This window comes from Amycolatopsis sp. lyj-84, assembly GCF_046549075.1.
Classification (GTDB): domain Bacteria; phylum Actinomycetota; class Actinomycetes; order Mycobacteriales; family Pseudonocardiaceae; genus Amycolatopsis.
Map to the genome: position 1 here is coordinate 57,071 of NZ_JAJPWO010000015.1, position 56,534 is coordinate 113,604.

At 69.5% G+C, this 56,534-nt stretch carries 52 protein-coding genes (2 of these 52 running past the window's edge); 28 read left to right on the forward strand and 24 right to left on the reverse strand.

All coding sequences use genetic code 11. The features are described 5' to 3' along the window. Positions 1-81: the 3' end of a GlxA family transcriptional regulator gene (locus ACLJRM_RS35240; protein ID WP_410665560.1), read on the forward strand. It extends 882 nt beyond the left edge of the window; 81 of the gene's 963 nt are visible here — the last part of the coding sequence; its start codon lies off the left edge, out of view; the stop codon is at positions 79-81. Here ACLJRM_RS35240 and ACLJRM_RS35245 read toward each other — a convergent pair. Next, the gene (locus tag ACLJRM_RS35245) at positions 78-473 is read right to left on the reverse strand and encodes a cupin domain-containing protein (RefSeq protein ID WP_101609494.1); all 396 of its coding nucleotides are present in this window, start codon (positions 471-473) and stop codon (positions 78-80) included. The genes ACLJRM_RS35240 and ACLJRM_RS35245 overlap by 4 nt on opposite strands. Positions 474-525: 52 nt before the next feature. Between ACLJRM_RS35245 and ACLJRM_RS35250 the strand changes: the two genes are divergently transcribed. After that, the gene (locus ACLJRM_RS35250; RefSeq protein WP_410665561.1) at positions 526-1,491 is read left to right on the forward strand and encodes a helix-turn-helix domain-containing protein; all 966 of its coding nucleotides are present in this window, start codon (positions 526-528) and stop codon (positions 1,489-1,491) included. Positions 1,492-1,603: 112 nt separating this feature from the next. On the opposite strand, the gene trpD is transcribed toward ACLJRM_RS35250, so the two are convergent. The 3 genes from trpD to ACLJRM_RS35265 form a co-directional block, all read right to left on the reverse strand. Next, positions 1,604-2,632, reverse strand: coding sequence for an anthranilate phosphoribosyltransferase (gene trpD / locus ACLJRM_RS35255; RefSeq protein WP_174720442.1), 1,029 nt, complete (start codon positions 2,630-2,632; stop codon positions 1,604-1,606). A 176-nt stretch (positions 2,633-2,808) separates the two neighbouring features. Further along, complete coding sequence (locus ACLJRM_RS35260; protein WP_037309389.1) at positions 2,809-3,219, reverse strand: hypothetical protein; 411 nt, start codon at positions 3,217-3,219, stop codon at positions 2,809-2,811. 42 nt (positions 3,220-3,261) lie between these two features. Further along, on the reverse strand, positions 3,262-3,696 hold the full coding sequence (locus ACLJRM_RS35265; protein WP_101609492.1) for a hypothetical protein: 435 nt from the start codon (positions 3,694-3,696) through the stop codon (positions 3,262-3,264). 95 nt (positions 3,697-3,791) lie between these two features. On the opposite strand from ACLJRM_RS35265, the gene ACLJRM_RS35270 reads away from it, so the two are divergent. The 4 genes from ACLJRM_RS35270 to ACLJRM_RS35285 are packed head-to-tail and all read left to right on the forward strand — an operon-like array spanning position 3,792 to position 8,089. Further along, positions 3,792-4,415: a heme-copper oxidase subunit III gene (locus ACLJRM_RS35270; RefSeq protein WP_073848452.1), complete on the forward strand. Its 624-nt coding sequence runs from the start codon at positions 3,792-3,794 to the stop codon at positions 4,413-4,415. A gap of 55 nt (positions 4,416-4,470) precedes the next feature. Further along, positions 4,471-5,289: a c-type cytochrome gene (locus ACLJRM_RS35275; protein ID WP_101609491.1), complete on the forward strand. Its 819-nt coding sequence runs from the start codon at positions 4,471-4,473 to the stop codon at positions 5,287-5,289. Further along, a complete protein-coding gene (locus ACLJRM_RS35280) occupies positions 5,286-6,419 on the forward strand; it encodes a ubiquinol-cytochrome c reductase iron-sulfur subunit (protein WP_101609490.1) in 1,134 nt (377 codons plus the stop codon). The genes ACLJRM_RS35275 and ACLJRM_RS35280 overlap by 4 nt, the downstream gene beginning before the upstream one ends. Then, complete coding sequence (locus tag ACLJRM_RS35285; RefSeq protein WP_410665562.1) at positions 6,416-8,089, forward strand: cytochrome b; 1,674 nt, start codon at positions 6,416-6,418, stop codon at positions 8,087-8,089. The genes ACLJRM_RS35280 and ACLJRM_RS35285 overlap by 4 nt, the downstream gene beginning before the upstream one ends. A 106-nt stretch (positions 8,090-8,195) precedes the next feature. Here the strand turns inward: ACLJRM_RS35285 and ACLJRM_RS35290 are convergent, their stop codons facing one another. From ACLJRM_RS35290 to ACLJRM_RS35325, 8 genes are all read right to left on the reverse strand, one after another. Next, entirely contained in the window at positions 8,196-8,588 is a 393-nt protein-coding gene (locus ACLJRM_RS35290) for a hypothetical protein (protein WP_410665563.1), read from the reverse strand. Beyond that, the gene (locus ACLJRM_RS35295; RefSeq protein WP_410665564.1) at positions 8,585-12,481 is read right to left on the reverse strand and encodes a nucleic acid/nucleotide deaminase domain-containing protein; all 3,897 of its coding nucleotides are present in this window, start codon (positions 12,479-12,481) and stop codon (positions 8,585-8,587) included. Before ACLJRM_RS35295 ends, ACLJRM_RS35290 begins: the two co-directional genes overlap by 4 nt. A 74-nt stretch (positions 12,482-12,555) precedes the next feature. Beyond that, positions 12,556-14,664 carry an AbfB domain-containing protein gene (locus tag ACLJRM_RS35300; RefSeq protein WP_101609486.1) on the reverse strand — a complete coding sequence of 703 codons (2,109 nt, stop codon included), beginning with the start codon at positions 14,662-14,664 and terminating at the stop codon, positions 12,556-12,558. Positions 14,665-14,744: 80 nt separating this feature from the next. Next, positions 14,745-16,829: an AbfB domain-containing protein gene (locus ACLJRM_RS35305; RefSeq protein ID WP_410665565.1), complete on the reverse strand. Its 2,085-nt coding sequence runs from the start codon at positions 16,827-16,829 to the stop codon at positions 14,745-14,747. 36 nt (positions 16,830-16,865) lie between these two features. Next, entirely contained in the window at positions 16,866-17,945 is a 1,080-nt protein-coding gene (locus ACLJRM_RS35310) for a hypothetical protein (RefSeq protein WP_410665566.1), read from the reverse strand. Positions 17,946-18,000: 55 nt separating this feature from the next. Beyond that, a complete protein-coding gene (locus ACLJRM_RS35315) occupies positions 18,001-20,040 on the reverse strand; it encodes an AbfB domain-containing protein (protein WP_410665567.1) in 2,040 nt (679 codons plus the stop codon). Positions 20,041-20,180: 140 nt separating this feature from the next. Further along, positions 20,181-20,465, reverse strand: coding sequence for an Lrp/AsnC family transcriptional regulator (locus tag ACLJRM_RS35320; RefSeq protein WP_005154220.1), 285 nt, complete (start codon positions 20,463-20,465; stop codon positions 20,181-20,183). A gap of 60 nt (positions 20,466-20,525) precedes the next feature. Continuing rightward, positions 20,526-22,244, reverse strand: coding sequence for a DEDD exonuclease domain-containing protein (locus ACLJRM_RS35325; protein WP_101609481.1), 1,719 nt, complete (start codon positions 22,242-22,244; stop codon positions 20,526-20,528). A 96-nt stretch (positions 22,245-22,340) separates the two neighbouring features. On the opposite strand from ACLJRM_RS35325, the gene ACLJRM_RS35330 reads away from it, so the two are divergent. From ACLJRM_RS35330 to ACLJRM_RS35345, 4 genes are all read left to right on the forward strand, one after another. Continuing rightward, entirely contained in the window at positions 22,341-23,723 is a 1,383-nt protein-coding gene (locus tag ACLJRM_RS35330) for an NYN domain-containing protein (protein ID WP_101609480.1), read from the forward strand. 379 nt (positions 23,724-24,102) lie between these two features. Further along, a complete protein-coding gene (locus tag ACLJRM_RS35335) occupies positions 24,103-24,345 on the forward strand; it encodes a hypothetical protein (protein ID WP_101613393.1) in 243 nt (80 codons plus the stop codon). Between the two features lie 446 nt (positions 24,346-24,791). Then, positions 24,792-25,844, forward strand: coding sequence for an NlpC/P60 family protein (locus ACLJRM_RS35340; RefSeq protein ID WP_174720441.1), 1,053 nt, complete (start codon positions 24,792-24,794; stop codon positions 25,842-25,844). A 76-nt stretch (positions 25,845-25,920) separates the two neighbouring features. Continuing rightward, positions 25,921-27,078, forward strand: coding sequence for a glycosyltransferase family 4 protein (locus tag ACLJRM_RS35345; protein ID WP_410665568.1), 1,158 nt, complete (start codon positions 25,921-25,923; stop codon positions 27,076-27,078). A 4-nt stretch (positions 27,079-27,082) separates the two neighbouring features. Here ACLJRM_RS35345 and ACLJRM_RS35350 read toward each other — a convergent pair whose 3' ends face one another. Next, entirely contained in the window at positions 27,083-27,706 is a 624-nt protein-coding gene (locus ACLJRM_RS35350) for a uridine kinase (protein WP_410665569.1), read from the reverse strand. Positions 27,707-27,830: 124 nt separating this feature from the next. On the opposite strand from ACLJRM_RS35350, the gene ACLJRM_RS35355 reads away from it, so the two are divergent. The 10 genes from ACLJRM_RS35355 (at position 27,831) to ACLJRM_RS35400 (ending at position 39,523) form a co-directional block, all read left to right on the forward strand. Beyond that, entirely contained in the window at positions 27,831-28,184 is a 354-nt protein-coding gene (locus ACLJRM_RS35355) for an SRPBCC domain-containing protein (RefSeq protein WP_410665570.1), read from the forward strand. 25 nt (positions 28,185-28,209) lie between these two features. After that, entirely contained in the window at positions 28,210-29,412 is a 1,203-nt protein-coding gene (locus ACLJRM_RS35360; protein ID WP_101609476.1) for a cytochrome P450 family protein, read from the forward strand. Between the two features lie 25 nt (positions 29,413-29,437). Further along, the gene (locus tag ACLJRM_RS35365) at positions 29,438-30,718 is read left to right on the forward strand and encodes an adenosylmethionine--8-amino-7-oxononanoate transaminase (RefSeq protein WP_410665571.1); all 1,281 of its coding nucleotides are present in this window, start codon (positions 29,438-29,440) and stop codon (positions 30,716-30,718) included. Positions 30,719-30,957: 239 nt separating this feature from the next. Further along, entirely contained in the window at positions 30,958-33,216 is a 2,259-nt protein-coding gene (locus ACLJRM_RS35370; protein WP_101609474.1) for a bifunctional SulP family inorganic anion transporter/carbonic anhydrase, read from the forward strand. A 217-nt stretch (positions 33,217-33,433) separates the two neighbouring features. After that, positions 33,434-35,620, forward strand: coding sequence for a SulP family inorganic anion transporter (locus ACLJRM_RS35375; protein WP_410665572.1), 2,187 nt, complete (start codon positions 33,434-33,436; stop codon positions 35,618-35,620). Positions 35,621-35,733: 113 nt separating this feature from the next. Beyond that, positions 35,734-36,450: a dethiobiotin synthase gene (bioD, locus tag ACLJRM_RS35380; protein WP_410665622.1), complete on the forward strand. Its 717-nt coding sequence runs from the start codon at positions 35,734-35,736 to the stop codon at positions 36,448-36,450. A gap of 84 nt (positions 36,451-36,534) precedes the next feature. Continuing rightward, complete coding sequence (gene bioB / locus ACLJRM_RS35385) at positions 36,535-37,551, forward strand: biotin synthase BioB (RefSeq protein WP_101609472.1); 1,017 nt, start codon at positions 36,535-36,537, stop codon at positions 37,549-37,551. After that, positions 37,538-37,741: a hypothetical protein gene (locus ACLJRM_RS35390; protein WP_101609471.1), complete on the forward strand. Its 204-nt coding sequence runs from the start codon at positions 37,538-37,540 to the stop codon at positions 37,739-37,741. Before bioB ends, ACLJRM_RS35390 begins: the two co-directional genes overlap by 14 nt. An 84-nt stretch (positions 37,742-37,825) precedes the next feature. Then, positions 37,826-38,431, forward strand: coding sequence for a DUF2567 domain-containing protein (locus ACLJRM_RS35395; RefSeq protein WP_410665573.1), 606 nt, complete (start codon positions 37,826-37,828; stop codon positions 38,429-38,431). A gap of 45 nt (positions 38,432-38,476) precedes the next feature. After that, positions 38,477-39,523: a M48 family metallopeptidase gene (locus ACLJRM_RS35400; RefSeq protein ID WP_101609469.1), complete on the forward strand. Its 1,047-nt coding sequence runs from the start codon at positions 38,477-38,479 to the stop codon at positions 39,521-39,523. A 79-nt stretch (positions 39,524-39,602) separates the two neighbouring features. Here the strand turns inward: ACLJRM_RS35400 and ACLJRM_RS35405 are convergent, their stop codons facing one another. Together ACLJRM_RS35405 and ACLJRM_RS35410 are read right to left on the reverse strand one after the other, a co-directional pair. Next, positions 39,603-40,319, reverse strand: coding sequence for an LON peptidase substrate-binding domain-containing protein (locus ACLJRM_RS35405; protein ID WP_101609468.1), 717 nt, complete (start codon positions 40,317-40,319; stop codon positions 39,603-39,605). A gap of 40 nt (positions 40,320-40,359) precedes the next feature. Beyond that, complete coding sequence (locus tag ACLJRM_RS35410; RefSeq protein WP_101609467.1) at positions 40,360-40,995, reverse strand: NUDIX hydrolase; 636 nt, start codon at positions 40,993-40,995, stop codon at positions 40,360-40,362. A gap of 123 nt (positions 40,996-41,118) precedes the next feature. Here ACLJRM_RS35410 and nadA point away from each other — a divergent pair, with 123 nt between their 5' ends. The 4 genes from nadA (at position 41,119) to ACLJRM_RS35430 (ending at position 46,052) form a co-directional block, all read left to right on the forward strand. Further along, positions 41,119-42,129, forward strand: coding sequence for a quinolinate synthase NadA (nadA, locus tag ACLJRM_RS35415; RefSeq protein ID WP_101609466.1), 1,011 nt, complete (start codon positions 41,119-41,121; stop codon positions 42,127-42,129). After that, positions 42,126-43,781: an L-aspartate oxidase gene (locus tag ACLJRM_RS35420; protein WP_410665574.1), complete on the forward strand. Its 1,656-nt coding sequence runs from the start codon at positions 42,126-42,128 to the stop codon at positions 43,779-43,781. Before nadA ends, ACLJRM_RS35420 begins: the two co-directional genes overlap by 4 nt. After that, complete coding sequence (gene nadC, locus ACLJRM_RS35425) at positions 43,778-44,668, forward strand: carboxylating nicotinate-nucleotide diphosphorylase (RefSeq protein WP_101609464.1); 891 nt, start codon at positions 43,778-43,780, stop codon at positions 44,666-44,668. The genes ACLJRM_RS35420 and nadC overlap by 4 nt, the downstream gene beginning before the upstream one ends. A 214-nt stretch (positions 44,669-44,882) precedes the next feature. After that, complete coding sequence (locus tag ACLJRM_RS35430; RefSeq protein WP_410665575.1) at positions 44,883-46,052, forward strand: S8 family serine peptidase; 1,170 nt, start codon at positions 44,883-44,885, stop codon at positions 46,050-46,052. Between the two features lie 64 nt (positions 46,053-46,116). On the opposite strand, the gene ACLJRM_RS35435 is transcribed toward ACLJRM_RS35430, so the two are convergent. The 6 genes from ACLJRM_RS35435 to ACLJRM_RS35460 all read right to left on the reverse strand — a co-directional run bounded on the left by ACLJRM_RS35435 (position 46,117) and on the right by ACLJRM_RS35460 (position 50,381). Then, positions 46,117-46,494, reverse strand: a complete 378-nt coding sequence (locus ACLJRM_RS35435; RefSeq protein WP_101609462.1) for a hypothetical protein — start codon at positions 46,492-46,494, stop codon at positions 46,117-46,119. A 10-nt stretch (positions 46,495-46,504) separates the two neighbouring features. Continuing rightward, positions 46,505-47,851 (reverse strand): alpha/beta hydrolase, encoded by a 1,347-nt coding sequence (locus ACLJRM_RS35440; RefSeq protein ID WP_410665623.1) that lies wholly within the window; start codon positions 47,849-47,851, stop codon positions 46,505-46,507. Positions 47,852-47,896: 45 nt separating this feature from the next. Next, positions 47,897-49,204, reverse strand: a complete 1,308-nt coding sequence (locus ACLJRM_RS35445) for a WXG100 family type VII secretion target (RefSeq protein WP_410665576.1) — start codon at positions 49,202-49,204, stop codon at positions 47,897-47,899. Then, positions 49,201-49,605, reverse strand: coding sequence for a hypothetical protein (locus ACLJRM_RS35450; protein ID WP_101609459.1), 405 nt, complete (start codon positions 49,603-49,605; stop codon positions 49,201-49,203). The genes ACLJRM_RS35445 and ACLJRM_RS35450 overlap by 4 nt, the downstream gene beginning before the upstream one ends. A gap of 110 nt (positions 49,606-49,715) precedes the next feature. Continuing rightward, positions 49,716-50,018: a hypothetical protein gene (locus tag ACLJRM_RS35455; RefSeq protein ID WP_076168025.1), complete on the reverse strand. Its 303-nt coding sequence runs from the start codon at positions 50,016-50,018 to the stop codon at positions 49,716-49,718. A gap of 21 nt (positions 50,019-50,039) precedes the next feature. Then, positions 50,040-50,381 (reverse strand): WXG100 family type VII secretion target, encoded by a 342-nt coding sequence (locus ACLJRM_RS35460; protein WP_073848466.1) that lies wholly within the window; start codon positions 50,379-50,381, stop codon positions 50,040-50,042. 230 nt (positions 50,382-50,611) lie between these two features. On the opposite strand from ACLJRM_RS35460, the gene ACLJRM_RS35465 reads away from it, so the two are divergent. From ACLJRM_RS35465 to ACLJRM_RS35475, 3 genes are all read left to right on the forward strand, one after another. After that, positions 50,612-51,565 carry a hypothetical protein gene (locus tag ACLJRM_RS35465; RefSeq protein WP_101609458.1) on the forward strand — a complete coding sequence of 318 codons (954 nt, stop codon included), beginning with the start codon at positions 50,612-50,614 and terminating at the stop codon, positions 51,563-51,565. 79 nt (positions 51,566-51,644) lie between these two features. Further along, the gene (locus ACLJRM_RS35470) at positions 51,645-52,430 is read left to right on the forward strand and encodes a hypothetical protein (RefSeq protein ID WP_410665577.1); all 786 of its coding nucleotides are present in this window, start codon (positions 51,645-51,647) and stop codon (positions 52,428-52,430) included. A 10-nt stretch (positions 52,431-52,440) separates the two neighbouring features. Further along, positions 52,441-52,794: a hypothetical protein gene (locus ACLJRM_RS35475; protein ID WP_101609457.1), complete on the forward strand. Its 354-nt coding sequence runs from the start codon at positions 52,441-52,443 to the stop codon at positions 52,792-52,794. A gap of 45 nt (positions 52,795-52,839) precedes the next feature. On the opposite strand, the gene ACLJRM_RS35480 is transcribed toward ACLJRM_RS35475, so the two are convergent. Further along, positions 52,840-53,538 carry a S1 family peptidase gene (locus tag ACLJRM_RS35480; RefSeq protein WP_410665624.1) on the reverse strand — a complete coding sequence of 233 codons (699 nt, stop codon included), beginning with the start codon at positions 53,536-53,538 and terminating at the stop codon, positions 52,840-52,842. A gap of 324 nt (positions 53,539-53,862) precedes the next feature. Between ACLJRM_RS35480 and cpt the strand changes: the two genes are divergently transcribed. Then, positions 53,863-54,387 (forward strand): chloramphenicol phosphotransferase CPT, encoded by a 525-nt coding sequence (gene cpt, locus ACLJRM_RS35485; RefSeq protein ID WP_410665578.1) that lies wholly within the window; start codon positions 53,863-53,865, stop codon positions 54,385-54,387. Between the two features lie 275 nt (positions 54,388-54,662). On the opposite strand, the gene ACLJRM_RS35490 is transcribed toward cpt, so the two are convergent. Both ACLJRM_RS35490 and eccCa read right to left on the reverse strand, forming a co-directional pair. Beyond that, on the reverse strand, positions 54,663-55,841 hold the full coding sequence (locus tag ACLJRM_RS35490) for a DUF222 domain-containing protein (protein ID WP_410665579.1): 1,179 nt from the start codon (positions 55,839-55,841) through the stop codon (positions 54,663-54,665). 403 nt (positions 55,842-56,244) lie between these two features. Then, positions 56,245-56,534: the end of a type VII secretion protein EccCa gene (gene eccCa, locus ACLJRM_RS35495; RefSeq protein WP_410665580.1), read on the reverse strand. It continues 3,652 nt past the right edge of the window; the window shows 290 of its 3,942 coding nt (coding positions 3,653-3,942); its start codon lies off the right edge, out of view; it ends in the stop codon at positions 56,245-56,247.

The following is a 56,534-nucleotide window of genomic DNA, read 5'->3' on the forward strand; positions in this document are numbered from 1 at the left end:
GCCGCGGCGCTGCGGCACCAGTTCGGCAAGCTCCGCGGCACCAGTCCGAGCGCCTACCGCCGGACTTTTTCCGTCGGCTAGAAGGAGATTTCCTGCCCGACGGTGACCGTGACGTGGTCCGGCACCTCGTCGTGCTTGTCGCCGACCGACAGCGTCCCGGTCGGTTCGAACAGCAACAGTGAGGCACCGTCCACAGAGGACGGCTTGTGATACGTCCCGCGCGGCACGACGAACACCGAACCACGGGGCAGGGTCACGACGCGTTCGCCGTCCTCCTCGCGCAACGCGATGTCCAGCGTCCCGTCGAGGACGAGGAAGAACTCGTCGGTGTTCTCGTGGACGTGCCAGACGTGCTCGCCCGCGACCTTGGCGAGGCGGACGTCGTAGTCGTTGACGTGGGCGACGATCCGCGGGCTCCAGATCTCGTCGAATCCGGCCAGCGCGGTGCCCAGATCGATCGGCTGCTTGCTCATGAACCGATCCTGGCCGCTGGACCACCCGGGCAGTGAGTGCTAGGAATCGCATATGTCGCATGATTTCTCGCACGAGGTCGCCGTCCTGGTCGACGAGGGGTCCAATCCCTTCGAACTGGGCGTCGCGACCGAACTCTTCGGCCTGCGGCGGCCGGAACTGGATCGGCCCTGGTACGGCTTCACGTTGTGCGCCGCCGAGCCGTCCGTGCGCATGCACCTGGGGATGTTCACCCTCAGCGGGGTCGCCGGGCTCGACGCCGTGGAGTCCGCCGACACGGTGATCGTGCCCAACCGGCCCGATCCGGAGAGCCCGGCGCGGGAAGCGGTGCTGACCGCCATCCGCGACGCGGCCGCGCGGGGTGCCCGGCTGGTGAGCTTCTGCACCGGCGCCTTCACCCTCGCGCAGGCGGGCGTCCTGGACGGACGGCGCGCGACGACGCACTGGCGATGGGCCGGGCAGTTCCGGGCGCGGTTCCCCGAAGTGCGGCTGGAGCCGGACGTCCTGTTCGTCGACGACGGCGACGTCCTGACCGCGGCGGGCAGCGCGGCCGCGCTCGATCTGGGCCTGCACCTGATCAGCCGCGACCACGGCGCCGAGGTCGCCAACGCGGTGAGCAGGCGGCTGGTGTTCGCCGGGCACCGGGACGGCGGTCAGCGGCAGTTCGTCGAACGGCCGGTGCCGCCGGTGGCGGACACCTCGCTGGCGCCGGTGCTCGAATGGGCGCGGGAACGGCTGGACCGGCCGCTCACCGTCGCCGACCTCGCCACGCGGGCGGCGGCCAGCCAGGCGACGCTGCACCGGCGGTTCCGGGCCGAACTGGGGACGACGCCGCTGGCGTGGCTCACGACGGAACGGATCGCGCTGGCGTGCCGGTTGATCGAGCGCGGGGAGCAGCGGCTGGACCGGGTGGCGCGGGCTTCGGGTTTCGGCACCGCGGCGAACCTGCGGACCCAGCTCCGGCGGGCCACGGGACTGACTCCCTCGGCTTACCGGGCGCGGTTCAGCACCGCTTCTTAGCGCGGCCGCTCGCTCCGCTCCCCGGGACGGTCGCTCCGCTCCCCAACGCTATGAAAGGCCCGTTACTTGCAAAATTTGCAAGTAACGGGCCTTTCATAGCGCGCTTGAGGGGTTACGCGAAGGCGATCCACCGGTTCAGCAGGTCGGCGGCCGCACCCGAGTCGATGGCCGATGCCGCCCGCGCCAGGCCCGCGGCGAGGTCGTCTTCCAGCGAACCCGAGAACCCGGTGAAGGCCGCCAGCGCGGCCGCCGCGTTGAGCAGGACCGCGTCCCGCACCGGCCCGGGCTTCCCGGCCATCACCTGGCGGAACACCTCGGCGTTGTGCGCCGCGTCGCCGCCGCGCAGGTCTTCCGCGGTCGCTCGCGCGATGCCCAGTGACGAAGGGTCGAAACTGCGCTCGGTGATCTCGCCACCGGTGACCACCCACACCGAACTGGTGGTCGTGGTGGTGATCTCGTCGAGCCCGTCGTCGCCGCGGACGAGCAGCACGGTCATCCCGCGCCGCGCGAACACCTCGGCCAGCACGCGGGTCTTGTCCTCGTAGGCGCAGCCGATCAGCGAACTGCGCGGCTGCGCGGGGTTGGTCAGCGGGCCCAGCAGGTTGAACGTCGTGGGCACGCCGAGTTCGCCGCGTGTCGGGCCGGCGTGGCGCAGGGCGGGGTGGAACTTCGGCGCGAAGCAGAAGCCGATCCCCAGTTCGTTCACGCTGCGCTGCACCGTCTCGGGCGGCAGGTCGATGGTGACGCCCAGTTCCTCCAGCACGTCGGCTGCGCCGGACTTCGACGAGGCGCTCCGGTTGCCGTGCTTGGCCACCGGGGCGCCGGCCGCGGCCGTCACCACCGTGGCCATGGTGGAGATGTTGACCGAGTTGGACCGGTCGCCACCGGTGCCGACGATGTCCACCGACGGCCTGTCGATGGTCACCCGTTTGGCGTGCGCCAGCATGGCGTCGGCCATGCCGGAGATCTCCGCCGGTGTCTCGCCCTTCGCGCGCAGTGCGACGGCGAATCCGGCGATTTGGGAGGGCGTCGCCGCCCCGCTCATGATCTGGTCCATCGCCCACGCGGTGTCCTCCGCGGACAGGTCCGCGCGCGCGATGAGCTGGTTGAGCAGGGACGGCCAGGTCTTAGTGGTCACCATCGGAAGTCCTCCGGGGGTCTCGACGGCCCAGCTTCCCGCTGGACGCACGGGCCGCGAGATCCGAGTACAACGCCGGTACGAGGACCTCGCGGCCGCACGCCCAGCGGAAACCTGGATCCGCCGAATACCCCCGAATGCCTTCCGATGGCAACCACTTGGCGGCCGCGCTCATCGGCTCAGCCGTGCACGACTGGCACCCGGCGGGCGCGCAGTACGTCGGCGACCGTCTCGGCGGCGGTCAGCGGGTCGAGCGGGTGGACCAGCACCGCGTCGGCCTGCGACCAGGTCGCCAGCCATCGGTCGTCCTTGCGCCGCACCGAAACCACGATCGGCGGGCAATCCTCGATCTCGTTCTTGAGCTGACGGGTCAGCCCGATGCCGCCGGTCGGCTGTGCCTCGCCGTCGAGGATGGCCAGGTCCACGTTGCCCGCGTCCATCTCGACGAGGACCTCGGAGATGCCGGACGCCTCGGTGTAGTCCACCCGGCCGAGGTCGGCGGCGGGCCTGCGGCCGACGGCGTTGATGATCGCCTCGCGCACCTCCGCCTTGTGGCTGAACACCAGGATCCGCATCGCCTGCTCGCCCATGAGCGCGCCTCCGCCTCGTCTAGTCATGTCGACCCCGCGATGTTATCCGTCATGACCGACATCACGTGACGCACCCGACGGCTGGAGCGCGTCCCAGCCCAGCGAGTCCCCGCCGAGCCGCTGCGCGAGGCCCGCCATCCGCGACCGTTCCTGCGCGCAATGCAGCGCGTCGAGGGTCTGGACGCGCACCGCGTGCGTCAGCGTGAAGCCGCCGTCCGGTCCCTGTTCTCGCAGCTCCCAGCCGTCCTGGGCGAGGATCGAGGTCGCCTCCGCCACCTTTTCGGGCGGAAGTTTCAAGTGGTGGCGCAGGATCGCGGGTGCTTCGGCGACCCAAGCGGGTGATCTCGCCAGCACCGAAGAGTCCGCCTCGGCCGGATCGAAGGCCTCCGCGACGATCTCCACGCCGGGCGTGTCGACCGTCAGACCTGGGAGGTTCGGCTTCTTGACCAGGTCACGAAGCCGATCTAGTAAACCCATGAGTAGCCCGGTTCCCTCTTTCGTTCAGATGTGACCCGACACGCACGCGACTTGCCGTGGACCCACCCGGCGGGCCCCGTGCGTGAGAGGACATAATGCGACGCGTGACAACGGCAGCTCCCACCATCAGCCAGCGGGTCCACTCGCTGAACCGGCCGAACATGGTCAGTGTCGGCACCATCGTGTGGCTGTCCAGCGAACTGATGTTCTTCGCCGGACTGTTCGCCATGTTCTTCACCGTGAAGGCGCAGAACGCGACCGGCCAGTGGCCGCCGCCGCTGCACGGTGAGCCCTTCGAGTTGAACATCGCGCTGGCGATCCCGTTCACGGTGATCCTCGTGGCGTCTTCGTTCACTTGCCAGTTCGGCGTGTTCGCCGCCGAAAAGGGTGACGTCTTCGGCCTCCGCCGCTGGTACATCATCACGTTGATCATGGGCGCGATCTTCGTCGGCGGCCAGGGTTACGAGTACCTCCACCTGATCGAAGAGGGGATGACGATCCCGTCCGGCCCGTTCGGCACGGTCTTCTTCCTCGCGACCGGGTTCCACGGCCTGCACGTCATCGGCGGGCTCATCGCGTTCGTGTACCTGCTCATCCGCACCAAGCTGAGCAAGTTCACCCCGGCCCAGGCCACCTCGGCGATCGTCGTGTCGTACTACTGGCACTTCGTCGACATCGTGTGGGTGGGCCTGTTCGCGGTGATCTACATCCTTCCGTGATCGAAGCCGCCACCACGACCTATCGGCCTGAACTGACAGCAAGGGTTGCCGCAAGATGACCTCCAGCAAGGACAAGACGGAGCGCCGCTTCCGCAAGCGCTCGAAGGCGCGCAAGCGGTTCGCCGGCGCGCTGGCGCTCGGGATCGCGCTGCTGAGCGTGGGCGGCCTGTACGCCGTTTTCGCTCCGGAGCCGCAGACCGCGCAGGCGCAGGGCGAGTCCGCCCTCCTGCGCGAGGGCGAGAAGCTCTACAACAACACGTGTATCGAATGTCACGGGCCGAAGCTCGAAGGCGTCCCCGACCGCGGCCCGAGCCTCATCGGCATCGGCGACGCGGCCGTGTACTTCCAGACCTCGACCGGCCGCATGCCGGCGGTGCGCCAGGAGGCGCAGGCGATCCGCAAGCCGCCGAAGCTGTCCGAGGCCGAGATCAACGCGCTGGGCGCCTACATCCAGGCCAACGGCGGTGGCGCGCAGCGTCCCACCGAGAAGGGTGACGCGCTGCGCGGCGAGGACGTCGCGCGCGGCAGCGAGCTCTTCCGCCTCAACTGCGCCTCCTGCCACGGCTTCACCGGCCGCGGCGGCGCGCTCTCGTCGGGCAAGTTCGCCCCGAACCTGGACCCGGCCACGGAAGAGCAGATCTACACCGCGATGCTCACCGGGCCGCAGAACATGCCCAAGTTCTCCGACCGGCAGCTGTCGCCGGAGGAGAAGAAGGACATCATCGCGTTCGTGAAGTCCGTGAGTAACGGGAACAACTCACCCGGCGGTAGCTCGCTCGGCGGTATTGGCCCGGCCTCGGAGGGCGCGATCGCGTGGATCGTCGGGATCGCCGCGCTGATCGGCGTGACGTTGTGGATTGGATCGAAGGCATGAGCGCCGAAGGGCCGAAGCCGCCGACAGAGGCGGAGTTGGCGGACATGGATCGCGACCAGCTGGTGAAGCTGGGTACCGCGCTCGACGGTGTCGAGATCGTCGAGTACCCGACTCCGTGGCCGGTCGAGGGGACGCGGGCGGAGAAGCGCGCCGAGCGCGCTGTCGCGCTGTGGTTCGTGCTGGCCGCGATCGCCGGTCTCGCGTTCGTGGTCCTCATCGCGTGGCCGCACTGGTTCGAGTACAAGGAGCCGGGCACGACCGGCTACACCAAGTACACGCTGTACACGCCGCTGCTCGGGGTCACGCTCGGCCTCGCCGTGCTCAGCATCGGCATCGGCGCGGTCCTCTACACCAAGAAGTTCATCCCGGCCGAGGTCGCGGTGCAGGAGCGCGGGGACGGCGGGTCGAAAGAGGTCGACAAGGCCACCATCCTCGCCCAGCTGGCCCACTCGGGCAGCCACAGCACCATCGCGCGCCGGTCGCTGATCAAGCGGTCCGCGGGCGCCGGTGCCGGTGTGCTCGGCCTGGCCGTCGCGGCCCTGCCGGTGGCGTCCTTCATCAAGGACCCCTGGAAGGACACCGAAGGCCGCGACTCGCTGTGGCACTCGGGCTGGAAGAAGAACTTCCCGGACGAGGTCGTCTACCTGCGCCGCAACACCGGCCGTCCGCACGAGGTCTCCCTGGTCAGGGTCGAGGACCTCGACGCGGGCGCCATGGAGACGGTGTTCCCGTTCCGCGAGTCGGAGCGGGAGGACGAGCACGCGCTGTCCGCCGCCTTCAAGCGGGTCGACAACCCCGTCATGCTGATCCGCCTTCGCCCCACCGACGCCGCCAAGGTCGTCAAGCGGGCGAACCAGGAGGATTACAACTTCGGTGACTACTACGCGTACACGAAGATCTGCAGCCACGTGGGCTGCCCGACCTCCCTGTACGAGCAGCGGACCAACCGCATCCTCTGCCCCTGTCACCAGTCGCAGTTCGACGCGCTCCACTACGCCAAGCCGATTTTCGGTCCGGCGACGCGGCCGTTGGCCCAGCTTCCGATTACAGTGGACAAAGAGGGCTTCCTGATCGCGCGCGGAGACTTCAACGAGGCCGTCGGACCGGCCTTTTGGGAGCGTAAGTCATGAGTTCACTCACCACCCCGACGAAGGGGACGAACCCGGTCGAGAAGGCCGCGGGTGCGGGTGCCAAGTGGGCCGACGACCGGTATCACCTGGCCAAGGGCATGCGGCACCAGATCAACAAGGTGTTCCCGACCCACTGGTCCTTCCTCCTGGGCGAGATCGCGCTCTACAGCTTCATCATCCTGCTGCTGTCGGGTGTGTACCTCACGCTGTTCTTCGACCCCTCCATGGAGGAGGTCGTCTACAACGGCAGCTACACCGGTCTTCAGGGCGTCGAGATGTCGCGGGCCTTCGCGACCACGCTCGACATCTCGTTCGACGTCCGCGGCGGTCTGTTCGTCCGCCAGCTGCACCACTGGGCCGCGCTGATCTTCGTCGCGTCGATGATGGTGCACATGTTCCGGATCTTCTTCACCGGAGCGTTCCGCCGTCCGCGTGAGGCGAACTGGGTCATCGGCGCGCTGCTGCTGGTCCTGGGCATGTTCGAGGGCTTCTTCGGCTACTCGCTCCCGGACGACCTGCTCTCCGGTACCGGTATCCGCGCGACCCTGTCGGGCATCGTGCTCTCGGTGCCGGTCATGGGCACCTGGATCCACTGGGCGCTGTTCGGCGGGGAGTTCCCCGGCAACGAGATCATCCCGCGCCTCTACACGATCCACATCCTGCTGCTGCCGGGCATCATGCTCGCCCTCGTCGGCGCGCACCTCGCGCTGGTCTGGTACCAGAAGCACACGCAGTTCCCCGGCGTGCGCCGCAAGGAGACCAACGTCGTCGGCGTCCGCATCATGCCGGTCTTCGCGCTCAAGGGCGGTGCGTTCTTCGCACTGGTCACCGGCATCATCGCGCTGATGTCGGGCCTCTTCCAGATCAACCCGATCTGGAACATCGGCCCGTACAACGCGGCGCAGGTCTCGGCGGGCTCACAGCCTGACTGGTACATGGCCTGGGCCGACGGCATGCTGCGGATCTGGCCCGCGTGGGAGCTCTACCTGGGGAACTACACGGTCCCCGCGGTGTTCTTCCCCGGCGCGGTCGGGATGCCACTGCTGATCGGGTTGCTGGTGATGTATCCCTGGATCGAGCGAAAGCTGTCCAAGGACACCGCGCACCACAACCTGCTGCAGCGTCCGCGCGACGTCCCGGTCCGGACCTCGCTCGGCATCATGGCCCTGACGTTCTTCGCGGTCATCATGCTGTCGGGCTTCAACGACATCATCGCGTTCGCCTTCGACATCTCGCTGAACGCGACGACGTGGGCGGGCCGGATCGGTGTGCTGCTCGCACCGCCGATCGCGTACTACCTCACCTACCGGATCTGCCTGGGTCTCCAGCGGGCCGACCGCGAGGTGCTGGAGCACGGTGTCGAAACCGGCATCATCAAGCGCCTGCCGCACGGTGAGTTCATCGAAATCCACCAGCCGCTCGGCCCGGTGGACGACCACGGCCACCCGCTGCCGCTCGAGTACCAGGGCGCGTCGGTGCCGAAGAAGATGAACAAGCTCGGCTCGGCCGGACACCCCGTCGCGGGTTCGACCTGGTCTCCGGACCCGGTCGAGGAGACGATCGCGCTGGAGCGCGCCCGGGCCAACGGGCACGGCAACGGCAACGGCAAGGTCGACGACATCGGCGGCGAGCCCTCGCAGGAGCGCAAGGAGATCACCTCCGGGCACTAGCGGACCGCCGCTGAAGGGGACTTTCCCCTCGTTACACGCGACCAAGGGCGCTTTCCCCGCATGCGATGCGGGGAAAGCGCCCTTCGTCTTGCCCTCGTGTGGCTGGTCAGCCGACGACCCGCAGCTCCAGCGGCCGCATGTCGTCCTCGCTCGGTACCACGGTGAGGCCCGCGGCGGTGAGGACCGCGGTGAGCGCCGCCCTCACCGCCGCGTGTGCGGAGTTCAGCTGCCGCACCCTCGGATGTTCGATCTCCCCGGCCGTCAGATGCCGGTAGACCTCCTCCTGCCAGGCGACGTTCATCAGCCAGTTCACGTAGACGCCGCCGGCTTCGCCGAAGAGGTCCACGTCGATCGCCGCGCCGCCCTCGTCGCTGAGGCCGGAGAGGTCCGGTTCGGCGATCACCCGGAAACCCGCCTCCAGCAGGACGGCCGCGGTCCGGCCGCCCAGTGCGAGCAGCCGTTCCTGGTCGGCGGGGGAGACCCGTCGCGGCGACGTCATCCGGCACCCACGAGCACGCGTTCCTCCTTGGTCTCGGCGATCAGCGCGCCGGGGAAGTGGATACCGCGTTTCCGGTAGGCGGTCCGCATGTAGCCCTGCAGGAGCGTCTTGTACGCCGAATTGAGCAGCTCGTCGTTGGTCCAGGCCACCGAGAAGGAAACCTTGAGATCGTCCCCCATTTCGGGCACCCAATCCCGATCACAGTCCGGACACGGCTCTCGTTCGGAGTACAGGGCCTTGATGTCCTTCGGGTTCTTCCCCTTGGCCCGCACCTTCTGGACGATGTCCTTCTCGGAGTGATGGTCCTTGCCCGCACTGTAACCGATCACGTAGTTCGGATACTTGCCGTCGGGGTTGGTCCAGCCTTCCAAGTAGGCGACCGCGATATTGCGGCTGATCCCGAAGCCGGACCCGATCCGCGCGTCCATCGCGATGGACGACATGCCGCCGCTGTCGTAGTCGACGATCCCGCAGGTGAAGTCCGGTAAGTCCGCGGTTTTCGCCGCGGTCGCCGGGACTTCGGAGAGCCGCTTGCACCATTTGCGGATGGTCTTGAAGATCGGCGTGACCTTCTCAACGACCTTGCTGAAGAGCGCGGATTTGCTCACGAACTTCTTGATGTTGTCGATGATCTTCACGACCGCCGAAGCCACCTTCGGCAACTTCAGGAACACCGCGACCACCGACGCCACGTTGAGCACGGTCCAGATGCAGGCTTCGATGTTGCCCTCGCCGAAGCACCTTTCCGCGTCGCGCCAGCCGATGACCTCCAGCAGCACTTCGGCGCCGATCTCGACGAGGAATTCGACGACCCCGCCGCCGCTCTGGGCCTTGTCCCTCGCCTGCCGGTATTCGTCCAGGAGCATGCGCCCGAAATCGGACGTCGAAAGCATCGCGACTTCTTCCGGCGTCAGGTCCGGGAGCTGCCCGGACGCCTCGGCCGCCTTGCGCCGTACTTCCTCCTCTTCCTGGCGTTGCCGTTCTTCGGCGCGGTCCGCGGCCTGCTGGGCCTCGGTCGCGCTTTGCCTCGCCCGCTCGGCCGCGGCGGCGGCGTTGCGGGCGTGCTCCTCCGCCCGGTCGGCGGCGTCCCTGGCCTCGGCCGCCGACCTTTCGGCGTTCGTCGCCGCTTCCCTGGCCAGCCGCGCGTCGTTCTCTGCCCGGCTCGCGGAGTCACGGGCGGCCTGCGCCTCCCGCTCGGCCGCGGCCGCGCTCCGGCCCGCGATGGCCGCGTCGGCGTTCGCCTCGTTGGCGGCGGCCCTGGCGGTCTGCGCGTCGGCCCTGGCGGCCGCGTCGGACGCGTTCGCCCGTTCGCCCGCCGCTCGGGCGAGTGCCCCTTCGGCCGCCGCGCGTGCCGCCGCTTCCTGTGCCTCCGCGGCGGAATTCGCCGCCGCCGCGGCCGACGACGCCGCCCGTGCCGCGGCTTCGAAGGCGGGTTTCACCGCGTCCGCCGCCCGCCTGGCCGCGTCCGCGGCGCGTTCGGCGGCCGACTGGGCCTCGGCGGCCCGTTCCCGCGCGGCCCTCGCCTGCTCGTCGCCGACCGCCCTGGCCTGGCTCGCGACCAGGATGACGAAGTCCGCGTCGATGTCCGTGCCCGCGTACGGCGCGACGACCCGGATCGCGGTGTTCGCCGGATCGGTGATGGCCGCCGACGAAGAGCTCGCCGCCGTGGACGCCCGGAGCGCGACGGACGCCTGCGTGGCCGCCGAAACCGACTCGTTGAAGGCCGCGTCGGCCTCGGCACGCGTCCGTTCCGCCGCCATCAGCGAGCGCATCGCCTCCTGGGACGCCTGCTCGGCCAGCTGGACGGCCGCCCGCGCGGCCTCGCCCGCCTTGGTCTCCTCCAGGGTCGCTTCGCTGGCTTTGACGTTGGCCACGGTCGCGTGCTGGTGCGTTTCCGCGGCCGACGACTCGGCCTGGCCCGCTGCCCTGTCCGAAGCCGCGGCGGCTGCCTTGGCCTCCTGTGCGGCCGCGCGTGCCCGGGCCGCGGCCCGGGTCGACTCGGTCGCCGCTTCCCTGGCGACCACGGCCGCCCCGGTCGCCCGGTTGGCCGCGTCCCGTGCCGCGGAAGCCGCCGTGGTGGCCTGTCCTGCCTCGGCCCGGGCCGAGTCGGCCGCCCGGCGCGCGTCGCCCTCGGCCGTCGTCCCGCGTGCCGCCGCCTCGGCCGCGGTGAGCGCGTCCGCCTTGGCCTGGGCCGACTGCTTGCGCTGCTCGGCCGCGAAAGCGTTGTCACGGGCCGTCCGCGCGTTGCCTTCCTCGGTGACCGCCCGCTGTTCGGCGTCGCTAGCGAGCCGCTCCTGGTGCTGCGCCCGCTGGTTGGCGTCCTCGGCGATCCCGGCCTGACGCTGGGCCTCGCCGCGCTGTCGTCGCGCTTCCGCCGCCGCCTGGTCGGCACGCTGCCGCGCGTTGGCCGCGTTGACGCGTTCCGCCTCGGCGACCTGCCGGGCGCTCTTCGCCCGGTCCCGCTGGCGTTGCGCCTCTTCCCGGTGCCCGCGGGTCCGGTCCGCGGCCGCCCTGGCCGCCTCGGCCGCGGTTTCCGCCTGTTCGCGAGCGGACTTGGCGCGGACGGCGGCGTCCTTGGCCGCCGCGGCCTGTGCGGCCGCGGCATCGGCGACCGCCTTGGCGGCCTGCGCGTGCTGTTCGGCGTGCAGGCCCCACTGACGTGCCTGTTCCGCGTGCCGCTCCGCCCGTTCCTGCGCGTTGCGGGCCTGATCGGTCGCCTCGGTGGCGTCGATCGCGTGCTGCGCGGTCTCCGAAGCGTGCACGGCGCCCTGGGCGGCCGCGGCCATTCCCCGGGCCATGTCGCCCCACTGCGTGCCGTAGGGCAGCCCGGCGGCGATGAGTTCGGCGGCCTGGACACCCGCTCGTTCGGCGGCACCGACGGCGTCGGTCGACGCGGTGCGGGCGTTGGCCACCTGACGCGCGGCTTCGGCCTTGACGATGGTGAACGAGTCCGCCGGGTGATTCCCCGCCGCGTCGTTGGCGTCGAGGATCTGCTTGGCCTTACGGGCTTCGTTGCCCGCCTGCACCATCGCGTTGGCCACCCGCTGCAGCGCCCGCAGCGCGTCGCCGTGCGCCACCACGAGCTGTCCGCGCGCGGTCATCGCCCTGGCGGACCGCCGGGCGAGATCGCTCAGCTGGTCGGCCGCGCGTTCGGCGGCCTCCTGGTCGCGGATCTGCTTGTCGCGGTCTTCGGCGTCGCGCCGTGCGGCGGCCAGGTAGCCGGTGTTGAGGAATTCGGCGATCGCGGCGTCACCGGCGTCGAGCGCGGCCTGCGCCGCGGTCTTCACGTGGTGCCCGGCGACGCCGAGCAGGGCGGTGACCCGCGCGCGCAGCTGGTCGGCCCTGGCGTGGGTCCCGGCGGCGATCTGCGTGTCCCGTTCCTGCGCGATCTCCTTGCCGTAGGCCAGGAACTGCTCGCGATCGGTGTCGGTACCCGCCAGCACCCGCTGGACCTCGGCCTTGAAGATCGGGCCGCCGGTGCCCGTCATCGCCTGGATCGTGGCCCGGTTTTGCCTGGCCGTCTCGGCCACGCGTGCCGCGGCGCGGGCTTTGGCCGCGTCGAGACCTTGTTCGAGGAATTCCTCCAGCGCGGCGGCGGTTCCGGCGGCCAGCGCGGCCGCGGCGGCTTCGCGGACTTCCGGCTCTTCGGCCAGTTCCGCGTAGTCGGTGACGATCTGGCGGACGAACGGTTCGCCGACGAGGGAGGGGACACCCGCCTGTCCGTCCCAGTTGCGGTACGGGTCTTCCGGCATCGGCCGTGCGGGCGACGTCGGTGGCGGGGTGACGGGTGGTGGATCGTCGGCCGACGCGGAACCGGGCTGGATCAGCCCGGCGAAAACGGTCAGGACCAAAAAGAGGACGAGCGCTCTCAGCGCGTGTTCGGGTTTTGACATCTGAACCCCCAGAAGTCTTCGTTTCCTGGAAAAGGAAAGGTGGCCTCGCCGGTGTCCCGGCGAGGCCACCGGTGTCACCTGGCGTACGCCCACGCGCCCTTCTGGGCGGTGTGATCGATGTTGCCGAACTGGAACATGCTCCGGCGCTTCCCGGGTTCACCCGGGACGTCCATCTCGTCGGAGATGGGATAGCCGAGCCAGCTTCGTTCCCAGCCCATCTTTTCCCAGAGTTCGCGGATGGCACCGAAGATCAGCCGCGAATCCGTGCTGGGACTCCAATAGATGGACCGGCCGCTTTCGAGATGGGTCGCCCGGCCGACCCCGTCCGGGAGGAAGAGGTTGTCGACGACGGGCAGGTTGGCGGGGACCTTGTGCCCGCCCATGGACCAGTACTTGGTCAGGATCGGGAACAGGATGTTCTTCGGCCCCAGCGAAGGGTTCCAGAAGGCCGCGCCGTTCTGGAACTTCCGCACCCGCACCCCGTTCTCGATGTACTCCGGCGTCACCGCCGGTCCGAAGTACTCACGCCACCAGTCCTCGTTGAGCAGGCGGAGGTCGATCTTCGTGGAGATGTTGGGATTCGGGTCGACGGTCTTCCACGACGCATCGGTCGCGTAATTGCCCGTGGTGTCGAAGTTGTTCTCGGCGCTCTGGCCGTGCGCGGCCCACAGTTCGCCCCAGTACTGCCTCAGGTACCGGCCGGGGTGCGCCTTCGACTGCAGGCTCACGTTGCCCGCGCTGTTGTCCAGGCCCGGCCGCGCGCACCAGGTCGCGTTGAGCTTGAACCCGTCGGTGCCGTCGTTGCCCGCGAGCTGGACCCGCAGGTTCGGCGCGACCCGCAGATAGCTGCCGACCCGGGTGGCCGATTCGAGCGAGAAGCAGTTCGCGTCCGCGAGCCCGGTGACGACCTTCCAGCTGGCCTCGCCGAGCGGGGCGGTGACGGTGTTCGCCGGCTGCGTCCCCGGGGTCGCCCAGGCGTCGCCTCCGCCGCTGCGCACGTGCCAGCCGCGGGTATTCGAGGTGACTCCCGAGAAACCCTGCTCGAGCGGAAGGTACTGGCCCCTGGCGAGGAAGTCCTTGACCTGGTCCCAGGTCCCGGTCGCCGCGACCGAAGCCGCCGCGGCCGAGAGCCGCGGGCGCAGCCTGCTCGCATCGGCCTTCGTCTTGATGTCCCGCACCTTCTGCCGGTCGGCTTCCTCACGCTCGCGCAGGATCCGGGCGTCGTCGCGGGCACGGGCCTCGCCGATGCCGGTGACGATGAACCGCGTCCAGTCCGCCGCCCCGGCGATCAAGGCGGCGTTCGCCGCGTTCTTGATCTCGCGGTGCGCGGGGTCGGCCAGTTCCGGCGTCTTCAGCAGTTCCCGGATGAAGTCGTCGTCGGGCAGCAGCAGCCAGCTCGCGACGGCGACGACCGGGATCTTGTGGCAGGCGTCCTTCTTGGCCGCGACCGCTTCGGCGCGTCGGCCTTCTTCCTCGCCCTTCTGTTTCTCCCGCTCGATGTAGTCGAGCTGGTCCTGGTGGTGCAGCTCCCGGATCTTGTTCTCGATGAAGTCCTTCCAGACCGCCGCGTCGCCACCGAAGGCGTCGAGGGCACCGAGCTTGAGCTTGGTGCCCGCCGGAGCCCGTTGGTAGACCTTGTAGACGAAGTTCTGGTCGTTGTCGTTGAGGATGACGTCGTCGTAGGCGAGTTCGGCGTCGATCAGCACCTCCCGCCGGACACGGACGGTCTCGTTCCACGCGTCCTGACGGCGCTGCCGTTCGATCCGGTCCCGCGCGGCGAAGTCGAAGACCCCGGTGCGGATGAACGCCGTCGCGTCCGGCGCGGCGGGCGTCTGCACCATGATCCGGTAGACGCGGTACGACTCTTCTTTGGTGAGCGGGAAATCGGTGCCGTTGATCCGGTCGAAGACCTTGAAGACGAAGTTCATGTCGGTGGCGTTACGCCATTCGGACGTCGCGTCGCCGACCTCGATCTCGTGGACCGCCCTGACCTTTTCCAGTTCGGTCGCGGCCGGGAGTTCGGCCGCCGCCACGTCCGGGCTCTCCAGCGGGACCTCGGGCGCGGGCGGTGGCGGTGCGGCGCTCGCGCCCGCCGGGGCGACCAGACCGGTCAGCGCGGTGGCGACGGTCAGGATCGCGAGCGTCCGGGTCAGTTTTCCGGTGTTCCCCAGTGTTCTTCGCATTTCGGAATACCTTCGTCGAGGAGAAAGAAGACCGGCAGGGGACCGGGACCTCCCGGTCCCCTGCCGGATTCGGGCCGGACTCAGCCCACGGGGACGCCCACGCGGCGGAATACCCTCAGTTCGCCGTCGGCCGCGTTCCAGCTGATGGACCAGCCGTTCTGGAAATCGCTGCGGCGTCCGCCGGGGATGTCGTACTCGTCACTGGTCGGGAAACCGAGCTGACCGGTCTCCGCGCCGAGCGAATCCCATTTGCCGCGGATGGCGCCCATCACGAGCTTGGCCCCGGTCGCCGGGGTCCAATAGATCGCGACACCCTGCTGCAGCGAGATCTTCGCCGAACCGCTCCCGGAGATTTGATGGGTCAGCGGCAGCAGCCATTTGTGCCCGCCCAAGGCCAGATACCGCGTGTGGACCTCGCCCGTGACGAACCTGGCGCCGGTCTCCGGGCCCCAGTAGACGCGCCCGTTCTGGAAGTCCCGGTAGCGGACGCCCGCGTCGTGGACCTCGGCGGCCTTCGGGTTCCCGGCCAGGGCGCGAAGCTGGTCGTCGTTGTACCAGCCCAGCATCAGCGGGGTGGAGACCTCGGGGTTGGGGGCGACGACCTTCCAGCCCGAGTCCTCGTTGAACAGCCGTTCGGTGTCGAACCAGTTGCCGCCGCCGAGCTGCGCGACCCACAGCTGCGCGTCGGTGTGCCGCAGGACCCGGCCCGGCTGCGCCTTCGACTCCAGCGCGATGCCCCAGCCGGTGCGCTTCGGGCACCAGGTCGCGTCCCGTTTGAACGCGTCCGTGCCGTCGTTGCCGTGCAGCTTGACCCGGAAGTCCTGCTGCCGCAGGTAGTTCCCGGTGCGGTCGACGGATTCGAACGAGTAGCAGAGGGGGTCGGCGAGCCCGCTCGCGACCTTCCACGTCGCGTACGGCAGCGGTTTGGTGCCGTCGGTACCGGCCTGCCCGGGGGTGATCCAGGCATCGCCGCCGCCGGAGTGCACGTACCAGCCCTTCACCCCGGGGGTCACGGTCTGGAGCGACTGGTTCAGCACCTGGTACTGGCCCTCGCGCAGGAACGCGACGACGTCGGAGCGCGAACCGGTGAGCGCGGTGTCGGCGGCCGCGACCAGCCGGGGCCGGACACCGCCGTTCTCCGCCCTGGTCCTGATCTCCCGGACGACACGGCGGTTCGCCTCGTCCTCCTCGCGTTCGCGGCGGGCCTTGCCCCGGTCCGCCGCCTGCTTGAGGCCGGTGTTGACGAACGTCCGCCACACGGCCGGATCGGTGCTGCGCGAAGCGAGGTCGGCGGCGTCCTTGATCTCGACGTTCGCCGGGACCGCGAGTTCGGGGAGACGCAGCAGTTCGCGGATGAAGACGTCGTCGGGTGCCTGCAGCCAAACGGTCTGGAAGGTGGCGGGGATGGCGGCCACCGCCGAACGCCGTTTGAGTTCGCGCTCGACGCGCTGTGCCTCTTCTTCGCTCTGCTGACGCGCCTTTTCGATGGCGGCGAAGTCGTCCTGCTCGGCGAGTTCGAGGACGGTGACCTCGATGAAGGTCTTCCACACGGCGGCGTCACCCTGATACGCGGTGGCGGCGCCCGCCTTGACCTTGCTCCCGGTGGTGGCCCGGCTGAAGACCTGGAACACGAAGTTCCGGTCGGTCAGGTCGAGCATCGCCGGGTCCGGGGCGATGTGCGCGTTCTCGATCGCCTTCATCCGGGTGGTGACGCGATGCTGCTTTTCGGCGTCGCGCAGCACCTGCTCGTCCTGATCGCGCTGGACGAACTCGTGGACGCCGGTCCGGATGAACACCGAGGCGTCGGGCACGGCGAGCCCGTAGACCCGGGAGGCCTCGGCCTTGGTGCGGGGGAACTTGTCGATACTGATCTTGTCGTAGATCCGGAAGACGAAGTTCCGGTCGGACAGCCGGAGCCAGTCGTCGGTCGGTTCCCCGACGTGGATGGCGTTGACGGCGTCGTACTTCTCCCGTTGCGTGGCGGGGAGAATGGTCGTCGAGCCGACGTCGGGTTCGGCCGTCGGGATCGCCGGCGGCACGGCCTGCCCCGGCGGTGGTTCGGCCGCGTGGGCGGGAATGCCCAGCAGTCCGGAGAAGGCGGCGGCGACGGTTGCCACCGCCAGGCCACGGCACAACCGTGACGTGGACATAGTCGTTCTTCGCATACCCCAGTTCCTTCTTCTCGAGAGAGACGGTCGTGATCAGCTCGGGTTCTTGACCCGCTGTTCGCCTTCGAGTGCCTGTCGCAGCAGCGATTCCCAGTACGCGGCCTGGTCGACGGCCATCGAGCGGTTGTTCTCCCAATCGGCCTCGGTCGCTTTCGCCGGGTCGATCATCGCGTTCCAGTTCGGGTTCTGCGCCTGCTGGGCCGCGAGCAGGATGGCGCGCCAGGTTTCGGCCTGCTGCCGCGAGAAGTCACGCGCCTCCTCCCATTTGGACTGTGCGGGCGAGGCCTGCGTGCCGACGCTTCGCCAGGCCGCGGCTGCCTTGTCCCTGGCTTCTTTCCCGGCTTCGCCCTCGGTCTCCCTGGCGGCCTTCTCCGCGGCTTCCGCGTCGGTGATCAGCCGCGCGATGGTGTGCAGCCACTGCTGGTTCTGGTCCAGCACCCGCTCGCGGAACGACTCGATGTCCAGCCGTGCCGCGTGCGCCCAGCCCCAGGCGAAGAAGTCGGTCAGATCGTCGTCGGTCGCTCCCGCCCGGACGGCGTAGGAGGCGGCGAACCGCACCTGCGCGCCGGGATCGTTCTGCGCCAGCATCCGGATGTAGCGGCGGTCCTCCTCGACCAGTGCCCGTTTCTGCTCTCCGAGATCGGCGCGGAACTTCAGGTCGCGGGCCTTGGCGGCCTCGTAACCACCGCCGTGACAGAACTCTTCGCGTTTCGACGGCGACTCGGTCAGGTAGTTCGAGGCCGCTTCGTAGACCTCCGGCGAATACTGCCGGGTGTGCGTTTCCAGCAGCCTGTTCAGGAAATCGATGTTGCGTTTGTCGAGGTTCTGCGCCCTTTCCTTCGCGAAGACGAGGCCGCCGTCGGGAAGACGCAGGAACTCGATGGCCGCCGCGTCCGGATCCTCGCTCAGCAGCGCCACCCACGCGTCGGTCTTCACCGTCGCGTAGAAGCCGTATTTCGCGTGGTACAACACTTCTCGCCGGGCGATCTCACCCGGCATCGAGGCCGAGGCCGAGACGACGCCCGGCACGGCCGCGCCCGCCACCGGAACGGAGACCGTCCCGGTGAACAGGACGGCCGCGCACAGGGCACAGGACAGCATTCGTAGATACACGGAAGCCCCCAATCACTTCGGTGCAGAATGGATATTCGGTTATGGGTGGAAAGGGTCAGCGGCGATAGGCCAGCGTTTGCCCCGTCGCCGGGTAGTGCACGATCCAGCCGCCTTGGAAGTCGCTGCGCCTTCCGTTTTCGACGGCGTATTCGTCACTGATCGGGTATCCGAGATAACCCGTCCCGCCGCCTTCGGCGATCCACTTGTCCTGGATGGCGCCGTAGACGAGTTTCGGTTCGATCGACTTGTCGCCCCAGTAGAGGCTCGCCCCGTTCCGGAACTTCACGCGGTGCGCGCCGTCGGGGAGGGTCTCCTGGTCGGTCTCCGGGAACGAGAACTGGAGGCCGCCGAAGGCGACGTACCTCGCGACGAACGGCGAGCCCATCCACTTCGCGGCCGGTCCGAGCCGATCGTGCTGGTACATCCGGCCCTTGGCGAAGTCGCGGTACCGGAATCCGTTGCCGTCATAGCCTTCGAACACCTCGGCGGCGACGGGCGCGCCCACCGCCGCGGCGGCCGCGGCGTCGTTGTGCCACCGGAGCATGAGGACCGTGGTGATCTCGGGGTCCGGTTCCCGGGTCGCCCACGCGATGTCGGCCATGAAGGACGGGCCGCCGTCGAAGGCGTCGGACCCGGTCCGTGCCGCCGCCCAGAGCTTGTTCTGGAAATGGCGGAGGAACCGGCCCGGCTGGGCCTTCGATTCCAGGGCGACGTGGGCCGAGACGGGTTTCGGGCACCAGGTCGCGTCGAGTTTGAACTGGTCCGTGCCGTCGTGACCCTGCACCTTCACCGCGAGGTTCTGCTGCCGGAGGTAGATACCCGCCTGACGGGTGGATTCCAGCGAATAGCAGCCCGCGTCGGCCAGTCCGGTCACCACCCGCCAGTTCGCCGCGGGGAACGGTCTGGTCCCCGTCGGCCGGTTCGGGTTGTCGCCGGTGCCGACGGTCCCTTCGCCGACGACGTTGCCGGTCACGTAGTAGCCACGCCGCCCTTGCGAGGTGGCCATGAGCGACTGTGCCAGCGGAAGGAACTGCCCGTCCCGCAGGAAAGCGGTCACGTCGGCGGGAGTGCCCCGCAGTGCCGCGTCGGCGGCCTGGACCAGCCGCGGCCGCAACCGGGAGGCCTCGGCCTTCGCCCTGATGTCCCGCACCTTCTGGCGGTCGGCCTCGTCGCGCGCGGCCTGTTCGCGGGCGCCGTCCCGTTTGACCGCGTCGTGGACACCGCGGTCGATGTACGCCCGCCACACGAGCCTGTCGCTGCTCTGCAGCGCGGCCAGCGCGGCGGCCTTGACCTCCGCGTGGACCGGATCGGCGAGCTGGGTGGTCTTGAGCAGCTCACGGATGAAATCGTCGTCGGTCAGGCCGAGCCACGCCGGGTTCGGCGGGACCGGGACGGCGTTGACCGCGTTGGTGCGGGCGAAGTCGGATTCCAGTTTCTTCGCGGCTTCTTCGTCCCGCTCGCGTTCACGCTCGATGGCGTCGAGCTGATCTCGCGTGTGCAGGTCGTAGATCGTGGTGGTGATGTACGTCTTCCACGCCGCCGCGTCGCCGCCCCAGGCGTCGAGAGCGCCGTTCTTCACCTTCGGCCCGGAAGCGCGTTTCCAGACCTGGTAGACGAAGTTCTGGTCGGTCCCGTCGAGCATCGCGGCGTCGGCGGTGATCCCGGCCCAGCGCGCCGCGTCCTCCCTGGCCTTCCTGGCCAGCGCGACTTCCCGGTCGCGCCGGATCTTCTCGTCGTGGTCGCGTTCGACGAATTCGTGGATCCCGGTGCGGATGAACGCCGACGCGTCGGCGACTTCGAGTTTGTAGACGCGATACGCCTCGATCCTGGTCAGCGGGTACTGCGCCGGGTCGGCCCGGTCGTACACGCGGAACACGAACGCCTTGTCGTCCAGTGAGGTCCACTCACCGGTGATCTCTTCGCCGATGGCCGTGACGGCCCTGGCCTTTTCGAGGACACCGGCGGGCGGGACTTCCGTCGTGGCGACGTCTTTCGCCACTTCGGCGGCCATCGGTGACGCGATCGCGAGGTTTCCGGACAGGAAAGTGGCAGCGGCCATCGCCGCGATCCCCGAAGGGACCGATCTTCGGTACATGTTCAGTTATCCCCAGTTCCCGGAATTCCCCCAGTGAAATCCCGGTCGAGGTTCACCTAACCGCTGATGTCCGATTCGCGCAAGATCCGCCTGGACTAGTCAGGAAATCACTCTTGCGACATGTGTCCGGAAAGGAATTGTCAGGCGCCTTCCACCCCGATGTCGAAGGCCGACTCGCTGTCCGCCTTCGAGTACGAGCGGAACGCGATGTGCGTGACCGTGCTCAGCACTCCGGGGACCTTGCCGATCTTCGCCGGGATCAGATCCGCGAGGTCTTCGTGGGCCGCGACGCGGACCGAAGCGATCAGGTCGACGTCGCCCGCGCAGGAGTAGACCTCGCGGACGCCCTCGATGTCCGCGATCGCCTGCGCCGCTTCGGGGATCGCATCGGCTTCGACCTGGATCAGCACGATCGCCGTGATCAAAGGGTCCTCCTGTGTTCGTTGTCGCGCGTCTCCGTCGGGCTTGGTCCCGGCAAAAAGATCCTAGCCCGCGACCCGCTCCAGCGCCGTCGCGCTCGCGGCCAGGTCGAGCCACTCCTGCCAGCCGCCCGCGACGGCCGCCTCGGCCCACGGGTGGGTGGTGCGCACGAGCCGGACCCCCGGGCGGGTCAGCCAGCGGAGCAGGATGCCGACCTCCTCCGAGATCGCGCCGAAGAGCGGCCCTGGACCGGGGATCACCGTCTCCGCCGAGGCCACCAGCATCTCGACCACCGGCATCGGCGGCACCCCGCGCCGGGCGACGCCCGCCGACGCGAGCCTGCCGTGCCGGATCACCGCGAGTTCCCAGCCGCCCTTCCCGTCCGGCCCGGCGGCGATCAGTTCGGGAATACCCGCCAGCGCAGACTGCCGGTGTGCCCTGCCGACCGCGCGGATCAGCCCGGCCAGCTGATCGCGGTGCTGGGCGGCCTGTTCGTAGTGTTCGGCCTCGGCGAGCCGGGCCAGCTGGTCGGCGGCGGCCCGCAGCGGGCGGGCGTCCGTCCCGGCGATGAGACCGGACACCGCCAGCACGCCGGGCCGGTACGCCTCGACCGTCTGCAGACCGGCGCACGGCGCGCCGCAGCGGCCGAGCTCGGCGAGGACGCAGGGGGTGCCGCTCGGCGCGGTGGCCGAGATGCGCTGGGTGCACGTGCGCAGCCCGGTGGCGCCGGCGAGAGTGTCCGCGGCCGACCGGGCGTCGGTCTGGGTGCGGAAGGGGCCCAGCGTCCCGTCCCGCGGCAGGCGGACCACCGAAAGGCGCGGGAACGCCTCCTCGGTCAGCGAGACCCACCAGGCGTGCCGCGGATTCTTGGAACGGCGGTTGTACATGGGGCGGTGGGCGGCGATCAGCCGCAGCTCCCGGATGGAGGCCTCCAGCGCGTGCGCGCACTCGACCGTGTCGACCCGCTCGGCCAGCGCGACCATCTCCCGGATCCGCCCGCGGCTTTCCGAGCCGGTGAAGTACTGCCGGACGCGCCGCCGCAGGTCGGACGACGTCCCGACGTAGAGGACCTCCTCGCTCGGGCCGCGGAACAGGTAGACCCCGGGCCTCGACGGCAGATGCTCGGCCAGCGAACGTTTGCGGCGCTGGGCCGGGGTCACCTCGGGCAGGTAGTCCAGCAGCTCTTCGAGCGTGTGGACGCCGACGTTGCCGACGCGTTCGAGCAGTGCGTGGAGGACGTCCACTGTGGCGCGCGCGTCCGCGAGGGCGCGGTGGTTGGGCGTCGTCCTCGCCCCGAACAGCGCGGCCAGCGCGGAAAGCCGGTAGCTGGGCGTCTCGTCACGGGAGATGACCCGGCGGGCGAGCCGGACCGTGCAGACGACGGCCGTCTTCGGCCAGCGGTAACCGTGGCCTTCGCAGGCCGCGCGCATGAAACCGGTGTCGAAGGGGGCGTTGTGCGCCACGAGCACGGCACCGGAGATGAACTCGAGGAACGCCGGCAGGACCCGCTCGATCCGGGGGGCGTCGTAGACCATCGCGCTGGTGATGCCGGTGAGCTCGACGATCTGCGGCGGGATCGGCATCCCCGGGTTGACGAAGGTGGCGAACTCGCCGACGATCTCACCTGCGTGGACCTTGACCGCGCCGATCTCGGTGATCCCGTCCGGCCCGGGTTTCGTCCCGGTGGTCTCCAGGTCGAAGACGACGAAAGTGGTGTCCCGCAAGGGTGTTCCGAGTTCGTCGAAGGCGAGTTGCGCCGCCCCCGGCCGCCGTCCGGTGTCCATGGTCGGGCACAGTAGGGGTGGGCACCGACAATCTCAGTATTCGCGCACGGTGTCCCATCGAGCGCGCCCTGAGCCCATGGGGCCTACCCTGGAGCGATGCAGCCGCAGCCCGCAGTGCCCGAACTGCCCGAGGACGCCACTGGCGGCCCCTCGGGGGTCGTGGCGTCGTCAGGTGGGCCGTCCGACGAGGTCCCGGCCGAAGGCTGGACGTCCCTGCCGGAGACCGTACGTGAGCGGATCGCCGAGCTGGCGGCCGCCGCCGTCGGCAAGCTGCCGGTCGCCGACGTGCCGAGGCAGCTGCGCCCGGTCGCCAAGTTCGCTCCGGCCAAGCGCGCGAAACTCGGCGGGACGGCGTTGCTCGCCGCGCTGGGGGAGTCGTCGCAGTTCCGGGTCGCGGTCACCGAATGGCTGCGCGACCACCGCACGGACGCCCTCGACCCGAACGCCCCCGATTCCGTCGCCGCCGCGGCCGCCGCCGTGCTGCTGGGCGAAGCGGGTGCGGCGGGCCGGGTCCGGCTGGTGGCGAAGAACGCCGAGGAGACGGCGTTGCGTGCAGAACGCGACGCCGCGCTGGCCCGTAACCAGCGGCTCGAGTCCGAAGTGGCGCAGCTGCGTGAAGACTTGCGCGGGGCCAAGGAGATCGCCGGTGGCGCGCGGGGCGAACGTGACGCCGAGGTCGAGAAGCTGTTGAAGCGCCTGCGGGAGCAAGGCGTCCAGCTGCGTCAGGCCAAGGACGCGGTCGCGCAGGCTCACGCCGAAATGGAGAGCGGCGGTGCCGAGCGCGCCGAAGAGGTCAAGGCACTGAAGGCCCAGTTGGACCGTGAGAGGCAGCGAGTCGCGGCTGAGCGGGTGCGGGCGGAGAAGGCCGTCACAGACGCTGAGATCGCCCGTCAGTCCGCCCGAGAGGCGCGTCAGGCCGACGAGGTCCGGCTCGGGCTGCTACTGGACACGATCGAAGGCGCCGTCGGCGGCCTGCGCCGGGAACTCTCGGTGAGCGCGCGGGGCCAGCGGCCGGCGGACATGGTCCGCGGTGCGACGTCGGGCCTGGGGGCGGGCGGCAAGATCCAGGACGTCACCGCGCTCGACAGGCACCTCGCGCTGCCCAACGTGCATCTGATCGTCGACGGCTACAACGTCACGAAGACGGGCTATCCGGAGCTGGCGCTTTCCGACCAGCGCGACCGGCTTATCCACCAGCTTTCCGCGCTGGCCGCGCGGACCAGCGCCGAGGTGACCGTGGTGTTCGACGGCGCCGGGGTGCTCTCCGTGCCCGCGGCGGTGCCGCGCGGGGTGCGGGTGCTGTTCTCCGAACGCGGCGTGCTCGCGGACGACGTCATCCGGTCCCTGGTCGCGGCCGAGCCGCCCGGGCGGCCGATGGTGGTCGCGAGCACGGACCGCGCGGTGGCCGACTCGGTGCGGCGGAAGGGCGCGCATCCGGTGCCCTCGGCGGTGCTGGTGTCGAGGCTCAGCCGGGTGTGACGGGTGCGGCAGCGCGTGGGCCTCGTGAGTGGCTAGGACGGTTCTGACGGACCCGTAGTTGCGCCGACCCACAGGAATCCGGCCTTGTGTCGGTGTCCCTTGGGGCTCTCGCTGGCTGGCGTGTGAGTGGGGAAGATTTGGGACGTTGAGTGTCCCCGATCCTCCGTTGATCAAGCTCCGAGAACGGAACACCCGCCTCGACGATGAAGGAATCGGGACACTCGACGTCCCAATTCCTTCATCGTCGACATCCGGCACGCGCTGAGCACTCCACACTCGAACGTGCCGCGGCGCTCCGCTCCTACCGCTCAACGAGGTCCGGAAACTGTCGGTGGTCGCTCTTAACGTGCACCTCACCACTGAAAGTGAGGAGTCCGAGATGGACGACAAGGCCATCGCCGATATAGCGGACATAGAGACGTTCGTCATCGATTGCGACCGCTGCGCGGTCCGCGGTGACGCATGTCATGACTGTGTCGTCAGTGTTCTCCTCGGCGCGCCCCCGGCGCTCGAATGGGACGCCGACGAGCGGAAGGCCGTCGACGCGCTCGCGGAAGCCGGGATGATCCCGCGCCTCCGGATGGTCGAGATCGTCGGTCAGGAGCGCCGGATGACGGCTTGAGACACGCCGCGACCGGGGCATTCGACGAGTGGTCGATCCGATCGGGTGAACGGTAGGTAGTCGTGACAAGCCCCAGGATGTAACGCCCGTCACAACTTTCCGCTCATGCTGGTCCGAAGGTGTTTCGGCGCATCACGGAGAGTTTTTGTGGTGGGCACGGTGGACGCGGTGCCCGTGGTTTCGTAACCTGTCCGAGATCTCGTGGCCGGAAGTCGTCGCCAGATGACGACACGGGATCGCCACTGAAGCAGCTTTGTCGGGGAGTTGCACCAGAACCAGCCACGCGCCAAACCTGTTGCGATAGCACTCGGCCAGGCGCAAGGCGGGAACGCGGGGAACCGCGCGGGCCTCACGGCCGGCGACGCGGCTTCGCGGAAGAGGGCCCCCGACCTCTTCGTCCCGGGTTCCGGAGTAGGTGGCCGACAGCAAAGGAGACACGCGCGACCGTGCAGTCGCATCCAGTCAAGCGCGTGGTGTCAGGAGCTTTGGCCGCGGCCGCGGTGATCACAGCCGTAACGGTCGCCCAGCCTGCCGCCACTGCCGCCCCAGCCCCCGCCCCCCAGCAGCCCCCCTCCGGATCGGACGCGCTCGCCAAGTACCGCGACCTCGCGGCACAGGCCGAGAAGGCGAACGAGGATCTCCTCAAGGCGAAGGACGACCTCACCGCGAAGCAGGGCGAGCTCGACAAGGCCACCGCCGACGCCGCAGCCGCCAAGGACATCGGCGTCAAGGCGGCCGGTGACGAGAAGACGTTCCAGGCCGAGGTCAACAAGTTCGCCGGTGCGTCGTTCACCAGCGGTGTGCAGCTGAACAAGCTGTCGTCGCTGCTGTCGGGCGCGTCGACCCAGGAATTCCTGGAGCGCTCCTCGGCGCTCGAGGTCCTCGCCGCGAACAAGAACACCGCCCTGAACAACCTGAGTGGTGCCGTCGCCCAGGCCGCGGCCTCCGCGAAGCAGGCGTCGGATGCCCAGGGTGCGGCCACCGCCGCCCGTGACTCCGCCTCCAAGCTGACGACGGACATCGAGGCGCGCAAGAAGACGCTGGACGACCAGCTCAAGGAGATCCAGCGGGCCAGCGGCAACCTGAGCACCGCGGACAAGGCCGCCCAGAAGGACAAGGGCGGCGCGTTCCCCAACCTGCCCGCCCCGGGTCCCGCCGCCGCTTCGGCCCTCTCGGCCGCGAAGAGCAAGCTCGGCAGCCCCTACGGCTGGGGTGACGTCGGCCCGTCGTCGTTCGACTGCTCGGGTCTGATGCTGTGGGCGTACAAGCAGGCGGGTGTCACCCTGCCGCGGTCCAGCCGTCAGCAGTCGACCTTCGGCGCCCCGGTGCAGCGCTCGCAGCTCCAGCCGGGCGACCTGGTGTTCTACAACTCACCGGTTTCGCACGTCGGCATGTACGTCGGCAACGGCATGATGGTGCACGCGCCGACCACCGGCGACGTCGTCAAGGTGTCGCCGCTGCAGAACAACTACGTCGGAGCCCGTCGCCCGACGGCTTGACGAATACCGAAAAGGGGCGGTACCGCGCAGGCGGTGCCGCCCTTTTCGCGTACCGGGGGCCAAGTAGCCTGCAGGGGTGCTGAGGACCCTGCTCGTGACCAACGACTTCCCGCCCCGGCCAGGCGGCATCCAGAACTACCTGAACTCGCTGGCCACCCGCCTCCCCGCGGACGACCTCGTCGTCTACGCCCCGTCCTGGGAATCGAGCACCGGCTCGCACGGCGAGTTCGACGCCGCCGCCCCGTTCGAGGTGGTGCGCCATCCGACGTCGCTCATGCTGCCGACACCGGACGTTCTCAAGCGGGCGAAGGAGATCATGCGGGCCCGCGACTGCGAGGCCGTCTGGTTCGGCGCCGCCGCCCCGCTCGCCCTGCTGGGACAGCCGCTGCGGTCGGCGGGCGCCCGCCGGGTCCTGGCGTCGACGCACGGCCACGAGGTCGGCTGGTCGATGCTTCCGGGCTCGCGGCAGGCGTTGCGGCGGATCGGCGACACCGTCGACGTGATCACCTACGTCAGCAAATACACGCGCTCCCGGTTTTCGGCCGCTTTCGGCCCGATGGCGGGGCTGGAGATGCTCCCGTGCGGCGTCGACACCGCGCTCTACCGCCCGGACGCCGCCGCGGGCAAGGAGATCCGCGACCGGCACGGTCTCGGCGACCGTCCGACGATCGTCTGCGTTTCGCGGCTGGTGCCGCGCAAGGGCCAGGACATGCTCATCAAGATCCTGCCCGAGCTCCGCAGGCGCGTCCCGGACGTGGCGCTGCTGATCGTCGGCGGCGGCCCGTACCGCAAGACGCTCACCGGCCTCGTCGGAGCGCTGGGGCTCGAAAACGACGTGGTCATCACCGGATCGGTGCCGTGGAAGGAGTTGCCCGCGCACTACAACGCGGGTGACGTCTTCGCCATGCCGGCGCGGACCCGCGGGAAGGGGCTCGACGTCGAGGGCCTCGGCATCGTGTACCTGGAGGCTTCCGCGACCGGGCTGCCGGTCGTCGCCGGGAACTCCGGCGGTGCCCCGGAAACGGTGCTGGACGAGGTCACCGGGCACGTCGTCGACGGCCGTGACGAACAGCAGCTGAGGGAGACGCTGGCCGCGCTGCTGGACGATCCGGTGCGGGCGCGGCGGATGGGGGCCGCCGGCCGCGAATGGGTCAGTGAGAACTGGCGGTGGGACACCATGGCGAGCAGGCTTTCCGGGCTGCTCGACGGCGACCCGGTCGCCGCGATCCGATAGCCGGTCAGGGTTCGTAGCGCGCGGGATGGTTCGGGTCGTCGACGCGGATCACCACGTCGGACAGCGCCGTGGGGTCGACTTCCTGTTCGTAGCGCTCGTAAGCGGGGAGCGCCCACTCGTCGGGGACTCGCCGCTTGAGCGCGGACGGCGAGAGCCACAGGTGCACGCTCAGGTCGAAGGCGAGTCCCGCGCCGAACAGGAACTCGCCCTCCACCAGCACGACGCCGCCCTCGGGCAGTTCGACGCGTTCGGCACGGGTGGCGCGATCGCGGACCGGGTCCCACAGCGAGGGGAGGACCCGGCCGCTGCCGCCCTCGGCGAGCGGGTCGAGCACCTCGCGGCGCAGGGCGCCGAGGTCGAGCCAGTCGCTGTAGCGCGAGTCCGGGTCTTCCTTGCCGCGTTCGAAACGCAGCGAGGCGGGGCGGAGGAAGTCGTTCGCCGAGATCCGCAACGCCGCGTGACCGGCGATCCGCAGGGGATCGACCAGGGCGTCGGCGAGTTCTGTGGTGTTGGTCGCACCGGCCGCGCCGTCGACGGCGACCGCGATCCGGCGGCGGCCGGTGATCGCCGTGATGCGGTCGGTCAGTTCGGAGACCAGCAGAGCGGGAGAAATCGGACGGTAGCGCACAGACAGAGATCCTCCACCCGGACCGGTGACTGCCGCACGGTACACCCGGTGAGAGGATGGGCCGGTGACGAAAGCAGTGGCCAAAACAGCCGGAAGTGGTTGGCAGGTAGGGGTTTCCCAAACTGTGCCGCAGAGCAGCGCACAGGTGTGGGACTTCCTGGTCGGACGCGACGGGGTGGGGATCTGGCTCGGGCCGGGTGCCGAACTCGGCCGTGAGCTGGGCGAGGCGTACGAAACGGCCAACGGGACGACCGGCGAGATCCGCGGTCGTTCCGAGGGCGACAAGCTGAGGCTGACCTGGCGGCCGAAGGACTGGGATCACGACTCGACCCTGCAGATCACGGTGAGCGGCACCGAGCAGAAGACCACGTTCCGTTTCCACCAGGAGTGGCTCGCGGGCGCCGACGAGCGCGAGGAACAGCGGGCATACTGGACCGAGGTGACCGAGCGGGTGGTGGCCGCGCTGGCCGAACGCTGACCGGCGCGCCGGGGGAGGCGGGCCGATGCGCGAAGACCTGAAGGATCTGGCCGGTGATCTCGTCCAGGAGCCACACCGGATCTCCTCGCTGCTGCGGGAAGAAGGCAGGGTCCGCAAGGTCCGGATGCCGCGCGGTCTGGACGTGTGGCTCGTGACCGGGCACGCAGAGGCCCGCGCCGTGCTCTCGGATCCCCGCGTGGGCAAGGACACGGGCGAGATCCGGCGGCTCTTCGAACGCGACGGCTTCGAATCCGCGGGCGACAACGCCGTCCGCGCGCTGAACGGGCACATGCTCAACTCGGATCCGCCGGATCACACGCGGCTGCGCAAACTGGTCAACCAGGCCTTCACCTCGCGGACGGTTTCCCGGCTGCGGCCCAGGATCGAGCAGATCACCGCGGAACTGCTGGACGGGATCGGCGACGCCGGGCGCACCGATCTGCTGCCCGCGTTCGCCGTCCCGTTGCCGATCAGGGTGATCTGCGAACTGCTCGGCGTGCACGCGGGCGACCGGCCGTCGTTCGTGAAGTGGTCGAACACGATGGTCGCCTGGTCCACGCCGGAGGAACTCCGCGCCGCCGCGGCGCGGATGCACGCGTACCTCGTCGACCTGATCGAAGAGAAGCGCGCGCGGCCCGCCGAGGATCTGCTTTCGGGCCTGATCCACGCCAGTGACGAGGGCGATTCGCTCTCCGGCGAAGAACTGCTGTCGATGGCGTTCCTCCTGCTGGTGGCGGGGTTCGAGACGACGGTCAACCTCATCGCGAACAGCGTGTTCGCCCTGCTGCGCGAACCGGATCAGCTCGCCGCGCTCCGTGCCGATCCCGCGTTGCTGCCGGGTGCGGTCGAGGAGTTCCTGCGCTACGACGGCGCGATCCACTTGGCGACCATCCGGTTCACCCGCGAGCCTCTGCCGGTCGGTGACGTCGTGATCCCGGAAGGTGAGTTCGTGCTCGTCTCCCTGATCGGCGCGAACCGGGACGCCGAGCGATTCGAGGACCCCCACCGGCTGGACGTCACGCGGCAGGCGACCGGGCATCTCGCGTTCGGGCACGGCATCCACCACTGCGTCGGCGCCCCGCTGGCCCGGCTGGAGGCCGGGATCGCGTTGCGCGGACTGCTGGAGAGGTACCCGCTCCTGAGCTTGGACGCCGAGCCGGAATCCTTGCGGTGGCGGGAAAGCACCCTCGTCCACGGTCTCGAAACCCTCCCTGTGCGTCTGCGCTGACGCGGGCGTGTCATAGGGTCGCGGGATGGACGCCGCCGAACTCCTCGCGCTCGACGCGGAACACGTCTGGCACCCGTACGGGCCGATGCCGAGCACGATCGATTCCCTGCTGGTCCGCGAGGCGAGCGGGGTCCGGCTCACCCTCGACGACGGCCGCGAACTGGTCGACGGCATGTCGTCCTGGTGGGCGGCGATCCACGGCTACCGGAACCCGGTGCTGGACGCGGCGCTGGCCGAGCAGGCGGGCCGGATGAGCCACGTGATGTTCGGCGGGCTCACCCACGAACCGGCCATCAGGCTGGCGAAGACGCTGGTCGACCTCACGCCGGACGGCCTGCGGCACGTCTTCCTGTGCGACTCCGGGTCGGTGTCGGTCGAGGTCGGCGTCAAGATGTGCCTGCAGTACTGGCAGTCGGTGGGGCGCAAGGAAAAGCGGCGCCTGATGACCTGGCGCGGCGGCTACCACGGCGACACGTTCACCCCGATGAGCGTCTGCGACCCCGACGGCGGGATGCATTCGCTGTGGCGCGGGATCCTGCCGGACCAGCTGTTCCTGCCCAAACCGCCCGGCGGGTTCGACGACGAGCCCGATCAGGCCTACCTCGACGTCCTCGCGGCGGAAATCGAGCGGCACGCGGGCGAGCTGGCCGCGGTCATCGTCGAGCCGGTCGTGCAGGGTGCCGGCGGCATGCGGTTCCACCCGCCCGCGTATCTGCGCGCGCTGCGTGAACTCACCGAGGCCAACGACGTCCTGCTGATCTTCGACGAGATCGCCACCGGCTTCGGCCGCACCGGCAAGATGTTCGCCGCCGAGCACGCCGGGGTGACACCGGACGTCCTGTGCCTCGGCAAGGCGCTGACCGGCGGTTACCTGACGATGGCGGCGGCGCTGTGCACACCGGAGATCGCCGACGGGATCTCGCGGGGCGAGCTGCCGGTGCTGGCGCACGGCCCGACCTTCATGGCGAATCCGCTGTCCTCGGCCGTGGCCAACGCCTCGCTGGGGATCCTCGCCGGGGGCGGCTGGAAGTCCGACGTCCCGCGGATCGAGGCCGCGCTGAAAGCCGGGCTCGAACCCGCTCGCGAATTGCCCGCGGTCGCCGACGTGCGGGTGCTCGGCGCCATCGGCGTGGTGGAGCTGGACCATCCGGTGGACATGGCGATCGCGACCGAGGTCCTCACCGCGAACGGTGTCTGGCTGCGCCCGTTCCGGAACCTGATCTACACGATGCCGCCGTACATCTCCGACGCCGAGGACCTCGCGACGATCACGTCGGCCGTGGTCGCGGCGGCGCAAAAAGCCTGAAATGGGCCAAGTTCAACCTAAAGGGTGTGACGACGGCCACAGCAAACCGCAAAGGCCACGCTCGGTACAGCGCGTGACCTCGAGCTGATCTTGGTCAAGCGATCGGGCGAGTCCGATCGGGAGGTTTACCCTGTGGTTTGTCGCAAAAGGCTGTTATGTCCTAGTTCTCCGGTGCACAAGCAAACCTGAGAAACCTTTGCGTAGCGGACTTTTGCGCGCCGATCAGGTTTCCTGCCCCCATGATCGACATCGTTGGTGACGAGCACGACACCGGGCCCCCGGGCCGCCGTAACCCCGCATCGACCCTCCTGAAGAACCTGCGCCACGACCTCCCGGCTTCGGTCGTCGTCTTCCTCGTGGCCGTCCCGCTTTCGCTCGGCGTCGCCCACGCCGCCGGTGCCCCTCTGCTCGCCGGACTCGTCTCCGCCGTCGTCGGCGGACTCGTCGCGAGCCTCTTCGGCGCTTCCGCCCTTCAGGTCAGCGGACCGTCCGCCGCGCTGACCGTCGTCCTCGCGGAGACCATCGCCACCTTCGGCTGGGCCGCCACCTGCGCCATCACCGCCGCGGCGGGCGTGGTCCAGATCCTCTTCGGCGTCAGCCGGATCGCCAGGGCCGCGCTCGCGATCTCGCCGGCGATCGTGCACGGCCTGCTCGCCGGGATCGGCCTGATCATCGTCCTCGGCCAGTTGCACGTCGCGCTCGGCGGCGCGGCGCACGGTTCCGCGATCGCGAACGTCCTCGCGCTGCCGGGCCAGATCGTCGGCCACCACGACCAGGCCGCGCTGATCGGCGTGGTCACCGTCGGTGTCCTGCTGGCGTGGACCCGGATGCCGCGTCCGGTGCGCCGCGTCCCCGGGCCGCTGGCCGCCGTCGTGCTGGCCACCGGGCTCTCCGTCGCGGCCGGGATGGACCTGCCGCGCGTCGACCTCCCGAACGGCTTGCCAGGGCTGGGTTTCGTGCCCGAGGCGCCGTCGGGATCCTGGGCGGCGATCACCGCTGCCGTCTTCACCATCGCGCTCATCGCCAGCCTGGAAAGCCTGCTTTCCGTCCTCGCCGTCGACAAACTGCGTGACGGTCCCCGCACCGACCTCAACCGCGAACTCGTCGGCCAGGGCCTGGCGAATGTCGCCGCGGGCTCGCTCGGCGGATTCCCGGTCACCGGCGTCGTCGTGCGCACCATGACCAACTTCGAAGCGGGCGCCCGGACCCGGATGTCGGCGATCCTGCACAGCGCCTGGATTCTCGGCTGCTGCCTGTTCCTGGCCGGCACGCTGCGGCTGATCCCGCTCGCCGCCCTCGCCGGGCTCCTCGTCTACGTCGGCGCCAAACTGGTCAACGTCACCAACCTCCGTGAGGTCCGCCGCCACGGCGACCTGCCGGTCTACCTCGCGACCCTGACCGGCGCGGTCGCCGTCAACCTGCTCACCGGGGTCGCCGCGGGGGTCGCGGTGGCGCTCGTGCTCATGCTGCGCCGGATGCTGTTCTCCGGGATCCACATCGAACCGGACGGCGCGCGGACCCGCGTCGTCATCGAAGGCGCGCTCACTTTCCTTTCCGTGCCAAGGCTCACGACCGTTCTCGCCGGAGTCCCCGCGGGTTCGGAAGTGACGCTGGAACTCTTCGTCGACTATCTCGACCACGCCGCTTTCGATTGCCTGCGCGGCTGGCAGCGCGCGCACGAGCGGGCCGGGGGAGTCGTGCTCGTCGACGAGATCGGGCATCCGTGGTTCGGGCGAGGCAAGGCAGGCGTGCCGACCGTGCGGCGCGGTGTCGCGTCCCGGGTGGTGCCGCGCTGGCTCGCACCGTGGTCGGAATGGCAGGCGGAGCATCTCGAACTGCCGGGCCAGCGCGGCGGTAGCGTTCCGTTGTGCCGCGGTGCTTCCGAATTCCAGCGGCGGACCGCACCGCTGCTGCGGCGGACCTGGGACGGGCTGGCGAACGGGCAGCAGCCGCATACGCTGTTCGTCACCTGCGGCGACGCGCGGATCGTGCCGAACCTGATCACCACCAGCGGACCGGGTGACCTGTTCACCGTGCGGAACATCGGAAACCTCGTCCCGCACGCCAGTGCCGAGGCGGATTTCTCCGTGGGGGCGGCGATCGAGTACGCCGTCGGTCTGCTGCGGGTGCGGGAAGTGGTGGTGTGCGGGCATTCCGGCTGCGGAGCGATGAAGGCGCTGCTCGGGGACGCGCCCACCGGACTCGTGCACCTGGGCAGCTGGCTGCGCCACGGGGAAGCGACGATGCGGCGCCGGGAAAGCGAGGGGCCGGTGCTGCTCGACGGCGCCCGTCCCGATCACGAGGCCGACCGGCTCGCTCTGCACAATGTCGTGCAGCAACTGGAAAACCTGCGCTCGTACCCGGTCGTGGACGCCGCGCTGGCCCGGGGCGAACTCCGGCTCACCGGGATGTACTTCGACGTCGGCAAGGCGAACGTCTACCTGCTCGACGCGGCGCATCGGTCGTTCACGTCGGCCGCCACCCCGGTGAAGTCCTAGCCTTTCGCGGCACGCCCGGTCCCCGCCGAAACCCGAATGTCATTCGCGATCGACGGCCTGAATCCCAATATTTGGGAGCCCGTAAGGCTTTTCGAAATGCTGAGGACATCTCAAAGCAACGAAAGAGCGCGAAAGTGGGCCACGCCACTCGACTGTGGGGTGATATTCACTCGATCAGGTGGTGCATATCGGACAATTCACCAGTTTCCTGGTGATCATGAAACAACCCCTCGCCGTGCTTCGTCACGACCTGCCCGCCTCGTTGGTGGTGTTCCTCGTCGCCGTCCCGCTGTCACTCGGGATCGCTCTCGCGTCAGGGGCGCCGATCGTCGCGGGGCTGATCGCGGCCGTGGTGGGAGGTGTGGTCGCCGGCGCGCTCGGCGGCTCCCCGCTTCAGGTCAGCGGTCCGGCCGCCGGTCTGACGGTGATCATGGCCGAAACGATCGCGACCTTCGGCTGGGCCACCACCTGCGCGATCACCGTCGCCGCGGGCGCGCTCCAGATCCTGCTCGGGCTGAGCCGCATCGCGCGCGCCGCGCTCGCGATCTCACCCGCCATCGTCCACGGCATGCTCGCCGGGATCGGCGTCACGATCGTCCTCGGCCAGCTGCACGTCGTGCTGGGCGGATCGGCGCAGAGTTCCGCGCTCAAGAACATCGCCGAACTGCCCGCGCAGATCGTCGGCCACCACGACACCGCCGCGCTGATCGGCGTGCTCACCATCGGCATCCTGCTGCTGTGGCCGAGGCTGCCCAAGGTCGTCCGCAAGGTGCCCGGCCCGCTCGCCGCGATCGCGTTGGTGACCGTGCTGTCCGTCGCCGCCGGGATGACCCTGCCCCGCGTCACGCTGCCGGGTGACCTGCTCAACATCCGCTTCGCACCCGAATTCCCGGGCACCGGCTGGGGCGCGTTCGCCGTCGCCGTCATCACCATCGCCCTGATCGCCAGCGTGGAAAGCCTGCTCTCGGCCGTCGCGGTCGACAAGATGCACACCGGGCCGCGGTCGAACCTCGACCGCGAACTGATCGGACAGGGCGCCGCGAACATGACCTCCGGCGCGCTGGGCGGCCTCCCGGTCACCGGCGTGATCGTCCGCAGCTCGACCAACGTCGCCGCCGGTGCCCGCACCCGCACCTCGGCGATCCTGCACGGGGTCTGGATCCTGGTGTTCGTCGCCGCGTTCGCCGGGCTGATCCAGAACATCCCGCTCGCCGCGCTGGCGGGCCTGCTCGTCCACGTCGGCGCGAAACTGGTCAACCCCGGCCACATGAAACAGGTCCTCAAACACGGTGACCTCGGGCTGTACCTGCTGACACTCGCCGGTGTCGTCGTCTTCGACCTGCTCACGGGTGTCCTGCTCGGCATCGCGCTTTCGGTGCTGCTGATGCTGCGGCGCACGGTGTGGTCCGGGATCCACGCCGAACGCGACGGTGAGGAATGGCGCGTCGTCGTCGAGGGCGTCCTGACGTTCCTTTCGGTGCCGAGGCTCAGCCGGGTGCTCGCGACCGTGCCTGACGGCGCGAAGGTGACCCTGGAGCTGGTCGTCGACTACCTCGACCACGCCGCCTTCGAGAGCCTTTCGAACTGGCAGCAGGGACACGAGCGCACCGGCGGCGAGGTGATCGTCGACGAGGTCGGGCATCCGTGGTTCGCCAACGGCAAATCCGGCGATCCCACCCTGACCAGGACGGACGCGGTGCGTTCGGTGCCGCGGCTCCTCGCACCGTGGTCCGACTGGCAGGCCAAGGACGTCCAGGTGCCCGGCCAGCGCGGCGGTCCGACACTGCGCGGGGCGACCGAATTCCAGCGGCGCACCGCGGCGCTCATGCAGCCCGCGCTCAGCAAGCTGGCGGGCGGCCAGTCACCGCACACGCTGTTCATCACCTGCGGTGACGCGCGGATCGTGCCGAACATGATCACCACCAGCGGTCCCGGCGACCTGTTCACTGTCCGCAACATCGGCAACCTGGTGCCCGCCCGGCAGGCCGACCCGTCGATGGGGGCCACCGTCGAGTTCGCCGTCGGCGTGCTGAAGGTGCGCGAAATCGTGGTCTGCGGGCATTCCGGCTGCGGTGCGATGCAGGCGCTGGCCACCGGTGCTCCCGACGGCGCGCCGATGCTGGCCTCCTGGCTGCGGCACGCCGAGCCGAGCGCCAAGCGCAAGGTCACGGTGACCCTCGACGGCGAACGCCCGGACACCGAGGTCAACCGGCTGGCCCTGCAGAACGTGCTGCAGCAGCTGGAGCACCTGCGTCACTACCCGCTGATCGCCGAGGCCGAGGCGCGCGGCGAACTGCACCTGACCGGGATGTACTTCGACGTCGGGGCCGCTCAGGTCTACCTGACCGACGACGGCAGCCCGTCGTTCACCCCGGTCGGGGCCGTGACCACCTCCGGGAGCTGAAGGACGCCTTACCCGCATGCGATGGGCCAAAGCGTCCTTCACCCGATCGCATGCGGGGATGGTCCCCTTCAGCTCCCCTCCAGGCCGACCCACTAGATTCAACCCACGTGAGCATGCTGGTCATAACCGGCACCGGAACCGGTGTCGGCAAGACGATCACCACCGCCGCCATCGCCGCGCTGGCCGCCGGGCAGGGCCAACGCGTCGCCGTGCTGAAACCGGCGCAGACCGGAGTGGGGCCGGACGAGCCGGGCGACCTCGACGACGTCCTCCGCCTCGCTGGCCCGGTAACCACGCGTGAGCTGCGGCGATACCCGGATCCGCTGTCACCCGAGGCGGCCTCCAGGCTTTCCGGGCTGCCGACGTTGTCCCCGAGCGAGATCGCCGCCGCGGCGAGCGATCTCGACGGCGAACACGACCTCACCCTCATCGAAGGCGCGGGCGGGCTGCTGGTCCGGTTCGACGCCGACGGCGCCTCGCTGGCCGACGTCGCCTGGTCGCTCGGCGCGCTGGTGATCGTCGTGGCCGAGGCCGGGCTGGGCACGCTCAACGCGACCGCCCTGACCGCCGAGGTCGCGACCAAACGCGGGCTCACCGTGGCCGGGGTGATCATCGGCTCGTGGCCCGACGAGCCCGACCTGGCAGCGGTGTCGAACCTGCGGGACCTGCCGGTCGCCGCCGGCGCCCCGCTGCTGGGCGTGCTGCCCGCCGGCCTGGGCTCGGCGGAGCCCGAGGAGTTCGCCGCCCTGGCCAGGGCGGGTCTCTCGCCGTGGTTCGGCGGGGAGTTCGATCCGGAATGCTTCGTCGGCCGCGCGTCGGCGCAGAAGTGATCTGCGTCGCTGTGTCCGGGACACCCGGTCGTGCACGATGATGTGCCTTTGCTTTGACGCCCCACCCCGAACAGGAGCCGCCTCGTGACCACAGCCCCGGAGACCGTCGACATCCTCGCCGTGGCGCGTGAACAGGTCCTCGAGCGTGGCGTCGGCCTCGGCGAGGAGCAGCTCCTCGAAGTCCTGCGGCTCGGCGACGACCACCTGACCGATCTGCTGGCGCTGGCCCACGAGGTGCGGATGCGCTGGTGCGGCCCCGAGGTCGAGGTCGAGGGCATCATCAGCCTCAAGACCGGCGGCTGCCCCGAGGACTGCCACTTCTGCTCGCAGTCCGGCCGCTTCCCGACGCCGGTGCGTTCGGCGTGGCTGGACATCCCCGGCCTGGTCAAGGCCGCCCGTCAGACCGTCGAGACCGGCGCGACCGAGTTCTGCATCGTCGCCGCCGTCCGCGGTCCCGACAAGCGGCTGCTCTCACAGGTCCGCGAGGGGATCAAGGCCATCCGCGAGGACGGCAACGACATCCAGATCGCCTGCTCGCTCGGCATGCTCACCCAGGAACAGGTCGACGAGCTCGTCGAGATGGGCGTGCACCGCTACAACCACAACCTGGAGACCGCGCGCTCGCATTTCGCGAACGTCGTCACCACGCACACGTGGGAAGAGCGCTGGGAGACCCTGCGCATGATCCGCGAGGCGGGCATGGAGGTCTGCTGCGGCGGCATCATCGGCATGGGGGAGAGCGTCGAACAGCGCGCCGAGTTCGCCGCGCAGCTGGCCGAGCTGAACCCGGACGAGTGCACGATGAACTTCCTCATCCCGCAGCCGGGAACGCCGTACGAGGGCTACGAGGTCGTCGAAGGCAAGGACGCGCTGCGCACCGTGGCCGCGTTCCGGCTCGCGATGCCCCGCCCGCTGCTGCGCTTCTCCGGCGGCCGTGAGCTGACCTTCGGCGACCTGGGCACCAAGCAGGGCATGCTCGGCGGCATCAACGCGATCATCGTCGGCAACTACCTGACCAACCTCGGCCGCCCGGCCACCGCGGACCTGGAGATGCTCGACGAGCTGAAGATGCCGGTGAAGGCGATCAGTGACGTCCTCTGACCGACCGGCGTTCTGCGTCCACTGTGGACAGCCGTCCGACGGCGGCGCGGAACATCCCGCTTGCCACAACCCGAGAACGGCCCTCGAACCGCCGCGCTACTGCACGTTCTGCGCGCGGCGGATGGTCGTCCAGATCACCCCGGTGGGCTGGACGGCCCGGTGCAGCCGTCACGGTGAACTCGCCGGCTGATTCCCGCGACTCGGTGCCGGGTTGCGTGCGCTGGGAGCGTCATTGGTTACGCTCTGCTCAAGCTGCGTGAGGGAGGAGTCCGGGTTGGGCGAGACGTCGGGAAAACCGGCACACCTGTCTTCCAGCGTGTCCGACCCCTGGTCGGTGCCCGTGCTGCCGAGGCCGCGCCGCCCGCACCCGAAGGTCGTCATCAAGGCCGATCTGCTGCCGGCGATCAGCGTGCTGTCCACGGCGGGCCTGCTCGGCTTCCCGCTGGCCTGGCTGTGGTCGCGGCTCGCGCCGCCGCAGCGGATGCGCGTGATCAACGACCGCGGCGGTCTCGCGCCGCTGGAACTGGAGAGCTGGCACCGCTTCGACGACCTCGCGATCTACGGTTTCCTCGCGCTCGGCGCCGGGCTGCTGATCGGCGTCGTGACCTGGATGCTGCGGGAACGCCGCGGTCCGGTCGTGCTGATCGCCGCGACCGGCGGCGCCACCCTCGCGGGCTGGCTGGGCGCGACGATGGGCGTCTCGTTCGCCAACGGCCGCTACGAGATCGCCTCGGCACCGGCCGTCGGCGACGTCATCGCGAAGGCGCCACAGCTCGAATCGACGTGGATCATGCTCGCCGCGCCGCTGATGACCACGCTGGTGTACACGCTGCTGACCGCCTGGAACGGGCGAGAAGATCTGGGTCGCCGCCTCGGCTGAGCGTTTTCCTCTAGGGTGGGCGGCAACTTCTCTAGGGGGCTCTTCTTGACCGACGACATCGAGGTTTCCCGGCACAACGCCGTCCGCTTCCCGGGTATCAGCCCGCGTGCCTACGAACACCCCGTCGACCGCGGCGCGCTGGCCACCCTGCGCGCGGTTCCCGGATTCGCGCAGGTCGTGAAGGCGGTTTCGGGCTTCTACTCCGAACGCGGCGAGCGGCTCATGGCGCTCGCGTCCGGGATCCGGGTGGGCCCGAAGCAGTACCCGGAACTGGACAAGCTCCGCAACGAATGCGCCGAGACCCTCGACCTCGAGCGCGTGCCGAACCTGTACGTCGCCCGCAGCCCCGAGGTCAACGCGCAGACGATCGGCATGGACGAGCCGTTCATCGTGCTCAACACCGCGGCCGTCGAAGCGATGGACCTCGCGTCGCTGCGGTTCGTGATCGGGCACGAGATGGGGCACGTGCTGTCCGGGCACGCGGTGTACCGCACCATCATGCTCCGGCTGATCGGCCTGCAGATGTCGATGTCGTGGACGCCGGTGAGCGCGATCGGCATCCGCGTCGTCATCGCCGCGCTGCGCGAGTGGTACCGCAAGGCCGAACTGTCGTGCGACCGCGCCGGGCTGCTGTGCTCGCAGGACCCGACGGCGGCGCTGCGGTCGCAGATCCTGGTCGCGGGCGGCATCGACCCCTCGAAGATCGACATCCCGGCGTTCCTGCAGCAGGCGGCCGAGTACGAATCGGTCGACGACATCCGCGACAGCTACCTGAAGCTGCGCTACGTCGAGACGATGTCGCATCCGCTGGCCGTCGTGCGGGCCGCGCAACTGCAGAAGTGGGCCGCTTCCGAGGAGTACCGGGCGATCCTGGCGGGCCAGTACCCGCGCCGCGACGCGGACGCGCCGTCCTCCACCTGGACCGACGACCTGAAGTCGGCCGCGAAGTCCTACAAGGATTCCTGGAACAGCTCGGCCGACCCGCTGACGAAGGTGTTCAGCGACGTCGGCGAGGCGGTGTCCGGTGCGGCGGGCAAGGTGTGGAACAAGTTCGGCAACGGCTCCGACAGCACCCCGGAGTCCGGTAAGTAGCCCTCGCGCGCGCTATGAAAGTCCCCTTCATTGCAAAATTTGCAATGAAGGGGACTTTCATAGCATCCGGCGGGCCCGCTCAGTTCAGGTTCGAGGGGCGCGTGAACTCGCCGAGTTCCCCCGGCGGCATCGGGACCGCGCCGAGCGTGCTGAGGAACCCGGCCTCCCGCGTCAGCAGCCGGCACGCTATCCGCAGCCGCCGCAGCGGGTTGGACTCCTCCAGCAGGCGCTGCCGGTCCTCCATCGGGAGCAGGCAGTCGGCGGTGAGCCGGTACGCGAGCGCCGCGATGTCGCCGTCGTCGGGCGGGGTGGTCCAGTCGTCGGCGTGCCAGGCGGACTCGCAGTAGCGCCGGTGCGCGGCCTTGGCGACGTCGGCGAGCCTGGCGACGGTGTCGCCGTGCACCGACGAGACCCGGTCGTCGGGTATCCATTCGACCGAGCCGATCAGGTAGGGCGCGGAGACGCGGTCGATTTCGAGCAGCCGGAACCGGCGCCGCGCGGTGGTGACGACGTCGAATCTGCCGTCCGGCAGCCGTTTCGCCTCGCGCAGCACCGTGCTGCAGCCGACTTCGTGGACGTGCTCGGGCCCGCTCACCTCCCGGATCATCGCCGAACGCAGCGCGACGACCCCGAACTCGCGGTCCGGGATGACGTCACCGACGAGGTCGGTCATCAGTTGCCGGTACCGCGGTTCGAAAATGTGCAGAGGGAGGTGTGTTCCGGGCAGAAGCACGGTCTGTAGCGGGAACAGCGGCAAGATCGCCTTCCCGGTGGACTCATCGCTCGGCTCGGTCACCCGTTCAAGGTACGGGCACGGCACGCACTTCGCAGGACGGTCACTTCGCGGCGGGCGGGCGGAACACCGCGAACGGGTCGGTGATCTGCATCCCCTTGCCCGCGAAGGAGAAGAGGGCCGCCGGACGCCCACCGCTGCGCCCGGGCGGAGCGGTGTGCCCGGTGGGCAGGAGCAGCCCTCGCCGGGACAGCACACGCTGCAGGTTCGTCGCGGACACCCGGTAACCCAGCGCAGCCGAGTAGAGCCCTCTCAACGCCGATACGGTGAACTCTTCCGGGGCGAGCGCGAACCCGAGATTCGTGTAGCAGAGTTTCGACCGGAGCCGGTCCCGCGCGCGCAGCACGATGGACTCGTGGTCGAACGCCGTCCGCGGCAGCTCGGAAACGTCGTGCCATTCGGTGTCTTCCGGGATCTCGGGGTCCACATCGGACGGTACGAGGCCGAGGAACGCCGTCGCCACGACGCGCGGGCCCGGGACCCGGTCCGGCGCGCTGAACACCGCCAGCTGCTCCACATGCTTCAACTGGCGTACGTCGACCTTCTCCGCGAGCTGCCGCCGAATGGACGCCTCGACGTCTTCATCCGGGCGAAGCCTGCCGCCCGGCAGGGACCAGCGGCCCAGATGCGGATCGAGCGCGCGCCGCCACAGCAGGACCCGGAGTGTGTCCGAGCGCACTTGCAGGACCGCTCCCAAAACCTCGTGGGCGAGGGGGGTCTGGGTGTTAAGATGACTTCGCACGGTTTTCGATTGTAAGGCGAAAACCGACTTTGGACAAATCGGTCCAGGAGGGCCAGAACGATGACGAGCACCCTGCAGAACGACCTGACTCCCTACGGTGGCGTCGTCGCCGACGCGGCTTGGGCGGAGGAGGTGCGGAGCCTCGCTCGCCAGCGCGACGCCGTCCTGCTCGCGCACAACTACCAGGTCCCCGAGATCCAGGACATCGCCGATTTCACCGGCGATTCCCTCGCGCTCAGCCGGATCGCGGCGAGCAGTGAAGCGTCCACCATCGTCTTCTGCGGCGTGCACTTCATGGCCGAGACGGCGAAGATCCTGGCGCCCGAGAAGACGGTCCTGATCCCGGACGCGCGGGCCGGCTGCTCGCTCGCGGACTCGATCACCGGCGCCGAACTGCGCGCCTGGAAGGCCGAGCACCCCGGCGCCGTCGTCGTGTCGTACGTGAACACCACGGCCGAGGTCAAGGCGGAGACCGACATCTGCTGCACGTCGTCGAACGCCGTCGACGTGGTCGCCTCGATCCCCGCTGACCAGGAGGTTCTGTTCCTGCCGGACCAGTTCCTCGGCGCGCACGTCAAGCGCGTGACGGGCCGCGAGAACATGCACATCTGGGCCGGTGAGTGCCACGTGCACGCCGGGATCAACGGTGCCGAACTGGCCGAGCGGGCTGCGGAGAACCCGGACGCCGACCTGTTCATCCACCCGGAATGCGGCTGCGCGACGTCGGCGCTGTACCTCGCCGGAGAGGGCGCCGTCGCCCCCGAGCGGGTCAAGATCCTCTCGACCGGCGACATGGTCCACGCCGCCCGCGACACCAAGGCGAAGTCGGTCCTCGTCGCCACCGAGATCGGCATGATCCACCAGCTGCGCAAGGCCGCGCCGGAGATCGACTTCCGCGCGGTGAACGACCGGGCGTCCTGCCGGTACATGAAGATGATCACGCCTGCCGCCCTGCTGCGGTCGCTGCGTGAGGGTGCCGACGAGGTCCACGTCGACATCGAGACCGCCGCCCGTGCCCGCGCTTCCGTGCAGCGCATGATCGAGATCGGGCAGCCTGGCGGCGGAGAATGACCGACCCGGTTACCGCCCTTCAGGCGAAAACCCACCCGGAGTGGGAGGCCGCCGCCGATCTTGTGGTGATCGGCAGCGGAGTGGCCGGGCTCACCGCCGCGCTGCGCGCCCAGGAGCTCGGCCTGCGCGTCCTGGTGGTCACCAAGGCGGCGGTCTCCGACGGGAACACCCGGTGGGCGCAGGGCGGGGTCGCGGTCGTGCTGGAAGGTGAGCACGAGCAGGGCGACTCGGTCGGCAAGCACGCCGCGGACACGCTCACCGCCGGTGCCGGGCTCTGCGAAGAGGAGGCCGTCCGCTCGATCATCGCGGGCGGCCCGGCCGCGGTGGCCAGGCTCCGGGCCGAGGGCGCCCGCTTCGACCCGGCGGTCGAAGGGCAGCCCGAACTCGCCCGTACGCGGGAAGGCGGGCACAGTGCTTTCCGGGTCATCCACGCGGGCGGCGACGCGACCGGGGCCGAGGTCGAACGGACGCTGGTCGCGAAGGCCGGTGACCGGCGGATCCCGGTGCTGGAACACCACATCGCCGTCGACGCGATCCGCACGCCCGCCGGTGAGGTGGCGGGCGTGACCGTGCTGGACCACCACGGCGTTCCCGGGGTCGTCCGGGCACCCGCCGTGCTGCTGGCCAGCGGCGGGTTGGGACAGCTCTACCAGGCGACGTCGAATCCGGAGCTCGCCACGGGCGACGGGCTGGCGCTCGCGTTGCGCGCGGGAGCGCAGCTCGCGGACGTCGAGTTCGTTCAGTTCCACCCGACGGTCCTGTTCACTCCGGGCGCGCGCGGCCGGTGCCCGCTGGTCACCGAAGCGGTGCGCGGCGAGGGCGCGACCCTGCACGACGCGACGGGCGCTTCGGTCATGCGCGGGGTGCACCCGCTCGGTGATCTCGCGCCCCGGGACGTCGTGTCGGCGGCGATCACGCGCCGGATGGTGCAGGCTCCCGGCGGTGTCGACGACCACGTCTTCCTCGACGCCACAGGGATCACCGGGTTCGCGAAGCGGTTCCCGACCGTGCACGCGGCGTGCGCGGTGATCGGTCTCGACCCGGCGAAGGACCCGATACCGGTCACGCCCGCGGCGCATTTCGCCTGCGGTGGCGTCGTGACCACTGTGGACGGACGGTCCGGCGTCCGCGGCCTCTACGCGGCGGGCGAGGTCGCGAGGACCGGCCTGCACGGGGCGAACCGCTTGGCCTCCAACAGTTTGCTCGAAGGACTCGTCGTCGGGCGCCGGGTGGCCGAGGCGGCCGCCGCGGACCTCGCCGCCGGGCTGCTCGCGGACCCGCGTCGCGGTGTGCTCAAACCGCCCGCCACGGTCGCGGTCACCGATCGCGACGCGTTGCAGCGCGCGATGAGCCGGTACGCCGCGATCGGCCGCGACGAGGAAGGGCTCGCCGTCGTCGGTTCGGTGCTGGATCTTTCGGTGATCGAGAGTCCTTTGTGGACGCCTCGGATCGTCGAGGACGCCGCCCTCACGGTGGTGGCGGAGGCGTTGGTCGCGGCGGCCGCGCGCCGGACGGAATCCCGGGGCTGCCACGTGCGGACCGACTTCCCCGGACGTGACGACAACACCTGGCAACGCGGCCAGCTCATCCGGCTCAGCCCGTCCGGGCAGCCGGTACTGGCCGATCCGATCGCTTTGGAGGGTGTGGCATGAGCGAATTCTCCCACTGGGTCACCAAGGCGCTGGTCGACCACGGTCTCGACGTCCCCGACGTCCACCGGGTCGTCACGACTGCGCTGGCCGAGGACCTCCGCTACGGGCCCGACGCGACGACGAACGCCACCGTGCCCGAGTCCGCGCACGCGCTGGCCGAGCTCACACCCAGGAAAGCGGGCGTGATCGCCGGGATCCCGGTGGCTCTCGCGGTTTTCGACGTCGTCCTCGGTTCGGGCCTGGAGATCCTGGCCGCCCGCGACGACGGCGAGCGGCTGACCGCCGGGGAGCCCGCGCTGGTCGTGCGCGGCCCGGTGCGCGGTCTGCTCACCGCCGAACGCACCGCGCTGAACCTGCTGTGCCACCTTTCCGGCATCGCCACCGCGACCGCCACCTGGGTGTCCACTGTGGACGGCACCGGCTGCCGCGTCCGCGATTCCCGCAAGACCCTGCCCGGGCTGCGGCTGCTGGAGAAGTACGCCGTCCGCGCGGGCGGCGGGGTGAACCACCGGCTCGGCCTCGGCGACGCGGTGCTGATCAAGGACAACCACGTCGTCGCCGCCGGTTCGGTGACGGCGGCGCTGGCCGCGGCCCGCGAGCACGCGCCCGAACTGCACTGCGAGGTCGAGGTCGACGACCTGGACCAGCTGGAGGAGGCGCTCGCCGCGGGTGCCGACGAGGTGCTGCTCGACAACTTCACCCCCGACGAGTGCGCGAAGGCCGTCGACCGGCGCGACGAGGTCTCGCCGAAGACCCGCCTCGAATCCTCGGGCGGACTGCGGCTGGACGTCGCGCGGGCCTACGCCGAGTCCGGTGTGGACTTCCTCGCCGTCGGCGCGCTCACCCATTCCTCACCCGCGCTCGACCTCGGGATGGACCTGCGCTGACCTGAGTGGTCACCATCGGAAGTCCTCCTGGGGTCTCGACGGCCCAGCTTCCCGCTGGACGCACGGCCGTGAGACCCGAGTACAAACCCGGTACGAGGACCTCACGGCCGCACGCCCAGCGGAAACCTGGATCCGCCGAATACCCCGGGAGGACTTCCGATGGCAACCACTGGCAAACTAGAATTCCCTTGTGTGACAAGGGAATTCTGGAGGAATGGTGGGCATTGCCGGTAAAAGTGCCGTCGCGGGAGGCGTGGCCTTCGTGGCACTGCTCGGCACCCCCGTCCCGGGGACGGCGGTCGCCGAGCAGTGCGCGAACCCGACGGGCACCTACACCGCGGCCGTCCCGTGGGGGCAACGGCTGATCGATCCCGCGCGGATCTGGCCGCTCTCCCGCGGCACCGGCCAGCTCGTCGCGGTGATCGGCACCGGGGTCGACGGCCGCAACGGCCAGTTCGCGCCCGGTCAGCTCGTCGGCGGCCAGGGCACCGAGGCCGAAGACTGCGACGGCCGGGGCACCATCGCCGCCGGGATCGTCGGCGCGCAACCGGATCCGTCCACCACGTTCACCGGGATCGCGCCCGGCGCCAAGATCCTCCCGATCCGCTACACCCAGGTGAACGGCGGCGGCGACCCCGGGCAGCTCGCGTCCGCCATCGAGACCGCGCTGAACCGCGGCGCCGGGATCATCTTGATCGCCGTCCCGGCCGCTTCCGACAACCCCGCGCTGACCGGCGCCGTCTCGCGCGCCAGGGAGAAGGGCGCGCTGATCGTCTCTCCCGCCGCGGGGACGCAGCAGGGCCAGACGTCCTATCCGACCGCGACCCCGGGCGTGCTCGCCGTGGGTTCGACCAACCAGGCCGGCGAGGCGGTGCAGACGGAATCCGGTGCCTACGTGGGGGTTTCGGCGCCCGGCGCCGAACTGGTCAGCACTTCCGCGGGCGCGGGCGGGACCGTGGCGCACCGGTGGCCGGTGAGCGATCCCAGCCTGGCCGCCGCGCACGTCGCCGGTGTCGCGGCGCTCGTGCGCGCGTATCACCCGGAGTTGTCGCCGGAGCAGGTCGTCGCCCGGCTGACGCTGACCGCGCACCGCGGTCCGAGCGGGGCGCACGATCCCCGGCGGGGCTGGGGCGCGATCGATGCCTATGCGGCCGTTTCCGCCGCCATCCCGGCCGGTACGCCCGGTCCGGGAGGACCGCCGAGCGTCGGCCCGGACACCTACGTGGTCCCCGCGGCCGCCCCCGCGCGAGCGAACGCGGACAAGGTCGCGGGCGTACTCGCCGTCGTCGGGGTGGCCGTCGCCATCGCGGCGGGAGTGGTGGTGGCCGCGGCCCGGCGGGGCAAGCGCCGGGGCTGGCGGCCTTCGCGTTTTCGCGCCTCGTGAGCGGCAGCGGAGTACTGGGGGACACCACTGCCGCTCACGAGGTCTTTTTGCGACCCCCGGGGTTCTAGGGGACGGATACGCAGGCTGTCGAGCCCACGATGGCCACGCCGTCTCCGGCGCGGGAGACGTGCACGTTGAAGTCGGCGCCGTCGCGGCTGAACTGCGCGATCAGCTCACGCGGGTTGCTGCGGTCGCGCGCCCGCCAGCCCTGGCCTTCCAGCAACGGCAGGACGACGTCGACGAGCTTGCGGACCGCGTCGGACGCGTCGTCCACGCGGAGGCCGTACTGCCAGCAGAGCAGCCGCCCCGGCTGGGTCGGGTCGCAGTCCAGTTCGCCTTCCACGGTGCGCTCCGCGCTGGTGCCGAAGGTGCCCGCGACGCCGTCGATGACCGCTGTCAGATCCTCGGCCAGCGGGTCGAGTTCGGTGTTCCTGGTGATCATGACCAACCCCTCACAGGCCTCGGCCCACGCCTTCGACGGCCATCTCCCGCAGCGAGCCACTCGTGAAGCCCTCGTGCGTGAGCGGTCCGCCCGTGATCACACCGTAGATGTTGTTCCACGAATCCGAACCGGGCTTGAGCACCCCGCTGTGGGAATCCATGCCCCACTGCAGGTCGCCGTTCGCGTCGCGGCCGGTTTCCAGTTCGACGACGCCGGGGAAGCGGTCGGGGTCCGCTCCGTGCCCGGCGCCGAGCCATTCGACGAGGCCCGCGTTGCCCTGCGCGACCACGATCGGGTCGAAGGGGGCCGTCATGGAGTATCGCTGCACACCGGCCTGGCTGGCCGGAAGATCGTCCGGGCCCCAGATCCCGTGTCCCATGCCCGCGGATTCGACGTGCAGCACCTGGTCGGCCCGGAGCCCGAGCTGCTCGGCGAGCCCCACGGTCGCGCCGCCGTAGCTGTGCCCGACGGCGGTGACCACGACGCCGGGGCCGGCGTGGCTGTCGATCTGGCCGCGCAGTTCGTCGCCGAACGCCTTGAGTTCGGGCGCCATCGTCTGCGCGTAGTGCGCGGCGGGGCCTTCGGTGATCACGTTCTGGGGGAAGACGCCGTCGGCCCAGACCACCATCGCGGTCCGCCCGGTGGCGTCCGCGGCGACCAGGCTCTTGCCGAGGTCGGCGTAGCTCTGGAAGTTGTCGAACGAGGTGTTGACGCCCGGGACGAACAGCCCGACATTGCGGGTGCCCGGTTCGATCCGGCCGACCAGTTCGGCGATACGCCCGAGCTCGCGCGGATCGAACCGGAGGATCTGCCGGTCGTTGGCGATGATGTCCTCGTACAGCGCGATGCGGTTGCGCGCGTTCGTGATGTCGTCGGCTTTTCCGCCGTGCGCCAAGAGGTTCGCGAGCCGCTCGCGCTCCGACGTCAGCGCGTCGGAGACCTTGGTGCGGTTCTCGGCGATCGCCGCCGCCCACTGCCCGGTGTCGGCCGCGCCGCCGACACCCGCCGGATTCCCGGCCTTGGGCAACGGGTTCTCCGGCATCAGGGCGCGGTACGAGGCGGCGACCTGGACGTCGGCGCGCCGGTAGCCGCCCGCCGCCGCGCTGAGACCCTGGTGGATCACCGTCGCCTTGGTGAGCTGGCCGTCGAGTTTGCCCGCGACGTCCTTGATCGTCTTGGTGAACGTCGCGGAAGCCGCGCTGGAGGCCGAAACCTGGCCGAACGCGGTGGCGGGGACGTTCTCACCCGCGAGCGCGGTCTGCGCCGTCTTGAGCACGCCGGCGCGCTGTTCGAGTTCGGCCGCCGCCGCTTCGAGCCTGGCGGGGGCGACTCGGTAACCGCCCGCACTGGATGCCATCACCGAGCCGCCTCTCCTGTTCAGAAAGAAATGTTCAGAAAGAAATCAGTACTGTTCGGATTCTTCGCCGAGCACGGCGGGAGCGACCGGGGACGACTGACCCCAGACGTTCTCGGTCTCCACGAGCCACGGCGGGATCCGGCGCCCGGAGCCCATGTCGCCGCCCGCGCCCATGCCCATCGGCATCATGGGCATCATCGGCATCGCGCCCTTGGCCGCCGCCGCGCCCGCGGCACCGGCCGCTCCGCCCGCCAGCCCGCTCATCGCGCTGCCCGAGGAACCGTCGCCCGCCAGACCGGAGAACGCGGCCGGTGCCTCGCCGGGACCGGAGAACCCGCCGCCCGCGCCGATCGCACCGCCGTCCAGCGAAGGCGCTCCGCCACCGCCGATCGGGATGCCGCCACCGGCACCGCCCGCGGTCGCGCCGGCCGCACCGGCGCCACCTCCGGCGGCGTCACCGTTCTTGTCCTTGCCGTCGTTCGGGTTCTTGCCGTTGGCCCAACCCGGGACGCGCGGCATGATCGAGCCGAAACGGCCGAACGCGGCGGCCGAGGCCGCGGCGAGACCGGCGGTGAACATGTCGCCGAACAGCGGGTTCGACTTGGGGGGCTGGGGCTGCCCGGTGGTGGGCGGGGTGGAGCCGTCCGACGGCAACGGGTGCGTGTTGTCGCCCGGCAGCACCCCGACGCCGGGCGTCCCGCCGATGTTGTTGCCGACGGAGCCACCGCCGGGGGCCGTGCCGCCACCGGTGACCGGCGGCGGGGCGACGGCGTTCGGCGAGGCCGGAATGGACTCTTCCGCCGTGGAGTACTCGCCGGCGAGCTGGGTCATCACCACGATCGCCTTGCTGTGCGCCGCGTTGGCCGCGCCCGCGGCCTGCTGCTGCGCCTCGACGTTCGAGATCGCCTGCTGCCGCTGCTGCGCGGCGGCGATGACCGTCGCCTGCGACGAATCCGGGGGCAGCAGCGGCGGGTTCACAGCCAGCGCGAGGTCGGCGGGGGAGACGTCGGGCACCGCGACCGGCGGCGACATCTCCTTCTTGGCCTTCACCAGCGCGTCCGCCGCGTCCTCGAGGAGGTGGTTCATCGCGTGCGCGGTCTGGGCGACCTTGCGGATGCCGCCGACCAGGTCGGTGATCATCGTGTGGTACTTGTCGGCGGCGCCGCCGGTCCAGCTGCCGGAGAAGTCCTTCAACTCGCCGGTCAGGTTCTCGGCCTGTTCGAACAGCCCGGAGCCGGTGGACTGCCATTTGTGGGCCGCGTGCCGTGCCGTGTTGGGGTCGCCCGCCTGCAGCATCGCGTAGAGCTGCTGGTGCGAAAAGGCGGCGAAGTTCGTGTGAGCGGTGCTGGTCATCCCTTGTTCCCCCCGCCGTTCGAGCCGCTGTTGCCACCCAGCACCCCGCCGAGGACGTTGAGCAGGGGATCGAGCAGCCCGGTCTGCTGGCTGGAGTGGTTCATGTCGCCCGCCACCGATTCGTCGGCCGCGGCGTAACCGTCGGCGACGGTCGTGGTGACGTCCTGCGCGAAGGTGATCGCGCCCTTGACCTGGTCCAGCAGGCCCTGCATCTCGGCGACCGCGGCCTTGTGCGCCTTGTCGAGGGAACCCGCCTCCCCGAACTCACCGAACAGCAGCGGCTGCTCGCCCAGGGTCAGCAGGAAGTCGTTCGGCTTGGACATCGCGTGGATCTGGGTCTCCAGTTCCCGCACGAAGTCCTTCAGTGATTCCAGATGGACGTAGTACGACTGGTCTTGCATTGATCCCGGCTCTCTCGTGATCGGCCATGCCTACAAGGGACGACTACGCGCAAAGCCGGCCGGCCGGTGCCGAGGGGGGTGAAAGCACCGGCCGGCCGACGGATGGGGACTCAGCCGGCGAACAGGCCCTGGTTACGGTTCTCCAGGCTGTGCTGGATATCGTGGGCGTCGCCGACCTTGCCGCCGAACTGCGCGATGATCGCCACGATGTCCGCGGTGGCCTGGCGCAGGCGGGTTTCAGACGCACGGGCGGCCTCACCGGCGGAGCTGCCGGAGGCGTACCAGGTCTGGGTGATCGGCTGCAGGTTGGTGTGCAGCTGTTCGAGCTGGGAGGTGAGCGCCTTCGCCTTGGCGGCCAGCGAGGCCGAGCTGTGCTGCAGCGCGGCGAAGTTGATTTCGACGACGTCAGCCATGATTGGTGGTCCTCTCGCGGATCAGGGGTTGAGCCGGTGGATCACGGTCTGGTCGACGGTCCCGCTGACCCCGGTCAGGCTTTCCCGGACCTGCTCGTCACCCGAGTTGTAGTTCCGGTTGCTTTCGTGGACGAGGCGCGACATCGTGTTGAGCTCGTTCACGGCGATGGTCATCTTCTCCTGCAGGCGGCGCTGCAGGTCCCAGAACGCGACGGCCTGGTCACCCTTGTAGTTGTGCAGGGTCTGGGTCAGCTCGCTCTCCAAGCTGGCCATCGTCGTTTTGGCATTCGACGCGGTTTCCTCGAACCCCTGGACGGCGCGCGCCATCGCAGCTGCGTCTGCCTGATATCCCGTACCGGTCATGGATGGGCCACCTCCTCTCATCTCGCTGGAAATCCCGGTGAGCACCAGGGGACGCCCTGTCTGCTCTTGTGAAGGACACGCTAGAAAAGAGGGGAGTGTGGTCAAACGGCACAACTGCCGGTCAGGGTGACGGCACTATTACCCACAGCTCGGGGGTAGGGCCTTCCCCACCTTCGATCCGGGGGAGTACTCCAGTGTTCGAAGTGGAGCCTCCCGGCACCCTCTAATCCATGGTGGACAGGGGATCCAGGACGGTACTGCATCGCCCGTTGATGATCTTGGCGGCGGCGATGGCGGTGCTCGGGACGATCGCGCTCGGCGGTCTCGTTTTCGACGATCGCAGCCTCGTCAACGCGCCCATTTGGCTCAAACCGCTCAAGTTCACGATTTCCGTGGGGCTCTACGCGGTGACACTGGCCTGGCTGATCGGACAGCTGACCCGGGGGCGGCGGCTGGGCTGGTGGCTCGGGACGGTGTTCGCGGTCGGCCTCGGCCTCGACATGGCGCTGCTGTTCTGGCAGGTCATCGTCCGCGGCAGGACGCTCCACTTCAACCAGGAGACCCCGGCCGACCAGTGGATCAACAACATGGTCGCGAACGGCGCCTTCACGGGCTGGGGAGCGACGGCGGCGATCGCGGTTCTCCTGCTGTTCCAACGTCTTCCCGACCGGGCGATGAACTCCGCGTTACGCGCGGGTGCCGCGTTGTCGGTCGCGGGCATCGGGATCGCGCTGCTGATGTTCGGGCCGAACGAACAGCAGGCGGCCCAGTTCCGCTCCGGCGAACGGCCGTCGATCATCGGCGCCCACGCGGTCGGTGTGCCCGACGGCGGTCCGGGGCTGCCGGTGGTGGGCTGGAGCACCGTCGGCGGGGACATGCGGATCCCGCATTTCGTCGGGATCCACGCGATCCAGGCGTTGCCGCTGGTCGCCTACGGTCTGCTCGTGCTCGCCCGGCGGTATCCGGTGCTCGAATCGGAATTCGTGCGGCGGAATCTGGTCCGGACCGCTTCGGTGGGTTTCGCGGGATTGCTCGTGCTGCTGACCTGGCAGGCTCAGCGGGGACAATCCATCGTGCACCCCGACTTCTGGACGCTGGTCACGGGCGCCGGGATCATCGCCGTCGTGACGGCCGGTTCGGTGCTCTCGCTGCGGGCTCCGAGGCCGATGCACCAGCTGACGTGATCTTCACCGTATCTCCGCGAAATCCACTCGGGACTTCCCTCGCGATCGGATAGTTTCCGGTGCGATGAAGGGGGTAAGCGTGACTGGAACGCGGACTTATCGGCGGGTTTCGGGCAGACGCGCGGGCGTACTGGTCACCGCGGCGGTACTGAGCGGTGGGGCGGTGCTGATCGGCGGGGTGGCGTGTTCGTCGGGATCTTCTCCCGACGCGGCCGCTCCGGCGGCGCCCGAGGCGTTCGGTCCGGCGGGATATCGCGGGCTGACCTTGGGGATGGCCAAGGACGCCGCGCTGGCGGGCGGGAAGCTCGCCTCGGCGCCGACGTCCAATTTGGACGGTTGTACCGATTTCTCCTACACCGGCGGCCCGGCACCCGACCCGGCGCGGATGAAGGCCGAGGCCGACGTCGAGGCCAAGGCCAAGGACCTGAACAAAAAGGCCGACGAACTCGAGGCCGATCCGGAGTCGAAGCCGGGCGCGTCCGCGGAGGAAAGCGCCAAGTCGGCGGAGAAGTCCGCCAAGGACGCTCTGCTGTTCGCCGATGCCGCGCAGGCGTCCGCTGATCTGGCGGGCAAGCGGGAGGAACGCGACAAGGCGTTCGTGGTCGCCGGTGGCGCCTCCTTCGGCAAGGACGGGCTGCGTGAGCTCGCCGCGCCGTCGGACGCCAAGACGGCCGAGGGGATCGGTGCCGGTTCGTCGTTGGCGGAACTCAAGACGGCCTACGACGTCAAGGGGATGAAGACCGGCGACAACGGCCGGTTCCAGGTTCCCGTCGACGGGAAACCGGACTGGGTCTACGAGTTCACCGTCGCGGGGGACAAGGTCGGCTCGGTGTCGATGGTCAATCCGAAGGCGAAGTGCGCCTGAGTTTCGCTCCGTGGACGATGAAGATCACGAGTACTGCAAGGTCTTTCTTCAGGCGAAGGAAGACCTTGCGGTCGATTTCTTGACCGGCTTGCTGGGTGTGCGAGACCGGCTCGGGGTGTTCTCCTTGCCGGAGGCGATCGTGGACGTCTCGCGGAACCCCGGCAGGGGCGCGACCGGCGACTTCATCGGGTGGCCTGCCATCGTCGAAGTGGAGGCCGAGGAAGGCGCCGAGAGGGCGTCCGTCGTCGGCCTCGTTTCGAGGATCTTGTCCGCGCTGTGGGAGGCAGGGATCCCGGCCGTGGCGGCGTGCGACTACGAAGACGAACTGCCATGGCGGGGCGGAATCGGACGGCTGGAAACGTGAAGGCGATGGGGCCGTTCGCTTTCGAACGGCCCCATCACCTTCGTGTCAGACTCCCGCGGTGGTGCGGATCCAGGTGCGGCTCGCCGCGACGCTGGCGTAGTTCTGGGTGCCCTGCGGGTTCGTGCCGGAGTTGCTGCCGGTCGAGCAGACGCCGACCTGGACGCCGCCCGAGAGCTGCGGGCCGCCCGAGTCGCCGTGCCAGGCCGAACCGTTGACGCCGACACTGGCGATGGCCTGGCCGCCGTACGCGTCGCTGCTGGTTCCGGTGATGCGGACGTTGGCCGTCTTCAGGACGCTCGACGGCGGGTTGTTGCCCTGTGTGCGACCCCAGCCGTAGATCTGGTTGGTGGTGCCGCTGGACGGGTTCGCGGTGCCGAGCTTCATGTACGTCGTGCTGACCGCGGTCGTGAGGTGCAGCAGCGCGATGTCGCCGCTCGGGGCGGCTTTCTGCTGGTCGACGTCGGCTTCGGTGCCCTGGTTCAGGTTCACGTTGCCGACCTTCACGTGCATGCCGGGCTTGTTGAGGCAGTGCTTCGCGGTGAGGACCCACTGCGGGGCGATGATCGTGCCGGAGCAGTTGAAACCGCCGAACGCGGTGGCGTCGTCCCAGTAGATCTGGGCGCCCCACGGCGCGGAACTCACGGTGCCGCCGCCGATGATGTCCTGGCCCGCGTTCGCGGCGGGGGTGGCGGCAAGGGTCAGCGCCGCGGCGGCGCCGGCCACCGTTGCGACGATCTTGGACATACGCATGAATACGCCCTTCGGCCTGCGTCGGGGAGTTCGTTTCGACTTGAAACGGTTTCACCAAGTTAGGCGGCGGTAAGGGCTTTTGTAACCTACCGAAGTCGGTAAGCGTTGCGAGGAAAGTATTGGGCCGTCCGGGTCGGGGGGCGGCCGGTGTCCGATTGGGATCGTGGCGCTGGACAGTGGCGCTGGACAGTGAGGCTGGATCATGATGTCGGATCGTGAGACTGGGGTATTTCGGGTGGATTCTCCGTTTTCTCCGGGAAGGCGTTTCTTGGCGCGGTGGTTCCGCGTTGGCCGATCGAGCCGCCTAGGGTGTGGTGGGTGACGACTCGGGTGATCGTGCTGAACGGTGGGTCCAGTTCGGGTAAGTCGGGGATCGCCCGATGCCTGCAGGCGGTGCTGCCGGAGCCTTGGCTCACTCTCGGCGTTGACACCTTGATCGACGCCATGCCGTCCACTGTCGACGATGGGATCGACTTCGCGAGTGACGGCGGGGTGAACGTCGGCTCCGGGTTCCAACGTCTCGAAAACGCGTGGATGGCCGGTGTCGCGGCGATGGTGCGGGCGGGCGCGCGGGTCATTGTCGACGACGCGTTCCTGGGCGGCGCGGAATCGCAGCGGCGGTGGCGTGAGGCGCTGGACGGGCTCGAAGTGTTGTGGGTCGGGGTTCACTGTGACGGTGTTGTCGCCGCCGGGCGGGAGATGGCGCGAGGGGACCGGGTCGCGGGGATGGCGGAGGCGCAGGCCGAGGCCGTGCATCGGGGTGTGGTCTATGACTTCGAGGTGGACACGGGGTTGAACGAGGCTTTGGTCTGTGCGCGGGAGATCGCCGCACGGATTGCCTAGGCGGCAGCCCGGTGCGCGGTCGGCGTTCACCTGGTGGGGCGGCGGCTGCTCGAAGACTCGAGGTTCGAGCGGTCGCGACCTGAGCCGGAGGGTGGCATCGCGATCGGCGGTGCGGCTCTCGCCGAGCTGGCCGGCTGGGGCTGATCGACGAGTTCGCCATCGGCGGTGCGTTAGGTCCTGTTCGGACGTCATGTCGCTTGTTATTTCTTGCAGGCAGAACGGGTTTCGTCCGCCCCGGGTTCCGTGAATAGCCACCAGGGCCATGGCAGGCCTGGTCAAACCGGCATGTCGTCCTCTGGTTCTTCGCGTGGTTCGTGGAGTGGTTCGGGTGTCGCGTCGTAGGTGTGCCCGCTTGGGGTGGTGAGGGTCATGCCGCCGTTTCCGGTGGGTTCGGCGTACCAGCCGGGTTCTTCTTTGAGTAAGTTGTGAATTTTGCAGTTGCCGTGGCAGTTGTGGTGATTGGTTTTGCCGTCGCGGGCCCAGTCGGTGATGTGGTCGATTTCGGAGAACTCCGCCGGACGGTGACAGCCGGGATGGGTGCATTCCCGATCCCGTGCCTTGATCAACCGAGCTAATGATGCCGGTGATCGATAGGTTCCGGCGCCGGCTTCGAGGAGTTGACCGGTTGCGGGATCGGTGATCAACCGCGACCAAGTCGAATCCGGATCCGAAGCGATTTCACGGACCAGCCAGTCCGGAATGGGCCCGTAGCCCGCCAGGATGGCAGGGTCCTCGCGAACACCGACCAGGGTCAGGAGATCCACGTAGACGTGAATGTGCGCGCGAGGCTTTCCGCGGCCGTCTTCGGCGAGGAGACGTTCGCCGAAGATGTCGGCGCGATGCTGGTCGAGGGTGCGGGACTTGTCTTCCGCCCGGCGCGTTCGTGCGGCCCGGCTCATCGAGGCATAGATCGAACCGGCGACCTCCGCGGGAAGATGTCCCGAGAGTGTGGACATGGTCTCGTCGTCGTGCTCCAGCGAAATATGCCGTAGCTCGCGTTTCTTTTTCGCTCGATCCCGATATCCGTCGGGATCGAACTTCTGCACGGCGTGGTTCACCGAGCTGCGGATCGCCGAAGGATCACGACCCGCCAGACGTAGGGACATCCATTCGTCCACCTGCGCGGCGACCTCGTCCGACACGTCACGGGTCAACCTGGTGACCTTGGACGCCTTGAACAGATCGATATCGCCCTTCTCCAGTGCCGCCAAGGTGTTCGGCAATCGGGCCACCAGGGCGCAGGAGGTCTCGACGAGCAGGAACGCTTGATTGCGGGAGACCGAGAGGCGCAAAGCCACCTCCTCGGTCACCGATCTTCGCGACCCGCCGACGGCGGCGAACTCGGCTAACGCGCGGACCTGACGACCCTGTGCCTGACGATGTGAAACCTCCTCGTCGAACGCGGTCTCAAGAAACCGAGCAGCTTTCAGGTTAAAAGCAAGAGTTGTGGTCATGCCGATGATCATAGTCGAACATGAGTTCGATCACCACTGAATGCGTGACCGGATTTACGCGGAGAGTGAACGGTCCGGTGAGTGACCTTTCCCGGGTTGCGGGCCCATTCACGGGGCGTCGCGGACTTCAGTGCGACCGCAAGTCGTCTCGCATCGCTTCCTGTACGGACGGACTCCCGGGTGCGCTTCAGTTCCCTGGGGTTGGCTTCCCGTTCAGGGTCGGTGACGTCTTTGCCCCCGGCGGCCACAGTGCGTAAGCCGCGTACGGTCCGGAAGTAGTTCACCGCCGCCGTCGTCACCTCAGTCGGCGCGACCACTTCCAGTTGGTGACGCTGCTCGTAGCAAGGTGCGCGTGGCCGGTAGCGTCGTCCACTGCATTCGTCAAAGGTTACGACCGTCCGGCTCAGTCCTCCACAGGCTTCGTCCAAGCCACCTGGACCAGTCCCGTCCCGTGCCTCCGCGAAACCAGCACGCCCCGCCCGGCAGGCTGCGGCCCCGGCTTCACGTCCCCGAGCAGCGCACCCTCTTCCCGCGACCCGGACATCACGAGACCAGGCGACCCCAGTTCGCGAATCCGTTGCAGCACCGGCTCGAACAGCGAGCGCCCGGCCCCGCCGCTCCCGCGCGCGAGGATGAGGTGCAGGCCGATGTCCCGTGCCTGCGGCAGGAATTCCAACAGCGGCAGCAACGGGT

What these genes read in the sequence shown, in the direction of transcription:
- ACLJRM_RS35375 (WP_410665572.1), top strand. Translation starts at nt 33,434, where the DNA reads ATGAAACAACCCCTCGCCGTGCTTCGTCACGACCTGCCCGCCTCGTTG.
- ACLJRM_RS35450 (WP_101609459.1), bottom strand. Translation starts at nt 49,605, where the DNA reads ATGCAAGACCAGTCGTACTACGTCCATCTGGAATCACTGAAGGACTTC.
- ACLJRM_RS35435 (WP_101609462.1), bottom strand. Translation starts at nt 46,494, where the DNA reads ATGATCACCAGGAACACCGAACTCGACCCGCTGGCCGAGGATCTGACA.
- ACLJRM_RS35480 (WP_410665624.1), bottom strand. Translation starts at nt 53,538, where the DNA reads ATGTCCAAGATCGTCGCAACGGTGGCCGGCGCCGCCGCGGCGCTGACC.
- ACLJRM_RS35250 (WP_410665561.1), top strand. Translation starts at nt 526, where the DNA reads ATGTCGCATGATTTCTCGCACGAGGTCGCCGTCCTGGTCGACGAGGGG.
- bioD (WP_410665622.1), top strand. Translation starts at nt 35,734, where the DNA reads ATGCTGGTCATAACCGGCACCGGAACCGGTGTCGGCAAGACGATCACC.
- nadC (WP_101609464.1), top strand. Translation starts at nt 43,778, where the DNA reads ATGAGCGAATTCTCCCACTGGGTCACCAAGGCGCTGGTCGACCACGGT.
- ACLJRM_RS35285 (WP_410665562.1), top strand. Translation starts at nt 6,416, where the DNA reads ATGAGTTCACTCACCACCCCGACGAAGGGGACGAACCCGGTCGAGAAG.
- ACLJRM_RS35330 (WP_101609480.1), top strand. Translation starts at nt 22,341, where the DNA reads ATGCAGCCGCAGCCCGCAGTGCCCGAACTGCCCGAGGACGCCACTGGC.
- ACLJRM_RS35305 (WP_410665565.1), bottom strand. Translation starts at nt 16,829, where the DNA reads ATGCGAAGAACGACTATGTCCACGTCACGGTTGTGCCGTGGCCTGGCG.
- ACLJRM_RS35490 (WP_410665579.1), bottom strand. Translation starts at nt 55,841, where the DNA reads ATGACCACAACTCTTGCTTTTAACCTGAAAGCTGCTCGGTTTCTTGAG.
- trpD (WP_174720442.1), bottom strand. Translation starts at nt 2,632, where the DNA reads ATGGTGACCACTAAGACCTGGCCGTCCCTGCTCAACCAGCTCATCGCG.
- ACLJRM_RS35315 (WP_410665567.1), bottom strand. Translation starts at nt 20,040, where the DNA reads ATGTACCGAAGATCGGTCCCTTCGGGGATCGCGGCGATGGCCGCTGCC.
- ACLJRM_RS35440 (WP_410665623.1), bottom strand. Translation starts at nt 47,851, where the DNA reads ATGGCATCCAGTGCGGGCGGTTACCGAGTCGCCCCCGCCAGGCTCGAA.
- ACLJRM_RS35275 (WP_101609491.1), top strand. Translation starts at nt 4,471, where the DNA reads ATGACCTCCAGCAAGGACAAGACGGAGCGCCGCTTCCGCAAGCGCTCG.
- ACLJRM_RS35245 (WP_101609494.1), bottom strand. Translation starts at nt 473, where the DNA reads ATGAGCAAGCAGCCGATCGATCTGGGCACCGCGCTGGCCGGATTCGAC.
- ACLJRM_RS35290 (WP_410665563.1), bottom strand. Translation starts at nt 8,588, where the DNA reads ATGACGTCGCCGCGACGGGTCTCCCCCGCCGACCAGGAACGGCTGCTC.
- ACLJRM_RS35465 (WP_101609458.1), top strand. Translation starts at nt 50,612, where the DNA reads ATGGTGGACAGGGGATCCAGGACGGTACTGCATCGCCCGTTGATGATC.
- ACLJRM_RS35260 (WP_037309389.1), bottom strand. Translation starts at nt 3,219, where the DNA reads ATGGGCGAGCAGGCGATGCGGATCCTGGTGTTCAGCCACAAGGCGGAG.
- ACLJRM_RS35265 (WP_101609492.1), bottom strand. Translation starts at nt 3,696, where the DNA reads ATGGGTTTACTAGATCGGCTTCGTGACCTGGTCAAGAAGCCGAACCTC.
- ACLJRM_RS35365 (WP_410665571.1), top strand. Translation starts at nt 29,438, where the DNA reads ATGGACGCCGCCGAACTCCTCGCGCTCGACGCGGAACACGTCTGGCAC.
- ACLJRM_RS35335 (WP_101613393.1), top strand. Translation starts at nt 24,103, where the DNA reads ATGGACGACAAGGCCATCGCCGATATAGCGGACATAGAGACGTTCGTC.
- ACLJRM_RS35300 (WP_101609486.1), bottom strand. Translation starts at nt 14,664, where the DNA reads ATGCGAAGAACACTGGGGAACACCGGAAAACTGACCCGGACGCTCGCG.
- ACLJRM_RS35280 (WP_101609490.1), top strand. Translation starts at nt 5,286, where the DNA reads ATGAGCGCCGAAGGGCCGAAGCCGCCGACAGAGGCGGAGTTGGCGGAC.
- ACLJRM_RS35360 (WP_101609476.1), top strand. Translation starts at nt 28,210, where the DNA reads ATGCGCGAAGACCTGAAGGATCTGGCCGGTGATCTCGTCCAGGAGCCA.
- ACLJRM_RS35270 (WP_073848452.1), top strand. Translation starts at nt 3,792, where the DNA reads ATGCGACGCGTGACAACGGCAGCTCCCACCATCAGCCAGCGGGTCCAC.
- ACLJRM_RS35325 (WP_101609481.1), bottom strand. Translation starts at nt 22,244, where the DNA reads ATGGACACCGGACGGCGGCCGGGGGCGGCGCAACTCGCCTTCGACGAA.
- ACLJRM_RS35430 (WP_410665575.1), top strand. Translation starts at nt 44,883, where the DNA reads ATGGTGGGCATTGCCGGTAAAAGTGCCGTCGCGGGAGGCGTGGCCTTC.
- ACLJRM_RS35295 (WP_410665564.1), bottom strand. Translation starts at nt 12,481, where the DNA reads ATGTCAAAACCCGAACACGCGCTGAGAGCGCTCGTCCTCTTTTTGGTC.
- nadA (WP_101609466.1), top strand. Translation starts at nt 41,119, where the DNA reads ATGACGAGCACCCTGCAGAACGACCTGACTCCCTACGGTGGCGTCGTC.
- ACLJRM_RS35460 (WP_073848466.1), bottom strand. Translation starts at nt 50,381, where the DNA reads ATGACCGGTACGGGATATCAGGCAGACGCAGCTGCGATGGCGCGCGCC.
- ACLJRM_RS35445 (WP_410665576.1), bottom strand. Translation starts at nt 49,204, where the DNA reads ATGACCAGCACCGCTCACACGAACTTCGCCGCCTTTTCGCACCAGCAG.
- ACLJRM_RS35455 (WP_076168025.1), bottom strand. Translation starts at nt 50,018, where the DNA reads ATGGCTGACGTCGTCGAAATCAACTTCGCCGCGCTGCAGCACAGCTCG.
- ACLJRM_RS35420 (WP_410665574.1), top strand. Translation starts at nt 42,126, where the DNA reads ATGACCGACCCGGTTACCGCCCTTCAGGCGAAAACCCACCCGGAGTGG.
- ACLJRM_RS35370 (WP_101609474.1), top strand. Translation starts at nt 30,958, where the DNA reads ATGATCGACATCGTTGGTGACGAGCACGACACCGGGCCCCCGGGCCGC.